The sequence below is a fragment of the Fibrobacter sp. UWEL genome (assembly GCF_900142535.1).
Taxonomy (GTDB): Bacteria; Fibrobacterota; Fibrobacteria; order Fibrobacterales; family Fibrobacteraceae; genus Fibrobacter.
Window position 1 is genome coordinate 57,672 of record NZ_FRBE01000007.1, and the last position, 57,671, is coordinate 115,342.

Annotated in this window: 49 protein-coding genes (2 of these 49 cut by a window edge); 30 read left to right on the forward strand and 19 right to left on the reverse strand. The window is 49.7% G+C overall.

Annotated features, from left to right (window positions below):
• The 4 genes from BUB59_RS06170 to BUB59_RS06185 all read right to left on the reverse strand — a co-directional run.
• On the reverse strand, positions 1–419 hold the 5' end (the start) of the coding sequence (locus BUB59_RS06170; protein WP_073227133.1) for a carbohydrate-binding protein. The gene continues 1,894 nt to the left of window position 1, outside the view; 419 of the gene's 2,313 nt are visible here — the first part of the coding sequence; the start codon lies at positions 417–419; its stop codon lies off the left edge, out of view.
• A 225-nt stretch (positions 420–644) separates the two neighbouring features.
• Complete coding sequence (locus BUB59_RS06175; protein ID WP_073227138.1) at positions 645–2,918, reverse strand: carbohydrate-binding protein; 2,274 nt, start codon at positions 2,916–2,918, stop codon at positions 645–647.
• 221 nt (positions 2,919–3,139) lie between these two features.
• Positions 3,140–4,435, reverse strand: coding sequence for a hypothetical protein (locus BUB59_RS06180; protein ID WP_073227141.1), 1,296 nt, complete (start codon positions 4,433–4,435; stop codon positions 3,140–3,142).
• Positions 4,432–5,295 (reverse strand): DUF4423 domain-containing protein, encoded by an 864-nt coding sequence (locus tag BUB59_RS06185; protein WP_073227145.1) that lies wholly within the window; start codon positions 5,293–5,295, stop codon positions 4,432–4,434. The genes BUB59_RS06180 and BUB59_RS06185 overlap by 4 nt, the downstream gene beginning before the upstream one ends.
• 277 nt (positions 5,296–5,572) lie before the next feature.
• Here BUB59_RS06185 and BUB59_RS06190 point away from each other — a divergent pair, with 277 nt between their 5' ends.
• Positions 5,573–8,092, forward strand: coding sequence for an ATP-binding protein (locus BUB59_RS06190; protein ID WP_073227148.1), 2,520 nt, complete (start codon positions 5,573–5,575; stop codon positions 8,090–8,092).
• A 13-nt stretch (positions 8,093–8,105) separates the two neighbouring features.
• On the opposite strand, the gene BUB59_RS06195 is transcribed toward BUB59_RS06190, so the two are convergent.
• The gene (locus BUB59_RS06195) at positions 8,106–9,044 is read right to left on the reverse strand and encodes a LysR family transcriptional regulator (protein ID WP_073227151.1); all 939 of its coding nucleotides are present in this window, start codon (positions 9,042–9,044) and stop codon (positions 8,106–8,108) included.
• A 259-nt stretch (positions 9,045–9,303) separates the two neighbouring features.
• On the opposite strand from BUB59_RS06195, the gene BUB59_RS06200 reads away from it, so the two are divergent.
• The 6 genes from BUB59_RS06200 (at position 9,304) to BUB59_RS06225 (ending at position 16,422) form a co-directional block, all read left to right on the forward strand.
• Positions 9,304–10,116, forward strand: coding sequence for a TIGR02147 family protein (locus BUB59_RS06200; RefSeq protein ID WP_234979973.1), 813 nt, complete (start codon positions 9,304–9,306; stop codon positions 10,114–10,116).
• Positions 10,116–11,357: a carboxypeptidase-like regulatory domain-containing protein gene (locus BUB59_RS06205; protein WP_073227157.1), complete on the forward strand. Its 1,242-nt coding sequence runs from the start codon at positions 10,116–10,118 to the stop codon at positions 11,355–11,357. The genes BUB59_RS06200 and BUB59_RS06205 overlap by 1 nt, the downstream gene beginning before the upstream one ends.
• A 44-nt stretch (positions 11,358–11,401) precedes the next feature.
• Positions 11,402–13,300, forward strand: coding sequence for a glycoside hydrolase family 5 protein (locus BUB59_RS06210; protein WP_073227159.1), 1,899 nt, complete (start codon positions 11,402–11,404; stop codon positions 13,298–13,300).
• Positions 13,301–13,369: 69 nt separating this feature from the next.
• Entirely contained in the window at positions 13,370–14,254 is an 885-nt protein-coding gene (locus BUB59_RS06215; protein ID WP_073227162.1) for a tRNA lysidine(34) synthetase, read from the forward strand.
• Positions 14,241–15,575: an adenosylmethionine--8-amino-7-oxononanoate transaminase gene (gene bioA, locus BUB59_RS06220; protein WP_073227165.1), complete on the forward strand. Its 1,335-nt coding sequence runs from the start codon at positions 14,241–14,243 to the stop codon at positions 15,573–15,575. Before BUB59_RS06215 ends, bioA begins: the two co-directional genes overlap by 14 nt.
• 7 nt (positions 15,576–15,582) lie before the next feature.
• On the forward strand, positions 15,583–16,422 hold the full coding sequence (locus tag BUB59_RS06225; protein WP_073227168.1) for a 6-carboxyhexanoate--CoA ligase: 840 nt from the start codon (positions 15,583–15,585) through the stop codon (positions 16,420–16,422).
• Between the two features lie 13 nt (positions 16,423–16,435).
• On the opposite strand, the gene BUB59_RS06230 is transcribed toward BUB59_RS06225, so the two are convergent.
• From BUB59_RS06230 to BUB59_RS06240, 4 genes are all read right to left on the reverse strand, one after another.
• Positions 16,436–17,041, reverse strand: coding sequence for a hypothetical protein (locus tag BUB59_RS06230; protein WP_073227171.1), 606 nt, complete (start codon positions 17,039–17,041; stop codon positions 16,436–16,438).
• The gene (locus BUB59_RS06235) at positions 17,034–17,213 is read right to left on the reverse strand and encodes a hypothetical protein (RefSeq protein WP_073227174.1); all 180 of its coding nucleotides are present in this window, start codon (positions 17,211–17,213) and stop codon (positions 17,034–17,036) included. Before BUB59_RS06235 ends, BUB59_RS06230 begins: the two co-directional genes overlap by 8 nt.
• A 258-nt stretch (positions 17,214–17,471) precedes the next feature.
• Complete coding sequence (locus BUB59_RS15345) at positions 17,472–17,642, reverse strand: hypothetical protein (RefSeq protein WP_159433335.1); 171 nt, start codon at positions 17,640–17,642, stop codon at positions 17,472–17,474.
• 72 nt (positions 17,643–17,714) lie between these two features.
• Positions 17,715–19,355 carry an acetolactate synthase large subunit gene (locus BUB59_RS06240; protein ID WP_073227177.1) on the reverse strand — a complete coding sequence of 547 codons (1,641 nt, stop codon included), beginning with the start codon at positions 19,353–19,355 and terminating at the stop codon, positions 17,715–17,717.
• 317 nt (positions 19,356–19,672) lie between these two features.
• Here BUB59_RS06240 and urtA point away from each other — a divergent pair, with 317 nt between their 5' ends.
• The 17 genes from urtA to BUB59_RS06325 all read left to right on the forward strand — a co-directional run bounded on the left by urtA (position 19,673) and on the right by BUB59_RS06325 (position 36,506).
• On the forward strand, positions 19,673–20,908 hold the full coding sequence (gene urtA, locus BUB59_RS06245; RefSeq protein ID WP_073227181.1) for an urea ABC transporter substrate-binding protein: 1,236 nt from the start codon (positions 19,673–19,675) through the stop codon (positions 20,906–20,908).
• A gap of 145 nt (positions 20,909–21,053) precedes the next feature.
• Positions 21,054–21,956 carry an urea ABC transporter permease subunit UrtB gene (gene urtB, locus BUB59_RS06250; protein ID WP_073227185.1) on the forward strand — a complete coding sequence of 301 codons (903 nt, stop codon included), beginning with the start codon at positions 21,054–21,056 and terminating at the stop codon, positions 21,954–21,956.
• Positions 21,957–21,985: 29 nt separating this feature from the next.
• Positions 21,986–23,059, forward strand: a complete 1,074-nt coding sequence (gene urtC / locus BUB59_RS06255; protein WP_073227188.1) for an urea ABC transporter permease subunit UrtC — start codon at positions 21,986–21,988, stop codon at positions 23,057–23,059.
• 9 nt (positions 23,060–23,068) lie between these two features.
• The gene (urtD, locus tag BUB59_RS06260; protein WP_083540198.1) at positions 23,069–23,899 is read left to right on the forward strand and encodes an urea ABC transporter ATP-binding protein UrtD; all 831 of its coding nucleotides are present in this window, start codon (positions 23,069–23,071) and stop codon (positions 23,897–23,899) included.
• Positions 23,900–23,907: 8 nt separating this feature from the next.
• Positions 23,908–24,621 carry an urea ABC transporter ATP-binding subunit UrtE gene (gene urtE / locus BUB59_RS06265; protein WP_073227191.1) on the forward strand — a complete coding sequence of 238 codons (714 nt, stop codon included), beginning with the start codon at positions 23,908–23,910 and terminating at the stop codon, positions 24,619–24,621.
• Between the two features lie 2 nt (positions 24,622–24,623).
• Positions 24,624–25,304 (forward strand): urease subunit gamma, encoded by a 681-nt coding sequence (locus BUB59_RS06270; protein WP_073227195.1) that lies wholly within the window; start codon positions 24,624–24,626, stop codon positions 25,302–25,304.
• Between the two features lie 13 nt (positions 25,305–25,317).
• The gene (ureC, locus tag BUB59_RS06275) at positions 25,318–27,030 is read left to right on the forward strand and encodes an urease subunit alpha (protein WP_073227198.1); all 1,713 of its coding nucleotides are present in this window, start codon (positions 25,318–25,320) and stop codon (positions 27,028–27,030) included.
• Positions 27,031–27,046: 16 nt separating this feature from the next.
• Positions 27,047–27,553, forward strand: a complete 507-nt coding sequence (locus tag BUB59_RS06280) for an urease accessory protein UreE (protein WP_073227201.1) — start codon at positions 27,047–27,049, stop codon at positions 27,551–27,553.
• Positions 27,554–27,556: 3 nt separating this feature from the next.
• Positions 27,557–28,249, forward strand: coding sequence for an urease accessory protein UreF (locus tag BUB59_RS06285; RefSeq protein WP_083540200.1), 693 nt, complete (start codon positions 27,557–27,559; stop codon positions 28,247–28,249).
• Positions 28,250–28,255: 6 nt separating this feature from the next.
• The gene (ureG, locus tag BUB59_RS06290; protein ID WP_073227208.1) at positions 28,256–28,864 is read left to right on the forward strand and encodes an urease accessory protein UreG; all 609 of its coding nucleotides are present in this window, start codon (positions 28,256–28,258) and stop codon (positions 28,862–28,864) included.
• Between the two features lie 44 nt (positions 28,865–28,908).
• The gene (locus BUB59_RS06295) at positions 28,909–29,271 is read left to right on the forward strand and encodes a hypothetical protein (RefSeq protein ID WP_073227210.1); all 363 of its coding nucleotides are present in this window, start codon (positions 28,909–28,911) and stop codon (positions 29,269–29,271) included.
• A gap of 1 nt (position 29,272) precedes the next feature.
• Entirely contained in the window at positions 29,273–29,584 is a 312-nt protein-coding gene (locus BUB59_RS06300) for a hypothetical protein (protein WP_073227212.1), read from the forward strand.
• Between the two features lie 65 nt (positions 29,585–29,649).
• Positions 29,650–30,336 (forward strand): urease accessory protein UreD, encoded by a 687-nt coding sequence (locus BUB59_RS06305; protein WP_073227214.1) that lies wholly within the window; start codon positions 29,650–29,652, stop codon positions 30,334–30,336.
• A gap of 227 nt (positions 30,337–30,563) precedes the next feature.
• Positions 30,564–32,978 carry a circularly permuted type 2 ATP-grasp protein gene (locus BUB59_RS06310; RefSeq protein WP_234979974.1) on the forward strand — a complete coding sequence of 805 codons (2,415 nt, stop codon included), beginning with the start codon at positions 30,564–30,566 and terminating at the stop codon, positions 32,976–32,978.
• Positions 32,979–32,980: 2 nt separating this feature from the next.
• Positions 32,981–33,856: a transglutaminase family protein gene (locus BUB59_RS06315; protein WP_073227221.1), complete on the forward strand. Its 876-nt coding sequence runs from the start codon at positions 32,981–32,983 to the stop codon at positions 33,854–33,856.
• Between the two features lie 217 nt (positions 33,857–34,073).
• Complete coding sequence (locus BUB59_RS06320) at positions 34,074–35,567, forward strand: circularly permuted type 2 ATP-grasp protein (protein ID WP_073227226.1); 1,494 nt, start codon at positions 34,074–34,076, stop codon at positions 35,565–35,567.
• 9 nt (positions 35,568–35,576) lie between these two features.
• Complete coding sequence (locus BUB59_RS06325) at positions 35,577–36,506, forward strand: alpha-E domain-containing protein (protein ID WP_073227229.1); 930 nt, start codon at positions 35,577–35,579, stop codon at positions 36,504–36,506.
• Between the two features lie 125 nt (positions 36,507–36,631).
• Here the strand turns inward: BUB59_RS06325 and BUB59_RS06330 are convergent, their stop codons facing one another.
• Both BUB59_RS06330 and BUB59_RS06335 read right to left on the reverse strand, forming a co-directional pair.
• Positions 36,632–37,246, reverse strand: a complete 615-nt coding sequence (locus tag BUB59_RS06330) for a class I SAM-dependent methyltransferase (RefSeq protein ID WP_073227232.1) — start codon at positions 37,244–37,246, stop codon at positions 36,632–36,634.
• 5 nt (positions 37,247–37,251) lie between these two features.
• On the reverse strand, positions 37,252–38,559 hold the full coding sequence (locus BUB59_RS06335; RefSeq protein ID WP_073227235.1) for a Na+/H+ antiporter NhaC family protein: 1,308 nt from the start codon (positions 38,557–38,559) through the stop codon (positions 37,252–37,254).
• A 277-nt stretch (positions 38,560–38,836) separates the two neighbouring features.
• Here BUB59_RS06335 and atzF point away from each other — a divergent pair, with 277 nt between their 5' ends.
• Complete coding sequence (atzF, locus tag BUB59_RS06340) at positions 38,837–40,645, forward strand: allophanate hydrolase (protein ID WP_073227238.1); 1,809 nt, start codon at positions 38,837–38,839, stop codon at positions 40,643–40,645.
• Between the two features lie 150 nt (positions 40,646–40,795).
• On the opposite strand, the gene uca is transcribed toward atzF, so the two are convergent.
• The 8 genes from uca to BUB59_RS06380 all read right to left on the reverse strand — a co-directional run bounded on the left by uca (position 40,796) and on the right by BUB59_RS06380 (position 50,367).
• On the reverse strand, positions 40,796–44,395 hold the full coding sequence (gene uca, locus BUB59_RS06345) for an urea carboxylase (RefSeq protein ID WP_073227240.1): 3,600 nt from the start codon (positions 44,393–44,395) through the stop codon (positions 40,796–40,798).
• A gap of 93 nt (positions 44,396–44,488) precedes the next feature.
• A complete protein-coding gene (locus tag BUB59_RS06350) occupies positions 44,489–45,319 on the reverse strand; it encodes an alpha/beta hydrolase (protein WP_073227243.1) in 831 nt (276 codons plus the stop codon).
• A gap of 9 nt (positions 45,320–45,328) precedes the next feature.
• A complete protein-coding gene (locus BUB59_RS06355) occupies positions 45,329–45,970 on the reverse strand; it encodes a DUF1989 domain-containing protein (protein WP_073227246.1) in 642 nt (213 codons plus the stop codon).
• 16 nt (positions 45,971–45,986) lie between these two features.
• A complete protein-coding gene (locus BUB59_RS06360) occupies positions 45,987–46,631 on the reverse strand; it encodes an urea amidolyase associated protein UAAP2 (RefSeq protein WP_073227250.1) in 645 nt (214 codons plus the stop codon).
• A 19-nt stretch (positions 46,632–46,650) separates the two neighbouring features.
• On the reverse strand, positions 46,651–47,367 hold the full coding sequence (locus BUB59_RS06365; protein ID WP_073227253.1) for an urea amidolyase associated protein UAAP1: 717 nt from the start codon (positions 47,365–47,367) through the stop codon (positions 46,651–46,653).
• A 58-nt stretch (positions 47,368–47,425) separates the two neighbouring features.
• Positions 47,426–48,277, reverse strand: a complete 852-nt coding sequence (locus BUB59_RS06370) for an ABC transporter ATP-binding protein (RefSeq protein WP_073227256.1) — start codon at positions 48,275–48,277, stop codon at positions 47,426–47,428.
• Positions 48,264–49,328 carry an ABC transporter permease gene (locus BUB59_RS06375; RefSeq protein WP_073227259.1) on the reverse strand — a complete coding sequence of 355 codons (1,065 nt, stop codon included), beginning with the start codon at positions 49,326–49,328 and terminating at the stop codon, positions 48,264–48,266. Before BUB59_RS06375 ends, BUB59_RS06370 begins: the two co-directional genes overlap by 14 nt.
• Before the next feature lie 61 nt (positions 49,329–49,389).
• Entirely contained in the window at positions 49,390–50,367 is a 978-nt protein-coding gene (locus BUB59_RS06380) for an ABC transporter substrate-binding protein (protein WP_073227263.1), read from the reverse strand.
• Positions 50,368–50,702: 335 nt separating this feature from the next.
• Between BUB59_RS06380 and BUB59_RS06385 the strand changes: the two genes are divergently transcribed.
• From BUB59_RS06385 to BUB59_RS06405, 5 genes are all read left to right on the forward strand, one after another.
• Positions 50,703–51,704 (forward strand): ROK family protein, encoded by a 1,002-nt coding sequence (locus BUB59_RS06385; protein WP_073227266.1) that lies wholly within the window; start codon positions 50,703–50,705, stop codon positions 51,702–51,704.
• Between the two features lie 142 nt (positions 51,705–51,846).
• A complete protein-coding gene (locus BUB59_RS06390) occupies positions 51,847–54,108 on the forward strand; it encodes an inorganic phosphate transporter (protein ID WP_073227269.1) in 2,262 nt (753 codons plus the stop codon).
• Positions 54,109–54,178: 70 nt separating this feature from the next.
• On the forward strand, positions 54,179–54,883 hold the full coding sequence (locus BUB59_RS06395; RefSeq protein ID WP_073227424.1) for a response regulator transcription factor: 705 nt from the start codon (positions 54,179–54,181) through the stop codon (positions 54,881–54,883).
• Between the two features lie 2 nt (positions 54,884–54,885).
• Positions 54,886–56,259, forward strand: a complete 1,374-nt coding sequence (locus tag BUB59_RS06400; protein WP_073227272.1) for a sensor histidine kinase — start codon at positions 54,886–54,888, stop codon at positions 56,257–56,259.
• A gap of 80 nt (positions 56,260–56,339) precedes the next feature.
• Positions 56,340–57,671 carry the 5' portion of an ATP-binding protein gene (locus tag BUB59_RS06405; RefSeq protein ID WP_200778805.1) on the forward strand. It continues 93 nt past the right edge of the window, so 1,332 of the gene's 1,425 nt are visible here — the first part of the coding sequence; it begins with the start codon at positions 56,340–56,342; its stop codon lies beyond the right edge, outside the window.

Here is a 57,671-nt window from a genome sequence, read left to right on the forward strand (position 1 = left end):
CCCTGGCCAACAGCATTGGTCCAAGGACCTTCAATGCCATCAGCCTTGATATAACCAATACCGCCGCCACCGCCATCGGGGAACACGATATAGAGTTTACCAGTCTTGGGATCGGATGCAATACCAGAAGCCCAAATAGCACCAATGCCGTTAATCTGACGGGAGTCATAAATGATACCGAAGTCAGTCCAGTTCTGCATATCCTTAGAACGGAAGCCATAAAGAGCATAGATCTTATAGCCATCGGAGTTATACGGAGCCGGGTCATCGGAGTCGGTGATGATGTAGAAATATTCATCATCAGCAGCTGCACCGGGGTCAGCTAGATAGTGGTAAGTGGAAATCGGATTATAAGCCAATCCGAACGTTGCTAGGCCCGCAGTAAGGCAGGCGCCACATACTTTCTTAAAAGTATTCATATGTCCATCCCATTTTTTTCTGAACGAACCCGTTCAGATTAGTTTCTACATCACACCAATCATAAATTACATCCCCCGTACAGGATTTCATATACGTTTTCAAGAGGTAATATGGATTTTTTATCCATAAGAGAAAATCCCGTATTTTTTCAAAAAACGGCCTTCTAGCAAAAAACGCCCTGTTCCTATTACAGAACAGAGCGTCAAAGGATTTATGGAAATTCTTTAGCGAATTGCACGCACCTTGGAAACCATACCGGTAGCCTTGTTACGGATCAGGTTCACACCCTGAGCCTTCTTGGCTGCGGAAGACTTCTGCCACTTCATGGTAGCTTCGGCCATGGTTGCGGCGAATACATCAGCAATCTTGTTACCCTGAATGTCAAAGACTTCGTACTGGGCCATACCCTGAGCATCAAACTTCACATTCTGGACAACAATTGCATCCTTGCCGCCCTCGAGAGTGCCGTTGGGAGCATTATCTTCGGCATTCTTACCCTTTGCCAGGTTGAAGTAGTCCAGATCGAACCAGTCTGCGGCAGCAGTAATACGGATGATATTTACGCCAGCCTTCAAGGTAACATTGGTCTTGACCTTGTTGTAGTCACTGTAGTTTTCTTCACCAGCAGTTGCTGCAGGAACGGTAACTTCGCCAGCGCTTTCACCGTTGACGGAAACCGTGAAGCTGGAGCCACCACTAGAAGCGGCTGCAACATACATGGTGTAATCACCGGCTTCGGCAGCGTTCACAGAGTATTCAAGCCATTCGCCCTTGTTGATGTAGCCAACAACAATCTGAGTATCACTCTTCTTGTAAATGTCTACGCCAGTACCATCACGATACTTGGAGCATTCAGCTTCCTTGCCGGTGTCAGTGCAGGAATGATTGTCTGCATCAGCTTCGGAATAGGAATCGTTGCCTGCGCCATAGCCCGGATCGTCAAAGTCTTCGGCCTGAATAACGCCAGGAACAGCCCAAGGAGTCTTGGTATCGTTATGAGCGGTCTGAGGTTCCGGTTCACGCTTCTGACCCTGGAATTCCCATTCCAGAAGGCCCATAGTGGAGTCCTTGGAGCCCTTGAACACGAAGAACACCTGGTCAATAACGCCAGTCAGGCCCTTCATTTCGCAATCATTGTCAGCATAGGTCTGCCAGCTGCCAGTCTTGGTCAGTTCGCAGGTACCAGCCAGAGTACCAGTTTCGCTACCCGTACGGATTTCAACCTTGTTGCCATCGCCTACGTTTGCAGCCTTGATACGGAGGTTTTCAGCACCCTTACCGAAATCAACACCAGAAATACGAATCCAGGAAGTCTTGGTGCCAAGCGGAGTCAGAACATGCTTAACGGCTTCGCCCTTGGTCCAGTCCGTACGGCTACGAATGTTACGCTGCTTGGAGCTGGTGAGAGCCTTGTAAGTTCTGAGAGCGTCAAAGTTCTTGATCTGCTTAGGTCCTTCGCGGGTGAAGGAAAGCTTGTTCATCTTGTCGCCAGACCAGGTCAGCTCATCAATGGAAACGCTTCTGTGGTTTTCCTTGTTGGGGCTGTTGGTGCAGACACCGGCCTGAGTACAGGAACCCGGATGTTCGTCGGCAGTGACAAGACGGCGATCATGGTACACAGCATACCACTTGCCCTTGAATTCAGCAAAGCCCTGATGGTTGTTACCACCTTCGTTATGGGCATCAGGTACAGCGGAAATACCCGGAATCACGGTACCCACGAAAGTGTAGGGGCCAGTGATGCTATTGGAATAGCCATAGTCGATCACCTGAGGCAGAGTGTTAAAGCTCAAGTAGTAGGTGTTATCCTTCTTATGGATATAGGGAGCTTCAAAGGAACCCGGCGCCTCGATACGCTTGAGAGAGTTCTTGTCAAAGGTAATCTTGCCGTTATTGTCGGTAAACTTGATAATATCCAGGTTGTTACCGTACTTGCGCTTGTCGTTTTCGCCACCGCCGAAAATCACGTAGCCAGTGCCGTCTTCTTCGATGAAAATACCCGGGTCGAAGCAGTGAGCGATATCGTCGCAACCGCCAATGAAGCTGGAGCCATAGTGGGCGGCAATGTAGTTCACGCCGTGAGTTTCCTTGACAGGATCCTTATAGGGGCCAGCAATATTGTCGGCAGTGATCATGCCCACGCCGCTAGCGCCGTTGGGGTAAACGATGTAAATACGGCCCTTGTGGACGGCAATACCAGAAGCCCAAGTGTTATTGGGATAATCACCAAATTCACGCTTGGAACGGAAAATCATACCGTGGTCGGTCCAGTTCTTCATATCTTCAGAAGAGAAGGCGTTCAAGCCCACGATATCGTAATCGTAGTTCTTCTGAGGGGAATAGTCATCCACGTCGGTCAAGACATAGAAGGTATCACCATCGGAGGCCGCAGACGGGTCTGCCAGATAATGATAGGTAGAAAGGGGATTGTCAGCCAATCCGAACGTGACAAGACCTGCAGTAAGGCAGGCGCCGCCTACTTTTTTGAAAATATTCATAAAAAACACATCACTCAAATAAGACGGCCCATTCCGCCTCATTTACAAATTTAACCCCCAACCCCCTCATTTCATACCACCATAAAAAAAGTCCCATGGACAAAATATCCACAGGACGTTTCCAAAAATTTAAATAATAAGGCATCCATTTTGAGGAGGCGGAGCCCCTTGCGTCTCATAACGTTTGGGAAAGGGGTCTAGGGGGCAGCGCCCCCTACATCTCACAACGGTCGGTCGAAGCCGTCAACTCCATAGAATTCGATGTCGTCGATCCAAATCTCATTGGAACCGCCACCACCAAAGATATTGAAGTTGGTAACGTGATCCTTCACGGCGTTCCATCCCAGGTTACCACCGTTAGTATCGGTAGAATCCCTGAAGTCAGCCGGAGTAACCACATAACGCTTCCACTTGTTATTCACTCGGACATGTGCCCAGGCCTTACCATCGATCAGTCCGGCGGCAGTATCCTGAACGTCCAGCAGAACATCCATAGAGACGCTAATCCACTGGGTGGTATCGTTATCGGCAGTACCGCGAGCCCACAGCACGATAGAATCCAAATCCGTAAAGTTCTGCGTTTCGGCGAAGGCGTAACCCATAAGAGCCCAGTTGTAAAGGGAGTCGTTGGTGTAGACAAAGTGAGCCACCTTGCCATCGCGACCCTCGCCTGCATCGCTAACAGAAAGTTCTGCGTCAGCATACCTAGCGTAGTTCTTATACCAGGAGCCTACACCATTTTCGAAGTTTTCGAACAGGTAATCAGGGTACTTAACAGTAGCGGTATCCACCGGAGCGGTGCCAATTGCAATGTCAGTCGTTTCCTTATCGGACTTCACCTTAGTAGAAACAAAACCGATATCCTGCTTAGCCTTGCTATTGTCGCTTTCATCGCCCATGTTGGAGACCTTGCCTCTCAAGGCGAAGCTAACCACATTGAAGGTTCCTTCGGGCAGGGATTCAAAGGTAAACTTACCCAAGGAGTCAGTTTGAACAACGTAATCCACACCCTGGACCACAACACTTGCGCTTCGAATACCATTGGGCAGGTAAACCTGACCAGATACAGCACCTGGAGCAGCAAGCTTCACTTCCATGGAGTACACGGAGTCGTCTTCGGTAATGGAAAGGCGGGAAACAGCCTTGTCAGATTCGCCACGAGTTTCCACCATATAACTGGTGGGCTTCATTTTCGCCTTGATAACGGCCTGACCCAGACTGTCAGTTACAACGTTGAAGATACCAGCAGTGGTATCCATAGCGCCAACAGGAGATTCTCCCTCGTTGACATAAGATTCATCAGTATCACGTTCGACGTAGCCAGCCAGATAATCTACACGGCGGACCAGCACTCGAGCATTGGCTGCAGGAGACCCGTCCTGATTCAGAACGGTAAGTGCAATATCATTTTCTGTCTCGAAGGTCGTACCGGCAGTGTTCGTCGAACACGCCAGCATGGCAACGCCCAGAGCGGACGCCACCACGACAGATCCAATTTTCCACACCCGTTTCATCATTTCGTCTCCTTTACGCCAGCCTCCGTCTTATCGGCAGATCCCACGCCACCCTTGCGGGCAACCGGGAAGAAGGCCATGGAGAGTTGCATAACCCTATCGGTATTCTTAGCGCTATCAACTCGCTTTTGCACCAGACGGCGGAATTCTCTCAGCATATCGCGGAGATCATCGAAGCATGCCTGGTCGACGGACAGGGTAAGAGTAGAAATATTTCTTTCTTCCGGAGGGAGCTCGTCAATGGAATCGCTGGCCAAAGAGAGTATCTGCTTCTGGAATTTACCAATAGCAGCACGTTTTTCGGGCCCACCTACGGTAAGGTGAGCTTCGGTCAAGGCAAGACGGCCAGAAGCCATCTTCTTGACAAGGCCCACTTCTAACAAAGTATCGATAGCTTCCTGGGCCTGAGCCTCGGTAATGGGCGGGCAGATTTCGCGGGCGATCTGCTTGATGTTCACGATACCGCCGTTCAAGTCCAGATAGGCTCGAACTGCGGGAATCCACCAGTTTTCCAGGAGCTTAAGTTCTGCGGCCTGCAGGCTGTGACGATCCACGTCACGGAGGGCAAGAGCCTTAGCCATGATTTCTTCGCGCTTGTTCTTATCCTTAGTAACAGCGGCGGAGAACAGCAAGTCGAAATATTCGGCTTCACGACCAGAAAGGGCCAAGATGTCCTTGGCGGCCGGAAGGGCATGGGCGGGGAGGTGCTGCTTCTTCTGGAGCACACGGTAGAGGTAGCTGGAATCCAAGCCCAGCTTGTCGCCCATCATGCGATAACTATAGAAAGGCATCTCGACTTTTTTACGGTCGTAGTAGTCCTTCAAGAAGTCGCGATAGTCCGCAATGTCAGAGAAAGTAACCATAATTTTCTTCTTCTTTCGTTGTTATATCTTTACAAACAATAAGATAGACTATGCGGACCTTAAAAAATACAGCGTAAGACAAATCATCATGGACATTTTGTCAAAGCCCCTCGTGAAGTTCATCACACACCGGCTAAAATCTAATAAAAACGGGGATTTTTGCCCCGATTTTCACGAATTACACCCCCAAAATCCGCGTACATTTTCAATCAAATTCCAGTATAAAATAACCGCGGGGTCTCCAGACTCCGTAAAAAAAGCATAGATTTTATTCCATATGGCCCACAACACTAGGTTTAGTTTCAAACAAAAGGCACTTTTCTGCGTTTTTGCCGTTTTTTCGGCAATTCTTGTCTGTGCGTTCGTTCAATATGTTTATAAGGCCACCCAGGCCAAGCAAGAAACAGAAGCCGTCGCCTACGGGGAAACCGTAGCAGCAGCCATCCAATTGTCCCTGGACAAGAGCACCAACGTGGCAAGTACCCTGGCAAATCTCTATCAGGAGATGGGAGAGGGCTTTTTAGGAGATTTCGAGAAGGTGGCCGCCCGACTGACCGCGGATAATCCCGCCATTGGAAGCGCATATATCGCCCCCAACGCCATTATTAAGGTAGCCTACCCCGCCAAAGTCAACAAGGCAACTATTGGATTCGAGATGCTGAAGGACCCAGATCAGGGTCCCAGGGCTCTAACAGCAATCCGTAGCCAAAAGGCAACCATCGCAGGCCCCCTAAGCTTGATTGAAGGGGGAAGCGGATTCATCATTCGCGTTCCTGTTTTCGACAAGAGCCACAGTTTCCAGGCATTTGGCATCGTGGTGCTGGACTGGTCCAACTTTATCCAGCAGGTGAACGAGGCTCTACCCAACAAATCCGTATTCAAATTCGCCCTGTGGATGGACGATAACCAGAACGCCATTACCGACAAGAACGGGTTTATCTACACCAACTCCAGCGAATCCATCGGGACCAGGGTGACTCTGCCCGTAAGCGTTCCCAACGACACTTGGCATCTTTCCGTAGAACCGTCCGAGGGATGGTGCAGCATCAAGACCATTTCAACGGAAATCGTCCTCGCCGTCATCTTCTGGCTACTCCTTCTATTGTGCGCCTATGCGGTATTAGTCATGCAGGAACGGGGACGCCAGATGCAACTTCAGAAGGATGAGAACGAAGCCATCCAGGCAAGGATGAGCATCATCCAGTCCATGAGCAGCATTTACTTCGCCAGCTACCTGATAGACTTCAGCAAGGACCTTGTCACCGAGCTCAAAGCGGAAGGCCCCGCCCACGCCTCCGTCGGTGAAAGGACAAGCGTCAGTAAGTTTATTTCCGTAATGGAAGACGTCATCGATAAACGACATCGAGATGAAACCTTAGGCTTGATCAACCGCAAAACTCTAGAGGAAAAGTTCAAGAACAACAACTGGATTTCCGCAGAATATTTCTGCAACATGCAAGCAGCCTGGTGCCGCATCAACTTTATCCCCGTCGCCATGGAGCACGGCAGAGTCATCAAGGTTCTGGCAGCCTACCAGCGCATCCAGGAAGAAAAGGAAAAGGAATTACGTTATCAGGAATCCCTGCAGAAGGCCACCAGCGAAGCCAAGATGGCAAGCGCCGCCAAGACAGCATTCCTGTTCAACATGAGTCACGATATCCGTACGCCCATGAACGCCATCATCGGCTTTGCGGAACTGCTGGATCATTTCAAGGGCGATCTCCAGAAACAGACGGAATATATTGCCAATATCAAGACATCCAGCAAGTACCTACTGGACTTGATCAACGCGGTCCTTGAAATGGCCCGCATCGAGAGCGGCAAGATGACTTTGCAGGAAGAACCTATCCATACAAGTCAAATCGCAAGCGATCTCGGCACCATCTTCGCAAAACAGTACGAGCAGAGGAAACTGACCATCACCCGCAAGATCGAGATGAGCAACCAGCTGGTATTCTGCGACAAGACGAAACTGACCGAAGTCTACTTGAACATCATGAGCAATGCGGTGAAGTACACTCCCGAAGGAGGACACATCCACATTGAAATCATCGAAAAGCCCTCCGAGACAAAGCCCGGCTACATCGACTGTTGCGTTTCCATCCAGGATGATGGTATCGGTATGTCCAAGGAATTCCTCCCCCACATTTTCGACAGCTTCTCCAGAGCGCAATCCGCAACGGAAAGCCGCATTGCAGGTACCGGCCTGGGGATGAGTATTGTAAAGAAGATTGTGGACCTGATGGGCGGAACCATTAGGGTGGAAAGCGAACCGGGCAAGGGAACGAAGGTATCCACCGTCATTCCTCACCGTATCGCACCTCCGGAATTTGAAGTACAGGATGAATCCACGCAGGTGGCTGAAGATTCCGCCACGAACGCCATTCCAAATTCTATTTCCAACCGCAGTTTCTTCCACAAGCACTTTGACGGAAAGCGAGTGTTGCTGGTAGAAGACAACGAGCTGAACAGCATTATCGCCCAGACCCTTCTGGAAGAAGTCCACCTGGAAGTGGACCTGGTAGAAAACGGCGCCCTGGCAGTGGAAAAGATCAAGGAAAATCCCACCAAGTACAACCTGGTGCTGATGGATGTCCAGATGCCCGTGATGGACGGTTACGAAGCCACCCGCAGGATTCGCGGGATGGGATTCGACTTGCTACCCATTTATGCCATGACTGCAAACGCCTTCGACGAAGACAAGCAAAACGCCATGATTGCCGGCATGGATGGGCATATAGCAAAGCCCCTGGATATCCAGAGGCTTACGGAAGTACTCGAAGGAGTTCTGAGCTAGTCCAGCGATTGACTTAGCGAGAACGTTCCGGAGTATAGGTCTGGAGGTACTTTTCCATTTCCTGGATGTAGAACCTGCAGATGGTGCTCAGCATGAAATTCTTCTTGGTGATGTAGCCAATTTCCATGGTACGGTCATCCTCGCCCTTGGCATCCTTGAAGGGAACAGCCACGTAGTCGGAGCCGTTGATTTCTTCGCTGATAATGCCGGAGCAGAGGGTGTAACCGTTGAGGCCCACCATCAAGTTCAGCATGGTAGCGCGGTCGTTTGCCTTAATGGTCTTGTGGTACTCATTGGTACTGAGAATTTCTTCTGCGAAATAATAGCTGCCGCTTTCGCTCTGCTCGAAGGAAAGGCAGGGATACTGGGAAAGGTCTTCCAGATTGACGGAAGCCTTCTTTGCCAGGGGATGATCCTTCCACATGTAGGCATAGGCGTGGCAGTCAATGAGCTTGTGGAATTCCAGGTCATGTTCCTTCAGCAGGTAATTAATATACTTGCGGTTAAATTCACTGAGGTACAGAATGCCGATTTCACTCTTGAGGGATGCCACATCGTCAATCACTTCCTTGGTCTTGGTTTCACGAATGGCAAATTCGTAATCGTCAATGTTATAACGCTTCACCAGGTCCACGAAGGACTTGACCGCAAAGGAGTAGTGCTGGGTAGAAACAGCGAACTTCTTCTTTTTCTGTTCGGTCTTGCTGTAGTTTTCCAGAACGGTTTCGTAATGGTGGTACAGCTGGTTTGCCTGAGCCACGAAATCTTCACCTTCGGGGGTAAGAGTCACGCCGCGGCTGGAGCGGTTAAAGATTACGATGCCGATTTCATCTTCCAGGTCGTGGATGGCGGCAGTGAGGGACGGCTGGGAAATAAACAAAGCCTCGGCGGCCTTATTGAAGGAACCCACCTTGGCGATACCGATTGCGTAGCGTAACTGTTGAAGGGTCATGACGACTCCTGGATAAAAAAAACTGCGCCAAATCTTGATATTGGCATTTTCTATACGAAATATAGTTAAATAGTTTTTATTTTCCTATAGGTCTGGTAGGAATTATTTCGTATTTTTTCGTTTTTCCGATTTATTCCGTTTCCAAATTCGTTGTATTTTTCACATCACCTTTAACAGGGTTTACGATTATTTACTTTTAAAATCATTCAAATAACATATATTTAGGGTCATGACAAGTGTTTCCAAAATTAGTGTATTTATGTTCTTTGATTACAGAGAGTATATCAAGGCTGTTTTGGACCTTTTACAGAAAAGCGGCAAATCCTTGCGCTCCATCCAGGCGGAAGCCGGCGTGCAGGGTTCTGCGTTTTTCGCTAGAATTCTGGACGGATCCCGCCCTTTATCCCTGGAAAACGGCAAAATTCTTGCAAAATCCTGGAATTTGGACCCCGAGGAAGAAGCCTACCTAACGGATTTGATTCGCTTTGGGAACGAAAAGAACGTAGACCAGAGGGAAGCCCTCCTGAGGAAATTGCTGGCCGTTCGCGAAAGCAAGAAGGAATTCGCCCTCCAGGATTCCGCCTTAAAGTTCTTTAGCAAGTGGTACTATCCCGTTTTACGAGATTTATTGCCGCTCTTGCCCGCAGGCACATCCGTCGAGAAAATCGGCAGGATGTTCACTCCAACACTCCGAGCCCCACAGGTACAGAGCGGCATTAACTACTTGACGGAAGCTGGTTTTATCCAGCTGGGTAATGACGGCGTTTACCAGGTGACGGAACCGGTGGTTTCCACTCCCCCGCGGGTGCGTTCCACCATCCTTCGCAAGTACCACCTGAAGAATCTGGAAATCAACAGCGAAGTCTACGACGAATTTACCAGCGATGACCGCAGCATGACCAGCGTTACCTGCAGTCTCTCTAAGGAAAGTTTCGAGAAGGTTCGTGCAGAAATCGCCGCCATGAGAGAGCGTATTCTGGCAATCGCCCAGGCGGACACCAACCCCGACCGCGTTTGTCACGTAGGTTTCCAGCTGGTACCCCGCGCTAAAAAGATTAAGGAGGGCAAATAATGAAGTTCCTCCTGACCTCTCGTTTATCTCGTGCCTTGACCGCCTGCGGACTCCTCTCGGGATTGTTCAGCCTGATGGCTTGCAGCACAGACAGCAACAGCGTGGCCAACGGAACCGGCAGTAACGCCGGGGAAACAGAAATCGCCACCACGCAAATCGCAGGCACCATTACGGCAACCAGCGCAGACGGTGCCCCGCTGGCTCGGGCCACCGCACGCATCTGGACGTTAAACGAAGACACCATTTCCGTAGCCTTTACGGACACGCTGGACAGCAAGGGACAGCTGGATTTCGCAGCCCACCTGGAAAAGAATCAAGTGTCCGGCAGATACCTGCTGGAAGCAAATTCCGGCGACACTCTTTCTGTGATGCGTTGGGTGAATTTCAATAAGAAGCCGGCCCAGAAGTTGTCCGCCGATAGCACCACCTCCCTGAAGGGAACCATCACCAACAGGTCCGCCGCAGTGGCTGGTGCCACCATCACCATTCTGGACAAGCAGGCCGTTACCGATCCCTCCGGCAATTTCCAGATTACAGGCGTCCCCGCTGGCGTCCACTACGCCTTTGTGGAAGGCAACTTCGGGAAGTTCTCTTACCAGATGCAGACAGGCCTGGATAGCAACGGCCAGACCAACAACATCGACATCGGCGATTCCATCTTTACCGTCATCGAGGACTTCGAAAACTGGACTACCAAGCAGACGTTATTGGGCAAGAGTTTTGGAGACGGCTGGTGGTTTATCTGCACCGACTCCCTGCAGGGCGGAGGCAGTCGCGCAGAAATCGGGATCAACAGCGACAGCCTGCTGGTCAGCGGTAGCGAAGCCCACACCGGCAGCAGCCTCCATCTGAAATTCAACATTGACTGGGAAACTGAAGGGCGCTACGGCGTAGCAGGATTCACCATCGGCGACGATTTCGAGGAAACCGATTCCTACTCCTTCTTTGACCTTCGTCAGGCCACCGCCATTTCCTTTGACGCCAGAGGCTCTGGCGAATTGTTCCTGCAGATTACCAAGCGCGGTGAGAATGGGGAACGAGAATATTATGAAAACACCCCTGTGAATCTCAGTGAAGAATGGCAGCACTTCACCTTTACCGCAGAGGATTTCAACACGGAACTGATTGCAGTAAATTCCCTGAACTTCATGGTACGAGACAACGCTGATTTCTACCTGGACAATATTCGACTGGACGGCATATCCCCAAGTATGTGGCCTAGCCTGGGAATGGAATTTTAAACCCCTAACGAACCAAATTGCTGAATAAACAGCAAGGAGTATGTATGAAGATGTTTGGCAAGGCGATTACCGCCCTGTGCGTTGCAGCGCTGGCTAGTGCAGCATTCGCAACTATTCAACCTAAGCGCGTCGGCCCTGTAAGCCAGTATGGCGCCCTGCAGGCAGGAAAGAATGCCGCCGGCGAAGGCCGCATTTACGGCAGCGTTGATGGCGTGACCGAAGGCAAGGAAGTTCAGGTAAAGGGCATGAGCCTGACCTGGAGCATGTACTGGCCCTATGGCAGCTCTTTCTACGGCAACACCTTTATCGACACTCTCGTTGGTGGCTGGAATGTGGAACTGATCCGTTCCGCCATGGGCGTTGTTCCTCCTTGGGGACACGGCGGCTACATGACCCGTCCGGAATATTTCGAAGCCCAGATGGACACTGTGGTTCAGGCCGCTATTGAAAACGACGTTTACGTTCTGATTGACTGGCACTCTGAAGGTGGTTACTTCAACTGCATTCATCCGGGTGAAAAGCCTGCCCAGACCTGGATGAAGTTTAACGACAACAAGACCTGCTTTAGCGCCGCTGACGCCGCCAAGTTCTTTGGCAAGATGGCAGAACGTTACGGTAAGTACCCTCATGTGATTTTCGAAATCTATAACGAACCGGTGGCTGAAACTTGGGCAGACCTGAAGGCTTACGCAGATACGGTGATCGCCGCCATCCGTCCCCATTCCAACAACCTGATTGTGGTGGGTAACCCCCAGTGGTCTTCTCAGGCAGGCGAAGCTGTTGCAGATCCTGTGAATGATCCTAACGTAGCTTACACCTACCACTTCTACGCCGACATCCACACCACCCAGGAACATATTGCAAGTTCCAATAAGGCAATGGCTGCAGGCCTGAGCGTCATGGTTACCGAATGGGGAGGCATCGACCAGATTTTCACCAAGGAATCTCACAAGACCCAGCTGGAAGAATTCCTGGCATGGACTACCGAGAAGAAGCTCTCCTACGCCAAGTGGGACGTAGAAAAGCCTTTCCTGGAAGATAATGACGTTGATAACTACATGAAGGCAAACATTCTTCCCCAGAAGACCACCTACGAAAAGAAACTTGACTGGGCAGCCACCATCACCGACAATCTCCCCAACTTGGTGACCTACGGCGAAGGCACTGAAATTGCAGGCAAGTGGAGCACAACTAGCGACATCGATGACTACGGTGATCCCGATGGCCACAAGGGCAATTCCACCTTCGACGACAACACCGCTGATGGCGTGGTGAAGATGGACAACATGAATCTGGATACCGTCGGCACTGGTTTTGATTACGCGCCTTATATTCGTGCGGAATATTCTACCAAGGCTAATCTTTCCAAGTGCAAGATGATCCAGTACAGCTATAAGGGCGCTAACCACCAGTTTACTCTTTACTACGACTGGAACGCCAGCGAAGAATTCTTTGGCGAAGGCGCCTGGGATTATCCCTTCGTCGAAATGCCTTACGCACCGGAATGGGAAACCGTGAATATCGATCTTGGCTGGGCCATGAGCAACGGCTGGCAGCCCGCAATCCCCACCTACCCTGTTCTTGAACAGGTGACTGCATTCCGTTTCCTGGTGACCAACGACTTCTTTGACAAGTCCCTCTGGGTGAAGGACCTGAAGTGTGTTACCGAAGTGACCGGTTATACTTTTGCAGCCATTCCGGAATATAACGCCGATGACGCCATCAAGCCCTCCTTCGCCAAGGCAAACTTCGGCGTGAACGTAAACGGCAAGAACATCGCTGTTAGCGGAATCGCTGCAGGCACCAAGTATTCTCTCAGCAACATGCTGGGCCAGACTCTGGTGAAGGGCTCCGCCAATGGTAGCGTCATGCTGACTGCTCCCCGCGCAGGCCGCTACGTTCTCCGCGTGGGCAACGAAACCCGTGCCATCACCATCAAGTAATTCTCATCTCCTGAGATCACCACAAGAGACGCTCGCAAGGGCGCCTCTTATTTTCTATTTTGTAGTTCAATGAGTCAGAAATCAAAAAGAGAATTGTCTTTTGTGCAGAAGGTGGAACGAAGTATTTCCACCACCTATAGGGAACGCCTATGGACGCCCTTTATTTCTGCAATTAAAAAATACAAGCTCATTGAAGAAGGTGACAAAATCGCAGTCTGTATTTCTGGTGGCAAGGATTCCATGCTGCTGGCCAAATTGATGCAGATGCTTTTGCGCCATACTGACTTTCAGTTTGAAGTAAAATACTTGGTTATGGATCCGGGCTACAACAAGATCAATCGCGAAAAGATTGAAAGTAATGCCGCCCTGCTGGAAATTCCCATTACGGTTTTCGAGACCAACATTTTTGACGTTACGGAAAAAGTGGTGAAGTCTCCCTGTTACGTTTGCGCCAAGATGCGCCGCGGCCATCTGTACCATTTTGCAAAGGACATGGGCTGCAACAAGATTGCGCTAGGCCATCATATGTCCGACGTGATTGAAACTACGGTGATGGCCATGTTCTACGGAGCCCAATTGCAGGGTATGATGCCCAAGCTCCACAGCCAGAATTTTGAAGGCATGGAACTGATTCGTCCGCTGTACTGCATTAACGAACAGGACATTATCAACTGGACCAAGTATAACGATTTGGAATTTATCCAGTGCGCCTGCCGCCAGACTTCCCGAAGCGAAATTACCGCCGAGGAAAATTGCGAAGTGAACGTAAGCAAGCGCAAGGAAACTAAGGAATTGATCAAGCGATTGAAGCGAATCAATCCCAATATTGAGAAGAACATTTTCAATAGCGTTCACGCCGTATGCATCGAGACATTCCCGGGCTACAAAGCTGGCGGCGAACAGCACAGTTTCCTGGAAGATTATAATGAGGATTCATCCCATGAAGAATCTTGATTCCCTTTTGGCTTTTGACGCTGATCATTTGTGGCACCCTTATGCCGCCCTGCGTAATACTCCCGCACGCTTTCTGGCAAAGGCCGCACACGGAACAACGATTGAAACCGCCGACGGTTTGAATTTGATTGACGCTGTTTCTAGCTGGTGGTGCGTGGCACACGGCCACAACGCCCCCGAGATTACAGAAGCCATCCGCAAGCAAAGCGAAAAGATGTGCCATGTGATGTTTGGTGGATTCACTCACGAGCCTGCCATTGAGCTGGGTGAACGCTTGGTGAAGTTCCTGCCCAAGGGTCTCAACAAGATTTTTTACGCCGACTCCGGAAGTATTTCTGTGGAATGTGCCGCCAAGATGGCTGTGCAGTACCAATTCGCCAAGGGACACCCTGAAAAGTGCAAACTGGTGGCATTGAAGGGCGGCTATCATGGTGACACCGCAGGCGCCATGGCATTAAGTGATCCTGACGGAATGCACACTTTGTTCCGAGGCATTATGCCTCAGCATTATTTTGCGGAACGCCCCAACTGTCGCGCAGATGGTGAATGGGACGACCGCGATTTTGAAAGCATGGAACGCGTGGTCGAAGAACACGAAAAGGAAATCGCAGCCATTATTTGCGAACCTGTTTTCCAGGGCGGAAACGGCATGTGGCTTTATAACGCAGGATACTTGAAGAGACTGCGCAAGCTCTGCGACGAAAAAGGCATTCTGCTGATCTTTGACGAAATCGCTGCAGGATTTTACCGCACCGGCCCGCGCTGGGGTATGGAACACGCGTCGTTGGGGGACCACGGCGAGTACGTGCTGCCAGACATTATGACTATCGGTAAAGCCCTGACGGGCGGACACATGACTATGGCAGCATGCGTCGCTTCCGAAATGGTTGCAGACGTTATTACCAACAGCAAGATTTCCGCCTTCATGCACGGCCCTACCTACATGGCAAACCCGCTGGCCTGTGCTGCGGCTATTGCTTCCTTGGATCTATTTGAAAACCGTGACTATGCATCCCGCGTGGCCGCAATTGAGTCTCGCCTCCGCGCAAATTTGGAACCGTTACGCAATCTTGAAAACGCCGCAGACGTTCGCGTACTGGGCGCCATCGGCTGCTTGGAACTGAAGGCCATTCCCACGTCCGACGACATTCTGCGAGTGATCAAGGAAACCGGTGTGTGGCTCCGTCCTTTCTGTAATTACGTTTACACCATGCCGCCCCTCATCACCACCGACGCCGAGGTGGACCGCATTTGCGAAGCCATCAAGATGATTGGTCAATGTGAACCCGGCCCCGTCAGCGATGACGAATTCCACGAATAGGGATATTATGGATTACTACAGTTTGAAAATGCGCGCTTCCCAGGATGTGGAAGAAACTGGCGCAGACGGCAACCGCAACATTCACGAGCAGCATATTTCCGGTGCAGAGCGCATCGTTTCTCGCGATGCTGTAGAATACGTTTGTCAGGCCATGGTGCGCCGCGCCATGACGCACTCCAAAGGCGATCCGGATAAAATCAACATCAAGATTGAAAAGGTGGCAGAAAAGGACATTCAGATTCTGGACGCACTGCCCGTAACCCGGGTGGATGTAGACACCTGGCAGGAAGGTCTTGACAAGGCTTTTGAACTTGTGAACCAGTCCGTGGTAAAGGCTTCAGGAGAGTCCGATTGTCATCCTCGCGAAGGCGAGAATCTAGCAATTCTTAAAAACTTTAGAGAAAAGCTCCCCGAACTTCTCCGCGCCACCTACCCCATGCGCGGCGCCATGCTTTACGACATCCGCACCGGCAACCGACTGGAACCCAACCCGGAACGCGGTGTTCGCGCCACCTATATGGATGCGCTGCAGACCAACACTGTTGATGATCGGGAGCCCTGCGGCAAAGCATCCACCAACAAGAACCACTTCAACGAAGCCATCGTTCTGGCAACAAAAGTGGCAAACGCTCCCGGCATGGTCGCAGAACTTTGCATCAGCGACGATCCGGATTACGTCACCGGCTACGTTGCCAGCAAGGAACTGGGCTACGTACGAATCATGAAGCTGAAGGAAATGGGCAACCCCGACGGTGGCCGAGTTTTCCTCTTTGATTCCAGCAAGGCCTCTGCCGAAGAATGCATCGACTTCCTGCAGAAAAAGAAAGTACTGGTCCGCTGCAAGTAAGACCCCCATTCATTCAAATCAACCTGTACATTTGCATCAGCTCTATTTCCCCCGATAGACAATCTCCCGCGATTCTTGACGAAAACTGTCGAAATCCGTTTGACTCGTAAAAACGTAACAGTTTTCGTTTGTTTTCGCACTCAAGAAACACTATTGTTCCGCCGACAATATTCTGAGCAAGTTGGATTGTATTAATCGCCAAATTGAGCAAATGATTTCCGGAAATACGATTTTCTTCTGTTATGCGAAAATTTTTTCCAAGCTGAGCGATAAGGAATCCGCTTGCATTAAAAACACCCGAATCAACATCGTACTTGCTAACACGTTCAATAATCTTACGAGACGTATTGCTTAATATTTCGCTACGAAAAGAAACAGGCTTTACTGCAAGAGCAAAATATCCAACCAAATTTTTCAAGTCATCGTAAACGCAATATGTTATGGACTGTTTCTTTTGAGTAAAAGGAATCGAGCTATTCTGAAGAAAGTTCTTTACATCTTCATTAGGTCCACACGAAAAGAAACTGAAATCCTTCTGAATTTCATCATTAGGAACAAGAACATTCCCTTTCGCTTCAAGATATTGTTTTAAACTGATGACGGAATAACGATTATCCATTTGATCCTTGCTTTGACATAAAAGCAAGGATTTCTTTGGGATCAGTTATAAATCTTGCAACCTGAGGAATAGGTTTCTGTGCATCGCGTTCCGCAGCTTCAAGCTGATCAACAAAACGCTGAGTACTCGCTGCGTCAAACACAAAATTATGTGTAATGCTAGAAGTTGCCATAAATCTCCCTGACTTTGTGCCTTTGGTGCCCTACGTTGATCGTCAGGGGCCGGCCTCCCCATAGGGTTCCTGTTGCATAGCAACGACGTCAAGCAGAGAGTTTAAGATGCCCCTCGTAAGGGGATTTGTTTCTCATGCATTTAATATACTTAAAAATTCAGCACATTCCAATAGGGACAAACCCATCCATTGAAAAAAGGCCCGCGGTTTCTCGCGAGCCTTTCGTGTTGAACTTGGAGGTTTTTATGAAGTTAAAATTTATTCAGCCTGCTTCTGCTGCTTTTCCGCAACCTTACAGCCAACCTTGAGATGGCGGTAAACAGCTGAGTGGCCGGAAATGCTGTTAATGGACATGAGGTTGGAGGATTCAGAAACCGACACGCCAGAGGTTTCTGCCTGACCCGTAAACAGAGAATTGATGTATCCCATATTGTGGTTCCTTATGATAAATTTTTTACTAGATCCTTCGACTTCGCTCAGGATGACGCAAGCGTTGCTTGCTTACACTTTTAAGTTCTTTAAGTATTCGGACAGTTCCATGTTGGCGGAATAGTCCACCGGGCATTCGATAATACTGGGCACGTCCTGCTCGAAGGCCTCGCGGAGCGTGGGGATGAGATCCTCAGTACGTTCGATGCGGTAGCCCTTCAGGTGCATGGATTCGGCGTACTTCACGAAATCCGGATTGGTAAATTCAATGGCGTAGCTTTCACCGTAACGTTCTTCCTGTTTCCACTTGATGAGACCGTAGTTACCATCGGTAAACACCAGTGTCACAAAAGGAATGTGTTCGCGGTAAGCCGTTTCCAGTTCCTGGCTGTTCATCATGAAGCCGCCATCGCCTGTAACTGCCAGCACCTTCTTTTCGGGATTCAAAAGCTTTGCTGCAATTGCGCCCGGCACGGCGATGCCCATGGTTGCAAAACCGTTGGAGATAATGCAAGTGTTGGGATGGTAGCAATGGTACTGTCGAGCAATCCACATCTTGTGAGCGCCCACGTCCGAAAGCAAGATATCGTCTTCGCCCATGACCAGGCGAACATCGTGCAAAACCTTCTGAGGCTTGGGCGGGAAACTCTTATCCAGATCGTAGCGGGCATGATCCGCCGCCATCTTCTCGCGAATGTACAGAGCCCATTCCGGATCCTTAGTGCTGGGGCAAAGATTGCGAAGCACATCCAGGGACGCAGAAATATTTCCAATGACTTCTTCTTCGGGCTGGTAGTATTTATTCACATGGTTGGGAGTTTCGTCGATGTGAATAATTCTCTTGTCGCCCTTGGAATTCCACTTGACCGGAGCATATTCCACAACGTCGTAGCCCACGGCAATCACAAGATCAGCCTCGTCCATAATGTAGTTCTGATAATCCTTCTGGGGAATACCGATACACCACATGGAATAGCGATTATCGCAAGGAATCACGCCCTTGGCCATCATGGTACTGACCACGGGAATCTTTGCGGAAGAAGCAAATTCAGTCAAAGCCTTTGAAGCATTATTCCGAACTGCAGAGTGACCTGCCAAAATCACAGGGCGCTTGGCGCTGGCAATAGCCTTAGCCGCAGCCTTGATAGCCTCGTCGCTAGCGTACACAATATTCTCGCGGTGATGCTTCAGCGGGGTCTGAGCCACTTCGCAGGAAACTTCCATGGCGGCAATATTGCAGGGCAAATCGATATGGCAAGCACCCGGCTTTTCCATCTCGGCATACTTAAATACAATGCGAACAATTTCATTCACCGTGTCGGGGCGAACCACCTGCTTACTGCGCTTGGTAATAGGCGTAAACATGTTCACCAGATCCAAATACTGGTGGCTCGTCAAATGCATACGTTCCGTACCCACCTGGCCTGTAATAGCAATCAGCGGAGCACCATCGGAATTGGCATCAGCCACACCGGTCACCAAGTTGGTGGCACCCGGCCCAAGGGTAGAAAGACAGACGCCAGCCTTTCCCGTAAGGCGGCCATAGACGTCGGCCATAAAGGCCGCACCCTGTTCGTGACGGACCGTAATAAAACGAATGGAGGAATGCTTGATCGCTTCCATCAATTCCAAGGTTTCTTCACCCGGAATACCAAAAATATACTTGACGCCCTCACTTTCCAGGGACTTGATTAAAACTTCGGCTGTGTTCATGCCGAGCGTTTTGCAAAATGCGTGCCATTATATAAAGTAGATAGGAAATTGCCTCATATCCAGAAGATATACGTTTTTTTAAAGCCCGCAGGACCACAAAGCACGTATTTTAAAAACAAGCCTATTATTCCCGCTGGGTTTTCACAATCCGTTTTCCATACAATTTCTGTAAAGCCATTCAAAAAATGTGACTACGGGATTCTTACAAGAAATGTACGTTTACACATTTTGCCCATTGACAGCGTCTAAAACCGTTTCGGCGGACCATTGGCACGGCTTTTGCAATCATGGGGTCGTAAACCAACAAGGAGACCCCTATGAATATCGCTCGTAAGTTTTTATCTACCCTAGCAACAGGCGCTCTAGTCCTGGGCGCATTCGGCCTCGTAGGCTGTAACGAAGAAAAGGCCGCAGAAACCGCAACTGTGAAGGTGGGCTTGCTCCACTCCCTCACCGGCCCTATGGCTATTAGTGAAAAGTCCGTCCGCGACGCAGAAGTTTTGGCTATTGAACAGATCAATAAGGCCGGCGGCGTGTTGGGTAAGCAGATTGTCTTCGTGGAAGAAGATGGCGCTTCTGAACCGTCTACTTTCGCAACCAAGGCTGAAAAGCTGATTGACATCGAAAAGGTTGCTACCGTATTCGGCTGCTGGACTTCTTCCTCCCGTAAGGCTGTAAAGCCCATCTTCGAAGAATATAAGTCTCTGCTCTGGTACCCGGTGCAGTACGAAGGTATGGAAATGTCTCCGAACATTGTCTACACCGGTGCAGCTCCTAACCAGCAGATCGTTCCGGCTATCGAATACCTGATTTCCAAGGGCTACAAGAAGCTGTTCCTTTTGGGTTCCGACTACGTGTTCCCCCGCACCGCCAACATGATCATCAATGCACAGGCTAAGGCCGCTGGCATTTCTGTGGTGGGTGAAGAATACGCCGATATGGACCAGACCGATTTCGCAGCTATCATCGCAAAGATCGAAGCCGCAAAGCCGGATGTTATCGTGAACACCTTGAACGGCACCGGCAACGTTTCCTTCTTCAAGCAGATGTCCGAAAAGAACTACTCCAGCAAGGAATACATGACCATGTCCTTCTCCATTGCTGAAGAAGAAGTTGCTACCATCGGCCCCGCAATCCTGAAAGGTCATCTGGTTTCCTGGAACTACTACCAGACTACCGAAACTCCTGAAAACAGCGCATTCGTTGCTGCCTATAAGGAAAAGTTTGGCGCAACTCGCGTGACCTCCGACCCGGCAGAAGCAGCATATGACGCAGTCTACCTGTGGGCAGAAGCTGTGAAGGTTGCAAAGAGCTTTGAAGTGGAAGCCGTTCTTACCGCAATCAAGTCTGGCGCCATTTCCTACAAGGCTCCGGAAGGTGTTGTGGCTATCGATGGCAAGACCCAGCACCTCTCCAAGCCGGTACGCGTAGGCGAAGTTTCCGAAGATGGTCTCATCAAGGAAGTCTACGCAACCGCTGGCCCCGTGGCTCCGGATCCGTACCTGACCACTTACGATTGGGCTGTAAAGGCAGGCCTCCAGCCGCTGAACTAGTTTCTTCATAATACCTCCTAATCAATAAAGACCAATAGAGACCGCAGGCTTTTTCGCCTGCATCCATATAACCAGCGGGCCTTCGGGCCCGCGCCCTTTTTTCAAAAACATCAAACTCTTTTACCACAAACGGACCGAGGACACCTTGGAACAAATCATCAACATTCTTTTTAACGGTTTGAGCCTCAGCTCCATTATCTTGCTGACGTCTTTAGGCCTTGCCATTACTTTTGGCGTAATGCGCGTGATCAACATGGCTCACGGCGAATTCGTCATGATTGGCGCATACATGACGTTTGTGGTTCAACAACTTTTTGTAAAGTTCCTGCCGGAATCCATCGGCGGGCTTTATTACTTCGTAGCTATTGCAGCTGCATTTGGCGTTGCATTCGGGCTGGGAAGCCTTCTTGAAAAATTCGTGATTTCCAGACTGTACGGTCGTGAAATCGATAGCCTTCTAGCCACCTGGGGCATTAGCCTGATTTTACAACAGGGTGCACGTTCCATCTTTGGTTCCCAGGGCGTTAACGTTACCGCACCCGCTTTTTTGAGCGGTGGCATCACTCTCGGAGAATGCACGTTCTCCTATAACAGAATTTTCATCATCCTGCTGGTGGCCCTCTGTATGGGAGCTGTTTGGCTTGTGATGTACAAGTCTAATTTCGGTCGCCAGATGCGCGCCGTCATGCAGAACCGCCCTATGGCGCAGTGCATGGGCATTAACTCCCGCAAGGTGGACAACATCACCTTCGCCATGGGTTCCGGATTCGCAGGCATCGCAGGCTGTTCCGTTGCCCTGCTGGGTTCCATTGACTCTACCGTTGGTCAGAGCTATATCGTGAACTCCTTTATGGCCGTAGTATTAGGCGGCGTAGGAAACTTGGCAGGTACCGTCATCGGTTCCAGCATCATTGGCATCAGTTCCATCTTTACGGAAAACTATACGTCCTCTACCATCGCCAAGGCTGTAGTTCTCCTCATCGTCATCGTATTCTTGCAGAAAAGACCTCAAGGCCTATTCGTTATCAAGAGCAGAAATTTGGATTAACGGTTTAACGAAGGATTTTAGGTACAACAATGAAGGCTTTAAAACTATTCGAAAGACACGGATCCAACATTACCTTTGGAATTATCGTTTTTATTCTGGCCATGATGCCTGTGCTTCTAATGCTAGGCGTGGTCAGCGGCGGTTCCACCATTCTGTTCCTAGGCAAGTGCATTAGCTTTGCCATCGTAGCCATCGGCATCGACTTGATCTGGGGTTACACCGGAATTTTGAGCCTGGGTCACGGCCTGTATTTCGCCTTGGGCGGTTACGCCATGGCCATGTACTTGAAGATGCAGGCTACGGGAGGACACCTGACTGACTTTATGCATATTGGTGGCCTTACGGAGCTGCCTTTGATATGGACTCCTTTCGCCATGTCTCCCGGTAGCATCCTCCTGGTGGTTGTGGCACCTGCTCTTGTAGCATGGGTAGTTGGCTACTTCATCTTCAAGAATCGCGTGAAGGGCGTCTACTTTTCCATCATTTCCCAGGCACTTACCTGGGCCGCATGCTCCCTGTTTATCGCCATGTCTCCCTACACTAACGGTAACGTAGGCATTACGGAAATCAAGTCCATCTTCGGAAGCATCAAGGGTAGTGCCAATCAGGGCAATATGTTCCTGCTGTTCTACGTATCCCTCATTGCGCTGGTGGCGATTTATGCATTGTCCAAATTCCTGGTGGAACGTAAGTTCGGTAAGGTCCTGATTGCAATCCGCGATGGCGAAAACAGAACATACTTCTCCGGCTATCCTGTAAGCCGCTACAAGACTTTCATCTATGTTCTTTCCGCAGCATTCGCAGGCATTGCAGGCGCCATTTTCGTGAACTTCAACGGATGTATCACTCCTTCCCAGATGACCATCACCTACTCCATCGGCATGGTGATCTGGGTGGCCATCGGTGGCCGCGGCACTATTATCGGCGCTGTGATTGGAGCGTTCTTCATTAACATCTGTGAATACAACTTGAGTTCCGGAAGTACCGTAGAAATCTGGCAGTACATTATCGGCATTCTGTTCTGCGTCACCATTCTGTTCTTTAAGGGCGGCATCGTGGGCCTTGTCCGCGACAAAGTTCCCGCACTGTTTAAAAAGGCTTAAGGAGTTTTTATGCATCACGAAATTGTATCAAAAGAAGAACTTCTTGCTAATAACCCGGCCCCTATTGAAGTTAGACAGCTTTCAGAATCCGTATTGGACATCAATCACGTTTCTGTCTGCTTTGACGGTTTTTACGCACTGACCGATGTGAATACAAAGGTCAAGAGAAATACCATTCATTTCTTTATTGGTCCTAACGGTGCAGGCAAAACCACTTTGCTGGACATCATCTGCGCCAAGACGAAACCCACTCAGGGTAATGTAGTTTATCATCCCATGTACAAGGAGCCTGTAACTTTGACGGGGATGAAGGAATACAAGATTGTGTGGCTTGGAATTGGAAGAAAGTTCCAGGTGCCTTCTGTATTTGTGAACTTGACCGTAGAAGAAAACATGATTCTTTCCCTGAAGAAGGGCAAGAGAATCGTGGATACCATTCTACGCAAGCCCAAGAAGGACGAGCTGGATCATATTGAAGAAACCTTACAGAAGGTGGGTCTTGCTGACAAGCGTGAATGGCGTGCCGGTGCATTGGCTCATGGCGAAAAGCAATGGCTGGAAATTGCCATGCAGTTGGTGCAAAAGCCGGAAGTCATTATGCTGGACGAACCCGCCGCAGGTATGGGCAAGCCGGAAACATTCAAGACCGGCGAAATCCTGAAGGAAATCAAGAAGGAATGTTCCGTCATCGTCATTGAACACGATATGGATTTCGTCAAGCAGATTGCAGACCGCGTAACCGTCCTTCACGAAGGAAAAATTCTGATGGAAGGTTCCGTGACGGAAGTTCTTGCAGATCCGACGGTACAGAAGGTTTACCTGGGACGCGGCGGCGAATAGGAGATTGTATGCTGTATTTAAAAGACATGGATTCTTATTATGGCGAAAGCAAGGTTATCGAAGGATTGAACCTTGAAATTCCCAAGGGAAAGATCGTCAGTCTGATTGGTCGAAATGGCGTGGGCAAGAGCACCACTTTAAAAAGCATTATGGGCCTGGTCAAGACAGGTCCTAAGACCTCCCTTATGTTTGACGGTAAGGAAATTGCCGGTTTGCCGGCTTATGAGCGAGTCCGTCGTGGCATTGGTTACGTCCCTCAGGGCCGCGACATTTTTCCGCAGATGACCGTCCTTGAAAATCTGGAATTAGGCGTGCAGCCCATGCTTGGACGCGGCGAGAAGGTGGGAAAGAACAAGGTTCCCGAATACCTTTACGACCTGTTCCCTATTCTTCCGAAGTTCGCCAAGCGCAGGGGTGGTGACCTTTCCGGCGGTCAGCAGCAACAGCTGGCAATCGCCCGCGCCCTAGTTCAAGATCCCAGGATCTTGATTCTGGACGAGCCTACCGAAGGTATCCAGCCTTCCATCATTAACGATATTGGCCGGGCCATCCGTAAGATCAACGAATGGAAGGGCATTACCGTGTTGCTGGTGGAACAGTATCTGGATTTCGTCATGGAAAACAGCCACTACATCAACATTATGGAAAAGGGTAACATCATTTTCCATAAGGAAACTTCTCTCTGCGACAAGGCAGAAGTCCAAAAGTTAATGACGGATTAATTATGCATTTAACTCCTAGAGAAATCGAAAAGTTGATGCTGCATTACGCAGGCATTGTCGCTAGCGAAAGACTGCAGCGCGGTTTGAAACTGAACCATCCGGAAGCAATCGCCTATATCAGCAGCAAACTTTTGGAACTTGCTCGCGATGGCAAGACCGTGGCAGATTTAATGTCTGAAGGCCGCAAGATGCTGACCGCGGAGCAGGTGCTGGACGGTGTAGCGGAAATGATTCACGAAATCCAGCTGGAAGCCACCTTCCCCGATGGCACCAAGCTAGTGACTGTTCACGACCCCATTCCCACCACCGGGAAAATTATTCCTGGCGAAGTCCTTGTGGAAGACGGATTCATCGAGCTGAACGCCGGCAAGAACACTATAACTCTGGACGTAACCAATACGGCGGATCGTCCCGTTCAGGTAGGCTCCCATTTCCATTTCTTCGAGGTCAACAAGAAGCTGGATTTCAACCGCACCGCAGCTTACGGCATGCGTCTGGATATTCCCGCTGGTACCGCAGTCCGTTTTGAACCGGGCGAGACAAAGAAGGTGAATCTGGTAGAAATCGGCGGCACACGGGAAGGATACGGATTGAACGGTCTTGTGGAAGGCCTGATGGACGATGAAAAGATTAAATCTGCCGCATTGAACAAAGCTTCTGCAGAAAAATTCGCAGGCGTATAAAGGCGAGAGTTTTATGTACAAGATTTCTAGAAAAGATTACGCTCAAATGTACGGCCCCACCGTTGGAGACCGCGTCCGTCTTGCGGATACTTCCTTGATTGTGGAAGTAGAAAAGGATTATTGCGTCTACGGCGACGAAGCAAAATTCGGTGGTGGCAAGTCCCTGCGCGATGGCATGGGCCAGGCCGTTCCCTTCAAGGATGAAGAATGCCTGGACACCGTGATTACAAGCGCTCTCGTTATTGACGCCACTGGAATTTTCAAAGCAGATATTGGCATTAAGGACGGTCTGATTGCAGGTATTGGCAAGGCAGGCAATCCCCACATGATGGACGGTGTCACCCCCGGTATGATTATCGGGGCGTCAACAGAAGCAATCGCCGGCGAAGGCCTGATATTGACCGCTGGCGGTATCGATACCCACATCCACTTTATTTCACCTACCCAGGTGCGTACCGCCCTCTATAGCGGCGTCACCACCATGGTGGGCGGCGGCACGGGGCCTGCAGATGGCACCAACGCCACCACTTGTACGCCGGGCGCGTTTAACATTCACAGAATGCTGGAAGCGGCAGAAGATCTGCCGGTCAATTTGGCGTTCTTAGGAAAGGGAAACGGTTCCAATCCGGAAACCTTGAGAGAGCAGATTCGTGCAGGGGCTGCGGGCCTGAAGTTGCACGAAGACTGGGGTTCTACACCCAAGGCTATTGACACTTGCTTGGGCGTGGCTGACGAATTTGACGTTCAGGTTTCCATCCATACGGACACATTAAATGAAGGCGGCTTCGTGGAAGATACCATCTCAGCCTTCAAGGGACGCACCATTCACACCTACCATACGGAAGGTGCAGGCGGTGGACACGCTCCCGACATTATCCGCGCAGCCGCCTTCCCCAATGTTCTGCCCTCCTCCACAAACCCCACCATGCCCTTCACGAAAAATACCATCGATGAGCATCTGGACATGTTGATGGTTTGCCACCATCTGGACAAGAACAACAAGGAAGACGTCGCCTTCGCTGATTCCCGAATCCGTCCGGAGACCATCGCCGCTGAAGACGTTCTTCACGATATGGGCATTTTCTCCATGATGAGTTCTGACTCTCAGGCCATGGGCCGCGTAGGCGAAGTCATTACTCGCACTTGGCAAACTGCGGACAAGATGAAAAAGCAGAGGGGCACTCTGGATACGGACTGCGAACGCAACGACAATAACCGCGTCAAACGTTACGTAGCCAAGTACACCATCAATCCCGCTATCACTCACGGAATTTCAAAATACGTAGGATCCGTGGAAGTAGGCAAGATTGCAGACCTGGTTTTGTGGCGCCCCGACATGTTCGGCGCCAAACCCGAAATGATTTTGAAATCTGGATTTATCTGCGCTTCCAAAATGGGAGATGCCAACGCCAGCATTCCAACGCCGGAGCCGGTGGTGTATACCGACATGTTCGGCGCTCACGGAAAGGCTCTGGCAAAGACCTGCATTACTTTCGTTTCTGAATACGCCTTTACCCACGGCATCAAGGAAGAACTGGGACTTTCAAGAACCATCCTTCCCGTAAGCAACTGCCGCAACATTGGGAAAAAGGACATGGTCCATAACGATCGAATTGCAAAGCTGGAAGTGGATCCAGAAACCTATACCGTTAAAGTGGATGGAGAAAGAATTACCTGTGAAGCCGCCACAGAGCTTTCTCTTGCCAGAAGATATTTCCTCTTCTAAAACAAAGGAGTCCAAAATGATTGCCGATAAAATTTTGGGAAACCTCTACTGGGAAAAGAGTCCCATCCAGAAGAAGATTGTCAGTGTTCCTTTTGAATGGTTCGAAACAGACAAGCATCGCATCTTGAAAATTGCTGATGACGGAACCGAATTGGGAATTCAGATTGACGAAACTCTTTCTGATGGAGACGTTCTTGCCGTAACCCCCCAAGCCATTTACGCCGTCCAAATCAAGAAAAGCAAGCTGATTCGCATTGCCGTAGATTCCATGGAAGAAATGGGACGTCTTGGTTTTGAATTGGGCAATAGGCATTTGTCCCTGCAGATCACCTGCAAGGATATTACCATTCCCTACGACGAGCCCACCTATCTCTATCTGATTCGCATTGGTTTCTACCCCCAGGTTGTGGAAGCGGTCTTTACCGATTACATCGTCTGCAAGGCACACGGAGCTACCCACAGCCACACTCATGAACATGAGCACCATCATCATGATGGTGAGGGCCATCATCACGAGCACTAGAGTATGCTGGCTACCTTGCGGATGATTCAAGTCTGCGACAGCCTCTTTCCCATTGGAGCATTCACGCTTTCCAATGGGCTGGAGACTCTTATCGCAAACAGAACCATAACCAACGGCACTTCTCTGGAAGAATACGTTTCCAGCTTTTTAAAGATCCTGCCCTACAATGACCTTGGGGTCATGACCCTCAGTTATGATCACGCCCAAGACATGGACTACATAAAAAATCTGGATCGTTTTTCCATGGCATTGAAAGCGCCAGAAGAAGTACGTACTGGTTCTAGAAAACTTTGCAGTCGATTTCTCAAAATCTATCAGGAATTTGAGGGAGCCTCCCAACAGGGCTACCCTTCTCTGGATACATACCGAGAGGAAGTTCTCAATACAGGCTCTTGCATCGGGAACCACTCCATTGCCGTAGGCTTATTCGCAAAGGATATCGGCCTCAGTAAGGACGAGGCCGCTAGCATTTACACCTACAGCCTGCTGAACGCCATTGTGACCAACGGAGTCAAGATGATTCCCCTCAGCCAGATGGTGGGTCAGAAAATCCTCAGCGAAAGCCAGAAGAAAATTCTGGAAGCCGTTCAGCGCGCATCCACCCTCGAAATCGAGGACCTTGGGGTAGGCGGCACTGGCATAGATATTGCAGGGATGAAACACGAAGAACTTTATTCACGACTTTACATGAGTTAATGTTTTATGAGTTACGTTAAGATTGGCGTTGGAGGCCCCGTAGGTTCCGGAAAGACCGCATTGATCGAAAGGCTCACCCGCAAGATGAGCAAGGAATACAGCATTTGCGTGGTCACCAACGATATTTACACCAAGGAAGATGCTGAATTTTTGATCAAGAATTCCGCCCTACCCGCCGAACGCATCGTTGGCGTAGAAACAGGCGGATGCCCCCACACCGCCATTCGCGAAGACTGCTCCATGAACCTGGAAGCCGTGGACGAAATGGCCCACAAGTTTCCCGACGTGCAGATCATTTTCATTGAAAGCGGTGGCGATAACCTGTCCGCTACTTTCAGCCCCGACTTGGCTGACGCAAGCATTTACGTCATTGACGTAGCCCAGGGGGAAAAGATTCCCCGCAAGGGTGGTCCCGGCGTCATGCGTTCCGATCTGCTGGTCATTAACAAGACGGACTTGGCCCCGCTAGTAGGCGCAAGCTTGGAAGTGATGGCCCGAGATTCAGAACGGATGCGAGAAGGCCGCAAGTTTTTATTCACGAACCTCATGAGCATGGATGGCGTAGACGAAGTCATCGCATGGATCAAGAAGGCTGTTCTATTCGAAGGCGTTTAACCCGCAGAATCAAACCCGCAAAAAGTATTATCAAAGGAGTCCATATGGCATGTTTTGTAGTCCCCGTTGCCGAAGCTTTAATTACCACCGCAGTCACTCTCATTGTGGAAAAGAAGATGCCTGAAAAGGCCCCGCTGCAGGCTCCCCGCCGCCTGTCCAAGCTGCTGTGGGGCGGTTCTGCCCTGCTTGCTTTCGAGCATTTCTGGCACGGCGAAATCCAGCCTTTCTATCCCTTCCTTACGGCAGCTCAGGATCCGGAATCTACTCAAGTCATGCTTCACGAAATGTCTACCGTAGGCGTGGGCATGGCCTGCATGGTCACGTTAGCGTGGGCGGCGTCCTTAATCTTCCTAAAGACCAAGAGTAAGGCAAGAGCCGCTCATGAAGTTCATTCCGAGGAGGCGTAAAATGACCTTGCTTATCACCGCAATTGCAGCCATCATCTCTTCCCTCCTGTGGTACAACAGCATGACCAAGCAGGGCAAGGACACCATGAAGTATTCCACCCTCTGCTACATGTTCTGGGGCGCATCCCTCATGTGGTTTGTGGACGCCATTGCCGAATACGCTGAGCTTGGCGCTGAATACTTCACACCCGCTGCAGCAGACATGCTGAACGACGCCTTCCTGGGCGTTTCTGTAGTAGCCCTAGCTTTAATACTGTGGCTCGCACGCCTTCTCTGGTCTGCACGAGATCTATGCAGAGCACACTCCGCATAAAGACCTGCTTTCGAAACGGGTGCACCGAAATAGAGGACGCCTTCTACACGTCCCCTTACAAAGTGATGCACCCCTTTCGCAATGGAACTCATTCCGACATCATGATGATGGCCGCCTCCGCCGGACTCCTTGGGGGCGACCATTTCATGTTGGATCTTGATTTTGGCACCGGAAGTAACGCCACATTTCTCTCCCAGAGCTACGAAAAAGTTTTTAATACTGACGGGAAAATTGCCTCCAAGGACATTTCCATCCAGGTGGGGCCAGAGGCTAAAATCTGCTACATGCCCTATCCTGCCATCCCCTTCGCGGGAAGCAATTACCAGAGCAGGGCCACCGTCAAAATCCACCCTACAGCCACCTTCATTTACGCCGATATTTTCACCTGCGGTCGCACCGGAATGGGTGAATTTTTTGCTATGGAAAAGTTCCAGAGCAAGAGCCTTTTTTACGTGGGAGACCAGCTGGCCTTTGCCGATCATACCCTCCTGAATCCCAGGGAATTCGACTACACCAAAATCGGTTTCTGGCAGAACTACACCCACAACGGGATGATGTATATCTACAGCCCAGACAACGAATTTTTAAATCACTTAAAGATCTTCGTCCGGAATAATAGTCCTGTAATGAATGGGGTCGTTGGGGTGACCAACGCCTATAAGGGAGTGGTGATCCGCACCCTGGCCATGAGGGGCGAAACCATCTGGGATTTTTTTGAGTCCGTCAAGGAGTTTTACATACAAGAAATGTAAAGCTTTCAAAATTCTGTATCTACATAAATCTTACAGAAAAATATTCTGCAAGAAGTCAAGATTTTTTTCCACCTCAGCGTCCCTTCGGCAATAAGGTTGGTGAGCTCGCCGAACCACTGGCACGGCTTTTGCACTAATGGAGTATGAACTGTGTGGAAACAGAAAATTCGTTTTTAAAGTCCCTTTCGGCATTGTCGAGGGAGGAGTTTGAGCACCGTTGCAGGCGCTTGCATAATGTTCTGGACGAGAACGATCTTTCGTCCAGTTCCAGCAGCTGCCACAAGGGCACGGACCCCATCCCCCTGGTAATTTCGCCTGAGGACTGGAGCCGCCTGGAAGCAGGAGTGGCTCAGAGGGCAAGGCTTTTCAACGCCTTGGCAGAAGACATTTATGGCGATCAAAAGCTGTGGAAAGAGGGCAAGTTGCCCGCCGCCCTTTTGTTCGCGAACCCGGACTTCATGCAAGTGGCCTGGAAGGTAAAACCTGCAGGCGGCATATTCGTGAATTTATCCTCTACGGATGTGGCCCGGCTGGAAGACGGCTCCTTTGTAGCCATCGCAGACCACTTGCAAGTACCGGAAGGTTTAGGCCGCGCCTTGGAAAACCGCATTGGGGTCAGCCGCGCATTCCCGGAACTTTTCCGCAGTATGCGTACGGAACGCCTGGCAGGGTTCTTCAAGAAGTTGCTGGATGGCCTTAACGCCATGCATGAGGATATTAACGCCAAGGGCGCTCATGGCGACAGCGGAAAGGTCGTCTTGCTGGCCCCGGGACCTGAAAATCCCCGTCGAGGCGAAGACGCCATGTTGGCCCGCTACCTAGGGATCCCGTTGGTAGAAAACGACGACCTGGCAGTGCGTAATCTGCAGGTCTACATGAAGACTCTCATGGGTCTGAAGAAGATTGGAACCATCTTCCGTCGGGTGGAAGACGGCATGTGCGACCCGCTGGAACTTCGCATCGATAGCGGAGAAGGGGCAGTAGGCCTCATCAGCACGGTGCGAGCAGGAAACGTAGCCATCGGAAACTTCCTGGGCACAGGCGTCCTGGAGACGCCTATGTTCAAGCCGTTCCTGCCGGAAATTTGTCGCGAGCTTCTTGGCGAAGAATTGCTCCTGCCCGATGTGGAAACCATCTGGATGGGCAACGCAGCTGAAGCAGAACGAGTTTTGGCAGAGCCTGAAAAGTGGATTTTTAAGAAGGCCTTCAGGGACGCGGGTAGTTTGAAGGAACAGGAAGTCAAGGCATATGCTTCCATGACTACCACGGCTCAGCTGGCCTTGCTACAGACCATCGAAAACAGCCCTGAACAATGGGTTGCGGAAAAGTCTGTGGAAGTGGCAACCGTTTCCGCCTATCGCGGAGGCTCCAGCAGCAATGGCGCCGCAGATTTTGAACCGGCAATTTCACTGATGCGTCTGTTCGCCGTGAACACCGCGAAGGAAACCTCGGTGATGCCTGGTGGACTGGGAATTTTCCAGTTCATCGATAAGAACTTGGCACAAAGTGCCGCAGCAAGTATTTCAAAGGCCCACATCCTTGAAAGCGATGTTGGAGAAAAGGACATCTGGGTGCTTTCTGAAAGACCTGTTGCCCACTTCTCTCTCCTGGCCCCGGCCGACCAGGCTATAACACCTTCTCGAGCGGGCGGTGATTTGCCCAGCCGCGCTGCTGAGAACTTGTTCCGCCTCGGCCGGGACCTGTCCGCTTCCAACATGATGGCTCGTATTGCAAGAGGAATCGCAGTACGACTGTCTGATGAATCCTGGACGGAAATGCCGGAATTGCCTTGGATCTTGAAGGCTGGACTTTCTGACGAATCTCTGGCCCGCATGGCCCAGGATCCGGAAAACGCATTACGTTACTTCGTCCTAAGAAAGGACAACAAGAACGGAATGCAATGTGCATTAGCGGAAATTCACGATCTCGCAGTGCAGATTCGAGATCGCATTTCCGAAGACTTGTGGTTGTACCTGAACGGGTTCGGCGTTGCAGAAATGCCGGCGGGGGCAGGTGCCGCAGCGCTTTTGCCTTACTTAAAGGCAGTCTTATCAGATAGCGCTGCTGTGGCCGGCCTCGCTGCGGACTCCATGACTCGCGGCCATGAGTGGCGCTTTCTAGAACTTGGTCGACAGATCGAGTGCGCCACTCGCACCTTGCAGCTGATTAAAAACCTGCTGTCTACGGCCCCCGCCGATGAAACGACGAACCTACGTTTGCTGCAGGCAGTGCTTGAAATTGGTGACGGCCTCATGACTTACCACCGTCGCTATGGCGGCCGCCTGCAGGTAGTGCCGGTTTTGGATTTGCTTCTGTCCGACGAATCCAACCCGCGAAGCGTTGCCTATCAGGTGGCAAAGCTCCGTGAAGCTACAGCCCACCTGCCGGGAAACGATCAAGGTGAAGCCACCTTCTCGCCGCTGGACCGTGAACTTATGCGAATACTCACGGACCTGCGCCTGGCCAACATGGAAAAGCTTGCTGAAACTGTAGGCTACAACAGGGAGAACTTAACAAAGCTAGTAGACGAACAACTTGAAGCCATTGAACGAGTCGGTGAAATCATCAGCAGACTCTATCTGAGCCACGCCCCCCGCGCAGGCATTTTCCACGCCACCACTACCGAAGTGTCGGAGGTTTAAAAATGCCTATCTATCAGATCGATCACGAAACTGTTTATGATTATTGCGAGCCTGTTCTCTATAGTAACCACTTGGCTCACATGCTTCCGCGAATTGTCGGTCGACAGAACTGGATTAGCCACACCATCGAAGTGGAACCCAATCCAACTGTAAAGCAGGAACGACTGGACATTTTCGGAAACCGCGTCCTAGCCTTTAGTATTGAACAGGAACATACACACTTTAGATTCAAGACTACCGGTATTGTTGATGTCCGCGGAGAGGAACCTCCCAAGGAAGGAGCAACAATGCCCTGGGAAGAAGTGGCAAAACTTCTGGAACGTCCCAACGATGCCGAAACATTGGACGCCTCCATGTACGCCTACGCCTCCCCCTTCGCAGGTTATGACGAATCTGTCAGGAACTATGCGCTGGAAAGTTTTGAACCGGGCCGCCCCATTTTTGATGCCGCCAAGGAATTGATGACTCGCGTCTATACGGATTGCAAGTACACTCCCGGCGCCACCAGGATTGGAGCCCAGCCTCAAGAAATTCTTCGAGGCCGCAAAGGCGTCTGCCAGGATTTCGCACACTTGATGATTGGTTGCTTAAGGTCTCTGAAATTGCCTTGCCGCTACGTCAGTGGATACCTGCGGACTCATCCGCCTGAAGGTCAGCCAAAGCTGGTGGGTGCCGATGCCACGCATGCTTGGGCAAGCACCTACATTCCCGGCTACGGTTGGGTGGAACTGGATCCCACCAACAACGTGCTGGGCGGCGAGGAACACATCATCCTTGCCTGGGGAAGAGACTTTGGTGATGTAAGCCCCCTGAAGGGAGTCATTACCGGCGGCGGCGACCACACGCTGAAAGTGGGCGTGAACGTTGATTTGAAATGAACGATGAACAATTAACAATGAATAATGAATGAAGGTTAGTTGAGTCACAACATTCTTATCAAGAGTCATTCTGAGCGGAATCGCGAAGCGATGAAGTCGAAGAATCTAAAAAGAATTAAAAACAAAGGCTGAATAGAAAGAACAAAACAAACAACGCTAGATCCTCGCCTTCGCGAGGATGACATAGTACGGAAAAACACACAAGGAAAAACAGAACATGAAATTTGGAAACTACAATACCGAAGGCTTCTACGACGAGCTTTGCCTTCCTGATGGGACTCCCCGCCCGGCGGCAGAGCCGTTGATTACCAGAATCAACGAACTTCCCGAAGGTGAATTGCAGCGTCGCCAGACGGTTGCAGAATCCGCTTTCTACGACAATGGCATCACCTTCGCCGTCTATGGAAACAAGGAAGGTAAGGACAAGATTATCCCCTTCGATGTCATTCCCCGTATCGTCAGTGCCGCCGACTGGAAGCATCTGGAAGCAGGCCTCAAGCAGCGTACCGAAGCATTGAACTGCTTCTTGACAGACATCTACAACGACCGCAAGATTTTACGGGACAAGGTTGTTCCTGAAAGTCTCATCAACACCTGCACCGCTTACCGCCCCCAGATGGAAGGCTTTGTGCCGCCCAAGGGAATCTGGGCACACATTACCGGTACCGATCTTGTACGCGATACCGACGGCACCTTCTATGTGCTGGAAGACAACATGCGTTGTCCCAGTGGTATTTCCTACGTGCTGCAGAACCGCCAGATTTTAAAGCGCACCTTCCCTCAGGTTTTCAGCCACTGCTCCATCCGCCCGGTGGATGAGTACTGCACTCGTCTCCGCAAGGCTCTGGAATACTTGGCAGAAGGCGTCGAAAATCCCAGAGTGGTGGTGCTTACTCCGGGCATCTACAACTCCGCCTACTACGAACATTCCTATCTGGCACAGCAGATGGGCGTAGACTTGGTCACCGGCGACGACTTGGTAGTGCAAGACAAGAAGGTCTTTGCACGTACTACCCGCGGCCTCAAGCAGGTTCACGTAATCTACCGTCGCGTGGATGATGAATTCCTGGATCCTCAGGTGTTCCGCCCGGATTCTTGCTTGGGTGTACCCGGTTTGATCGAAGCCTACAAGGCTGGAAACGTGGCTCTCGCCAACGCCCCTGGCTGCGGTGTGGCCGACGACAAGGCTATCTACACTTTCGTTCCTCAGATCATCAAGTACTACCTGGGCGAAGAAGCCATCATTCCTAATGTACCCACCTTCGTTTGCGAAAACCCCAAGCACATGCAGCACGTCATCGACCATATTGAAAACATGGTGGTGAAGGCAGCCAGCGAATCCGGTGGCTACGGCATGCTGGTTGGCCCCAAGTCAACCAAGGAAGAATGTGAAGCCTTCAAGCAGAAGATTATTGCAAACCCCCGTAACTACATCGCTCAGCCCATGATTTCCCTGAGCCGTGTGCCCTGCATTGTGGATGGCGGTTTTGAAGGTCGTCACGTAGATTTACGCCCGTATATTGTACAGGGTAAGGAGACCTACATCCTTCCCGGTGGCCTCACCCGCGTAGCTCTTCGCAAGGGATCCATCGTGGTGAACAGCTCTCAGGGCGGTGGCTGTAAGGATACTTGGGTCATCGCTGAAAACGAGAAGGCTCCAGAACTCGGCCAGGCCAGACAATGGATGGAACAACAACAACAGCAACAATAGGAGAGAATCATGTTAAGTAGAGTTGCAAATTCCATTTATTGGCTTGCCCGCTATATTGAACGTGCAGAAAATGTCGCCCGCGGCATTGACGTGAATCTTCAGCTTCAGCTGGACTTGCCTGGCGAAGAACGTCCCTGGGAACCGGTAATCCAGACCGCCGGCAACGCCGATGAATTCTTCAAGAAGTACGCTCACGTTTCTATCGAGAACGCCTTGATGTTCCTCACCTTCGACAAGGAAAATCCCAGCAGCATCATCTCTTGTGTGGCTGCCGCCCGCGAAAACGCCCGCTGCGTTCGCGAGAGAATTTCCTCCGAATTGTGGCTAGCCATCAACCAGTTTTACCTAAAACTGAACGAACCTGATATGCCCCAGCAGGTATTGGCATCTCCCCACACGTTCTACAGAAGCGTGAAGGAATTCAGCCAGCTTACCGCAGGTATCATTCAGGGCACCATGAATCATGACGTTGCCTGGAATTTTACCCATCTAGGCACGCTGCTGGAACGAGCCGACCAGACTTCCCGAATTCTGGATGTGAAGTACTACATCCTCCTTCCGGATGTGAGCATGGTGGGCATGGCCATGGATACGGTGCAGTGGAACGCGGTTCTTAAGAGCGTGGGCGCATACGAAATGTTCCACCGCCGCAATTCCAACGTAACACCCCATAACGTTGCGGAATTTCTCCTCCTTACGGAAGACTTCCCCCGTTCCCTTCGTTACTGTTTGGAAAAGGCGGAACAAGTTCTCAAGAATATTGCATTCCCCGTAAAGAGCAATGCAGAATCCATCCGTATGTTGGGCAAGCTCCGTTCCGATGTGGCATTCACCACCATTGACGAAATCATCAATGATGGTCTTCACGAACGTATCGAAAAAATTCAGACACGCCTGAACGAGCTGGGTAATCAAATCTGGAAGGATTTCTTCTGCTAGCTCCAAGCGGAATTCATTAATCTGCTGATCCACACAGCAACATAGGGGCGGACTTTTCGGCAGTCTTCCCCTAGGGTCCACGAGGCCCACGGCAGGGATTTGGTAATGCACTTCCCTGCCGTTTCTTATTTCCTATACATCACCACAAAGCTTCTGCCTTCGACGATTTCCTTTACGGTTATATCCTCAAAGCCAGCTTTATTTCCCAGCGCTATCAAGTCCTCGGGTTCAAACTTCTTAAAGCCCTTTTTAGTATAGGAAAGTTTGTCCAGCCATTCCTTGGAATAAACCACGTTATAGAAAGTGGCACCAGGCTTCAGCACTCGACGAATTTCGCTTAAGCCCCATACTGTATCGTTCCAAAAATAAATCGTATTGATGGAGGTGACGGCGGAGAAAAAGTTGTCTTCAAAAGTCAAGTCGCAGCAATCCCCCTCTTGCAAGTAAAGATTGCCATCGCCTGCAGCACAGGCATTTCGCGCTGTCGCCGCTGCAACCATATCTTCGGAAATGTCAATGCCATACATATGGCATTTCTGCTTGCGATAAAGACGCTGCAACAAATAACCGTTACCAAAGCCAACATCAAGAATATTGTCCTCAGCATTCACTTTCACCAGAGCCACCACGTTCTTGTACATGGCTTGGTTAATCACATTCATAATGATCGTGCAAATCCGCCCCACAAACCCGCGAGGATTTCCAAACTGACTACCGATATATTCCGAAAACTTGGACATAGATTTTATTTTGATTGGCGATTAAAAATTACCCTACAAACAGGCACCAGATACAGGAAGCAGGCGCAAAGTACGGCACTGTTGGGAGCCTGCACAGCATTCAGTACAATCACGGTAGCCACAGACCAGGGAACCAATGCGATTACCGTTACAGCAGTATCGTAAAGGTTCAAAGCCTGATTTTTCGCCCCCAGATTTTCGCTCATCTGATTGGTCAAAATGATGGTAAGAGTCTGATTGCAAACTACGCAAGAAGTAATGCAGGCACAAGCCAAAGTAGCAACGAAAGGATTAGTCTTTTGGGACAGCTTTTCGATTTTCGACTTCAACGGATTCAGCAAAGGCGTACCCTTGAAAATGCCGCCGTAACAGCCCGCGATGACCACGATCAAAAACACGTTCACCATGGAAAGCAAACCGCCGCCGTTCACCATTTTCGCAATTTCCGGCACGGAGGTTTTATAGCCGAACACTAATGCCTTCAGCAGTTCCATTACACCTTGGTTTTCAATTACAAGCGCTAGGATAAATGCGGAAATAGAACTCCACAAAAGAACCAGACTGGTTCGTACACGAGCAATGGAAAGGGCAATAATTACCCCCGCAGGAATCAAGGTCCAGAGAGAAAGAGAAAAATCCTTGGCAAAAAGTTCAGCCACATTTGGGACAGCAACAGCATTCGCAGCAGAGGCAGCACCACCTTTCATTCCCGCCACAAAATAAACTACACAGCTCAGCAGGAAAGGCAACCATGTCGTACGCACCATGCCGCGAATGTTCTGATAGATATCCGTCTTGGTTATGCCCGCCGTCAAGAGCGCCATAGAAGAGATGGGCGAAATTCTGTTACCGAAGTATACGCCCGCCAGAACCGCGCCACCAATCCACGCAGAATCCGCAGTGCTATCCATCCCGATGGAACGCCCGATAGTAGCACAAATAACACCCATGGTTGCCGCAGTCCCCAGAGCCGTTCCCGTCAAGAGGGACATGGCGGAATTCAGCACGAAGGTCAACAGAATAAAGCTTGACGGATGAATCAGTTCTACCGCATAACTCACGATTACGGGAATAGTACCTGCAGCTCGCCACATGGAGGTCAAGAGCCCCAGCAGAACAAACAACAGCAGAATGCCGCGGGTCGTCTTGATGCCGTTCCAACACATTTTCAAAGTTTCGCCACAGCCGCGGAATCGCACGCCATAACCAGCAAAAAGCAGCAATCCAAACAGCAACGCATACAGCAAAGGCACGCCCGCAAACAGCGACGCAAAAAGTGCAATGCAGAATGTTAAAAGAATTGCAATTTCCATTTTTCTAAATCCCAAAATTGATGACTTTGTCAACAACCTTATCAAAGGTAGAAAAATCATTTTGTAATCCATTCCAAAACTTTTTACGCAAGTTTTTCACTATATGTAACCCTTTACATTTTATGCATTGCATTTCTGCAGTTTTCTAAAAAAACATGCAGTTTTCTATTGCCAAAAAAGATTCACAGTGCTACTTTATAAAAGTACTTTACAAAGTTTAATTCGAGTCGAGACGCCAGGAAGACTGCAGCCGGCCGCACCCTGCAAGGAGTCCGCTATGGCACAACTTGATCTTAGAATTTCAAGCCTCCGCTCTGCTTATGAAAAGGGCGAAATCACTCCCCGTGAAGTTGTACAAAACCTCCGCGATGCCATCGAAAAGGCTCCCAAGGAAATCTGGATTGCAAAGACCAGCAAGGAACAACTGGAAAAATATTTGACCGCTTTGGAAGACGTTGCCGACCGCGCAAGGAGCGCCGCAGGTTTCAAGATTCCCGCAGACAAGCCCCTATTCGGCATTCCATTCGCCATCAAGGACAACATTGACTGCGAAGGTATGGAAAGCACTTCCGCCTGCCCCGCCTACGCCTACATGCCCAAGAAATCCGCCTTCGTGGTAGAGCGCCTCATTGAAGCTGGCGCCATTCCCATGGGCAAAACCAACATGGACCAGTTCGCCACCGGCCTGGTGGGCGTGCGCTCCCCTTACGGAAGCATCCCTAACCGCTACGCCCCGGAATATGTTTCTGGGGGAAGCAGCAGCGGTTCTGCAGCCGCCTTGGCTTATGGGCTTTGCAGTTTTTCGCTGGGCACAGATACGGCAGGATCCGGCCGCGTCCCCGCCGCCTTCAACAAGCTTGTAGGCGTGAAGCCTACCCGCGGTTTGCTTAGCACCAGCGGAGTGATTCCCGCCTGCCGTAGCCTAGACTGCGTTAGCATTTTTGCATTGGACAATAGCGACGCCCGCTACGTCTTGAACATCGCCGGTGCCGAAGATTCCGAAGACGCCTACTCCCGCGAAGCTCCGTGGAACTCTGCTTCGGACAGCGCAGGCTCCGCAGCCCGCCTCCCCGAAAACTGGACCTTCGGTGTCCCCGAAGAAAGCGAGCTGAACTTCTTTGGAAACGAGGGTTACAAGGCCGCCTTCTACCGCGCCGTGGAAGCTTTTGAAAAAGCAGGCGGCACCAAGGTCACCATCCACTTTACTCCATTCCTAGAAGCAGCGCGCCTGCTTTACGAAGGCCCCTGGGTTTTTGAACGTTACGATGCAGTGGGCAAGTTCATCGAAGAACATCCCGACGAAATCTTCCCCGTCACCAAGGAAATCATTAGCCCCAAAACAACACCCCACCCCTCCGAAGTTTTCGCCGGATTCCACGCCCTGCAAGCCAAGAAGAAAATTGCCGACCTTGAATTTTCAAAGGTGGACGTTTTGCTCACCCCCACCGCAGGCACCATCTACAAGACCGCAGAAGTAAACGCCGACCCCATCAAGCTGAACAGCAACCTGGGCTATTACACCAACTACATGAACCTGCTGGATTATTCCGCCCTGGCCATCCCCGCCGGCATGGCCACCTGCAAGGACTCCAGCACCGACACAGGTTCCATCCAGTTGCCCTTTGGCGTTACCATCGTAGGCCATGCCTTTGACGACTTCAAGCTTTTGGATGTGGCCGAAAAGGTCACCCCCTTCCTTAGCGAAAAGATTCCCCTGGCAGTTTGCGGAGCCCACCTGAAGGGCGAACCCCTACACTATCAATTGCAAACCGCCGACTTCTTGGGTGCCACCGAAACCGCCCCGGAATACAAGATGTACGCCTTCAAGGACGGCAACATTCAAAAGCCAGCCATGATCGCAGGCAACAGCAGTTTCTACGTAGAACTTTACGCCCTCACCCCCGAGGAATTCGGCAAGTTCGCCGCCGCTATTCCTGCCCCCCTGGGAATCGGCAAGATCAAGCTTTCCGACGGTCGCGTGGTCCCCGGATTCATTGGCGACGGCACCATCTCGGTCATGGCCTTTGGCGGTGCCGCTGTCGACATTTCGGAATTCGGAGATTGGCGTAAGTACATCCACAAATAAAATCTAATAGTACAAACCACACAACAAAAAACTGTTCCTCTTCGGAGCAGTTTTTTTGATGTTTCGGCAGAACAGAAAACCCGCCTCGAATTCCATCGAGACGGGCATCTTGTTATGTGGAGTTCTAATGCGCGGGAGACCGCGCGGTAATTACATGGGCTTTACGGCAAAGAGGCATTGACCGGAGCGGATTTCGCCACCTTGCTTTCCAAAGACCTGAGTAACGACACCGTCTTCGTCGGCAACCACCGGGATTTCGGTCTTCATACTTTCCAAAATAGCCAGGGTATCGCCAGCCTTGAACTTGGCGCCCACTTCAGAAACAACTAGCTTCCAGAGGGAACCAGCCACAGGACTGTACACACCTTCTTCGCCGTCGGCCAAGGTCACCTCTGCAGCGGGGGCTGCGTCAGCGCTATGGCTTTCGAAAGTGAACTGACCATTTGCAATCCAACGCTGCTTTTCTTCTTCGAAGGCGTTCTTGCGCTTGGTTTCAAAGGCATCGATGGTCGTTGCGTTATCTGCCAGGAACTTTTCGTATTCGGTAATGTCGAAGGAACTTTCCACGATCTTTACGTGGAACTTGCCAGCGATGAAATCCTTGCGCATCTGCAGAAGTTCATCGGCACCCACTTCGTAGTACTTGACCACGTCAAAGAAGCGGAGCAGGTAAGGCAAGGTGAAGTCGCTTGTCTTTTTGAAACGATTCCACATCTGGACGGTACGGCCAACGAACTGATAGCCGCCGGGACCTTCCATGCCATAGACGCACATGTATGCGCCGCCAATACCCACAGCGTTTTCGGGAGTCCAGGTACGAGCCGGGTTGTACTTGGTGGTCACCAGACGATGGCGAGGATCCAGCGGAGTAGCCACAGGAGCGCCCAGATAAACGTCGCCCAGGCCCATGACCAAGTAATCGGCGTTCATGACAATGTTCTTCACATCGGCAATGGAATCCAGGCCGTTAACGCGGCGGATGAATTCGATGTTGTTGGGGCAGCACCAAGGTGCACCGGGGCGAACGGTGGTCACGTACTTTTCGATAGCCACGCGAGTCTGGGGGTCGTCCCAAGAAAGGGGCAGGTAAACTGTACGGGTGGGAACCTTGGTGACCTTGTTCTTCTTCAGGTGTTCGGCAAGGTCAGCAAGCTTTGCAAGCATTTCACCCTGACGGATTTTTGCAATATCGTAATGGATCTGGATAGAGCGAATACCCGGGGTAACGTCAATGACCAGGTCGGCCATCTGTTCCTTAACAGCCAGCATCCAGGCGTGAGCGGTAAAGCGGAGGCGAAGGTCAATAATGGCAGGGCCAAATTCAACCAGCACATAGTTGTCACCATCGGCGCGGACAACGATGTGATCCATTTCATCGGCGCTATCCTTGTGGAATTCGGCAATAATGGGAGTGACCACAGGAGCGGCAACCAAAGCAGGAATTGCAGCGGAAGCAGCAGCGACATTTGCAAGGTTTGCTTCACGAGCCAAGCGAATTTCTTCGGCGCTTTCGGCAGTGAGGGGAACGAACTTGACGCGGTCACCACTGCGGAGCTGACCCATCTTCCAAAGTTCAGAAGAAACGATGGTAACAGGGCAAGCAAAGCCACCCAGGCTGGGGCCATCTACGCCCAAAATAATGGGCATGTCGCCAGTAAAGTCTACGGTACCAATGGCGTAGGCGTTATCGTGAAGGTTGGAAGGATGAAGGCCTGCTTCACCGCCATCGGGGCGAGCCCACTTGGGCTGAGGTCCAATCAAACGAATGCCAGTTCTAGAAGAGTTGTAATGAACTTCCCAATTAGCGGCAAAGAATTCATCAATGTCTTCCTGAGTCAAATAGTCAGGAGCACCATGAGGGCCGTACATCACGCCAATTTCCCACTGGGTAGAAATCTGCGGAAGAGCGGCTTCTGCAGGAACCACAGGTTCTGTAGCAATGGCGTTACCAATGTGGAGGATATCGCCAGCAGCCAAAGCGCGACCGCCGTGTCCACCGAAACCGCCCAGGGTAAAGGTAGACTTGCTTCCCAGATAATCGGGAACGTCAATACCACCGCGAATAGCCAGGTAAGCACGCTGACCCATCTTGGTAATACCGAACTTCAGCACATCACCATCGTGAACTTCAACAGGAGTGTTCTTGGAGCATGCAGCACCGTTCAGCTTTGCAGGGAAATCACCGCCCACCCATGCAATCACCGTATCGGTATGGAAGGCAAGGGAGCAGCCGGAAAGAGTCATTTCGATACCGGCGGCGTCATCGGCGTTACCCACAATCTTGTTGGCAAGGCGGAAACTGTAGTTATCCATAGGACCGCTAGGAGGAATACCTACATCCCACAGATTCAAACGACCCGGATAATCCTGGATGGTTGTCTGGAGGCCCGGAGCCAGCACTTCAAAAATCTTGTTTTCGTACTTGTAATCGTTCAGGATCCAGGTAGAGACCTTACCGTTAATAAAGTCTTCCATTTCAAGGACATCCTGCAAAAGCTTGATGTTGGTTTCAAAACCACAGAGCTTGACCTGTTCCAAAACCTTGCGAGCCTTGGCAATGTTGTCGTCGCGATCGTCGCCGGCCACAATCACCTTTGCCAACAGAGGATCGTAGAAGGCACTGACTTCGGTACCGCGAGAAACCCAGGTGTCTACGCGAATGCCTTCGGGGAAGGAAACTTCGGTCAACAGGCCACTGGAGGGGCGATAGTTCTTGCCCGGATCTTCGGCGTATACGCGAAATTCCATGGCATGGCCCTTGGGGGTAAACTGGGCACCGATTTCGAAGGGGCGTCTCCCTGCGGCCTGTTCGATCATCCAGCGCACCAGATCCACACCGAACACCGTTTCGGTGACGCCATGTTCCACCTGCAAACGGGTATTCACTTCCAGGAAGTAGAACTTGTCATCCTTGGCATCGTAAATAAATTCAACGGTACCTGCAGAGCGGTACTGAACACCCTGTACCAGGCGGAGGGCAGAAGCATGGAGGGCTTCACGAGTAGCCTGCGGAAGGCAAGGAGCCGGAGTTTCTTCAACAACCTTCTGGTTACGGCGCTGCACGGAGCAATCGCGTTCACCGAGAACAACGGCATTACCTTCACCATCACCGAAAACCTGGACTTCTACGTGGCGGCCACGTTCCACATACTTTTCTACAAAGAGTCCTGCGTTCTTGAAGTTGTTTTCGCTAAGACGCTTAATACGATCATAGCTTTCGCGGAGTTCAGTTTCGCTGTGGCAAATAGCCATACCAATGCCGCCACCGCCTGCAGTGCTCTTGAGCATGACGGGGTAGCCAATCTTTCCAGCACCTTCTGCAGCTTCATCAACGCTATTCAAAAGGCCGGTACCAGGAACCAGGGGAACACCAAATTCTTCGGCCAGTTCCTTACTGCGGTGCTTTAAACCAAATTCAATCAACTGCTTGGGAGTGGGGCCAATAAAGGCAACGCCATTTTCTTCCAAGATTTTTGCAAATTCTGCATTTTCACTTAAGAAACCATAACCCGGGTGAACGGCTTCGGCACCGGTCTGCTTAATGGCAGCTAGGATGGCGTCCACATTCAGGTAGCTATCCTTGGCGGCGGCAGGGCCAACACGGACCGCTTCATCAGCCATCAAAACATGGGCAGCAGTTTCGTCGGGATCGGAATAGACCGCCACGGACTTTACGCCCATTTCTTTTAGAGAACGAATGACACGGCAAGCAATTTCGCCACGGTTCGCAATCAGTACTTTCTTAAACATTTCTTGTTCCTTTTTCAGTCACGCGATTTTTCGCGTCCTAATTCGGAACCCGCCTTGCATTCACTCGAACGCCGCGGAATTTCCACACAACAATTACTTCCCCGCCATCATGCAAAGCATCCGGGAAAGAGCGCCATTAGTTTTTTCCAATTCGGTAAGAATCGAAAAATGATTATGGCCCTCTAGCAGGGAATAAGTTCCCGGTACACGTTCTGCAGCTCTGAGAGTTGCAAATTCAAGACTCTGTCGACGCAGTTCCGGAAGTTCATCACTTCCCGAAACAATGACAACAGGCTTCCTCACCAGCGGCACGCGAGCAGGGCTCAGGCGAATCACCTCGTCGGAAGTCAATTTCAATTTTTCATTCAGGTAGCTTTTGGAAATCGGTTCCAGATCGTAGATGCCGCTAATGGCCAATGCGCCCTGCACCCCTGTTTCATCAAGAACAGAAACGCAAAGGTGGCCCCCAGCAGACCAGCCCGAAACATAAATGCGATTAGCATCAAAACCCAATTCATCGGCACGGCTGCGCAATACCTTTATGGCCAACCGAATTTCGTAAATGATTCCCGTCAAAGACATTTCGGGAGCCAAGGTATAGCCAACATTGGCCACATTAAAGCCATTGGCCAGCGGACCCCTCGCAAGGAAACGGAAAGTATCCTTGCAGCGCATCTGCCAATAGCCACCATGAATGAACAAGAACAGCGGAGCCTTACGATTACCGCAGCTAAAATAGTCGAACCTGTTTCGAGTCCCGTTCCCATAGGTTAGATGCATGAATTCAACGAATTCTTTTGCAATCATATCGCTACGATTGTCAAAAGCTTTCAACAGCAATGCGCTATCGGCAACCGCATTGGAGTTGTCGTAACCAGCATCCAGTTCCGCCTGGGTAAAGCCACGATAAACAAGTTCGCTCATCAGTCCCTCTTATGCGTCCCACACCACCATACGAATGGGAGTGGGGTTATAGTCATTACAAGGGTTATTCAGCTGGGAGCAATCGCTCAGCAAGAACAGCACATCCATATCGGCACGCATGTCAATGTACTTGCCCGGCCCCGAAATACCATCGGCAAATTCCAGGCGACCAGTGTCATCCAGAATAACCTTGGTAAAGAAATTCAGGTTGCAAGTCTGATCTCGCTTACTCATGCCAAAGTTCTGCAAGGTACGCACAAAAGTGTCGCGACAGCTATGCATATAACGGGTCTTATCCGTATAACGCACACAGTTCCCTTCTGCAGAACAGCCACTGCCAAGAGTATCGTGCTCACCGCAAGTATCTGCAATCACCGTCAACATAGGATTGTTCAGGTTACTGCGAATAACCGTACCCAACTCAATCATGGTGTTGGCCTGGGCGGTTATGGTATTGTTGGCATTGTAGCGTTCGGTTTTATCGCGCTGGTTATAAATCTGCACGTCACCGGACTGGTTTCCGCAAACATCGATCAAGCGTAGAATCTGCCCCTTCTTCAAGGGCAGCATATAGCCGTCACCTGCATTCACCGTAACATCGAAGACAGCATCTTCGACCTTGCGGGAACTTTCAAGAAGTTTGGAATTCATAATGACCTCGTTCCTCTTATGCGTCCCAGATAATCATGCGAACGGGGGTGGGATCGTAGGCGTTGCAGGGATTGTTCAGCTGGGGGCAGTTGCTCACCACAGCATATACATCCATTTCAGCCTTCATTTCTACATACTTGCCCGGGCTAGAAATACCATCGGCAAAGTTCAGGTTGCCCCGTTCATCAAAAGGCACGTACATAAAGAAGTTCAAGTTGTTCACCTGATCACGCTTGTCTAAATCCGGAGTTTCAAGCAAGACCTTCAGGAAGGATTCGCGGCAGGCGTGCATATAACGCTTGTCCAGAGAATAGCGGCAAGTATTACTTTCGCAAGAGCAGGCAGATCCCAGAGTATCATGGTCGCCGCAAGTATCGGCAACAACAGTAAGCATAGGATTGTCATCGTTGGAATAAAGCTTGGTACCAACGCCTACCAGGCAGTTAGCCTGACGCTGAACAGTCTGCTGCACGCTGTAACGTTCAGAAGGATCGTTTGCGTTAATGAAAAGCGTATCTACGGCCTGGTTGCCCTTCAGGTCCAGGATTCTAAAAGTCTGACCTTTCTTGATCAGGTGAAGCCAGCCAGCACCAGCCGGCACGTCTTCAACATAAACAGCATCTTCTTCTTTCAGGGAGCTTTCGAGATATTTTGTATACATTTTTTAGTCCTCCTAGAAATTAAAGGTTATAGTCTGCAGTGTTAATGAAACCGCGGCCATTTTCCGGACACCAAGTAAAGCAAGGATCTTCAGCAGTAGAATCATCGCAAGTCAAGAGTTCAACCTTAACAGGCTTGCGCAGGTATTCCTTAGTGGGGTTCAGAGGATGAAGACCAGTATCAATCACAACAAGGGTATCCATTTCGGCACGGAGCTCTACATAGTCACCGACCTTGGAGTTGTTCTCTACGAAGGTCATCTTGCCATCGGGAGTTACAACCACCTTGCTGAAGAAGTTTACAAGTTCAGTAAAGTCACGCTTGGTCAGGCCATGCTTGCCGATTTCCACCAGCAGGGAATCGTAACCATTACGGAAGAAATCGTTGTGGGAAGCCTGGTAAGTCTGTTCACCAAAACGTTCCTTGATAAGATTTGCATGAGTGCAGCCGCACAGAGGATCGTGCCAGCCAACGGTATCTTCTACAACGCTCAAAAGGATGCGGCCCATATCGCTATAGAGGCAGCAGTTCTTGGCGATGCGGCAGATGTGCTGGATTTTCAGAGTATCACCGAGATTAAAACGTTCGGTCATATTCTTGGCATTATAGCACATGACGCTTGCATTGGCGCCGCCTTCAATATCGGTCAGGCGAATCTTCTGGCCCTTCTTCACAATACGGGAATAGTTCCAGCCACCAGCAATTGTTTTTTCAAGTAAGACTTTAGATTCAGACATATTTGGACTCCATTTTTTGAATTTCTTTTTTGCGCTCCTGCGCAGTTTTGATCGCGATTTACTTCTTGGCGATCATGTTCACGATTTTGAATTCTTCTTCGGGTTCTTCCACCAATTTGGGCGGGTGAATCAGATTTTCAATGTGCTTACGCTTTTCGATAAACTCAGGCAGCAAGAAGCTATCTTTATTACGGGGACGAGGAACAGAATGAACATCCACCATTTCCTTCACCTTGCCGGGGTTTGCCTGCAGCGTCAAGATTCTATCAGACAGGAAAACAGCTTCATCAAGATCATGAGTTACGAAGATAATGGTGATATCAATGTTCTTCCACACTTCCAGCAAGTACTTCTGCATCTGGGAGCGGGTCTGTGCATCAAGGGCACCGAAAGGTTCATCCATCAAGAGCACGCGGGGCTGCGGGGCCAAAGCTCGGGCAATTGCAACTCGCTGCTGCATACCGCCAGAAAGCTGCTTTGGGAAGTATTCGCCATACTTTTCGAGACCCACAATCTGCAGCCACTGTTCGGCAATTTCTTCAGCTTCGCCGCCGTAGCCAATGGATTCCAAGCCGAACATTACGTTCTTCTTCACAGACATCCAGGGGAAAAGCGTATACTTCTGGAATACCATGCCTCGTTCGGCGCTGGTACCCTTTACCTTCTTACCGTCCAGATAGAATTCGCCAGAGGTTGCTGTTTCAAGGCCTGCGGCAATGCGAATCAAAGTAGACTTACCGCAACCAGAAGGGCCAATAATAGAGAGGAATTCGCGACGACGCACACCAAAGGAAACATCGTCCAAAACGCGATGAGTACCAGAGCCGTTTGTTTCCTCGAAGTCCTTTACAATGTGGCGGGCTTCCAGAATAATATCTTCGGCAGGGGAAATAATCTTAGAGTCGGCCATTGTTCTTCTCCTTCAGAGCTTTTTCTTCTGCAGTCAAACGGAAGGAGAAAACATTTTCTCTCGGTCCAAAAACTTCATTCTTAATCTTTGCACCTACGCCTACTCGGCCATCTTCCCAGGCAAAGATCTTCTTGCCCAGCCATGCCAAAATCAGGTCGCAGCCAAGACCAATAATTCCAAGAATCACAATGGCAGCATAGACGTTATCGAAATTACGATACTTGGCCTGCTGATTTATGAACCAAGTAATACCGGAACTTGTTCCCACCACTTCAGCGACAATCAAATAGGTCCATGCCCAACCCAAGAGGATTCGCATGTCCTTGTACATCTTGGGAGCAATTTCAGGGAGAATTACCTTGAAGAGAATACGCTTGGGAGAAGAACCCAAAGTACGAGCCGCTTCAATCAAGGCGCCATCGGCACGACGGGTGGTTGCCGCAATCATAGGCACCTGTTGGAAGAAAGTACCGATGATAATGATGGCGATTTTCGGAGCATCGTTAATGCCAAGGATGGCAACAGCCAAAGCGCCAAAAACCGGAGCCGGGAAATAGCGGAAGAATTCAATGAAGGGCCCAGTCAGTTTTTCGAAGAAAGGAATGGCACCAGAAAGCATGCCCATGGGCACGCCCACAAGGCTCGAAAGGAAGAAGGCCAGGAACACAATCTTTACGGAATGGAGGATGCTCTGGTAGAACCATACATCGCCATCGCGCTTGGGTTCCGTGGTAAAAGCCGTTACCAAGGCCTTGGCCACTTCGTGAGGGGCCGGCAGGTAAGCAGGGTTGGCGCGAACGCCGGTCATGGGCTTTTCACCAGCTTCAACCAAGTTCTTGTTTTCTTCGGCGAAGTTGGCACGATCAATTTCATCACCAGGCATACAGAACATGCTATCGCCAGCGTCCACCACGCGCATCAGCGGGTGATACACAAAAGGCACATAGCTAATCACGCTCCAGGTAGCCAGGGGAATCACAAAGGAAAGAATGGCCAAAACCATAGTCCATTTCTTTCCGACAGTCTTTTGAATTCCAACAGGATTAGTCATTTGATCCACACAACATTAAGGTTTTGCGGGGGCGCAACCCCCGCGATTTTTGCCAAATGAATTACTTCTTCAGAGCGTCTTCGGTGAACTTAGGCATGATGAATCGATTCACATCAACACTCTTGTCATACACCTTGTTATCTACGAAGAACTTGTCTACAATCTTGGAAGAACCATAAATGGAATTGTAACCTTCGCCCTTCTTGAAATACTTCACAGATTCGCTGAGGCTCAAGAACTTGGTGCCGCCCATGAACTTCGAATACTGAGCTTCGGAAATACCCACGCGGGCAGCCAGAATCTTAACAGCCTCATCCTTGTTGGCAGGGTCCTTCAAATAAGCCACCACGTCATCCCAGGCGGCCACCACCTTGGCCCATTCAGCCTTGTTCTTCATGAGGGATTCCTGAGAAACAACCAGCAAGTCATAAATGATACCCGGTTCGTTGGCGCTGGTGTAAAGTTCCTTGGAACCCTTCACCTTTTCAAGAGCGTTCACAGAATGGGGAACCCATGCCACCACAGCGGCAACTTCACCGGATTCCAGAGTCTGTACAGCCTGATGGGTGGGCATGTTCACCAGAGTCACTTCGGAAGGCTTCAAGCCATTCTTCTGCAGAGCGTTAATCAAAAGAGCGTGGGAAAGGCAGCCAATTTCAACGCCAACCTTCTTACCCTTCAAATCCTTGATGGAATTGATTCCCGGGGCACCGACAATCTTATCGTTACCGTTACTGTAGTCGTTGATCAGGATGGTCACGTTACGGGCGCCGGTAGCGTTCAGCACCATGGCATCACCGTTAGCAACACCCACAGCATCCACCTTCTTGGCAGCGAAAGCATCCATAGACGGACCGTAATCAAACCATTCCAACTTTACTTCCACATCGTGCTTCTTAAAGAAGCCCTTCTTTTCGGCAATTTCCCAGGCGGTCCAACCCGGCCAATCGCTGTAGGCAATCTTCAGAACAGGCTTCTGAGCGTAAACGGTTGCAGCCAAAGCCATAACGCCTGCAATCAAGAACTTGGAAATATTCATAGGAAACCTCTTTAGGTGAATTGTTTTTTTCGTTTCCATAAATGCAAATGCCGTGCCAAAAAACAAAAAACGGCGTTATTTTACAGATTTCGCCAGTTTTACACTTTCGTATCAAAGAGATAAGATTTCGGTAGCCTCACGCTTTGTAAAGGCACTTTATAAAACACCTTTTTATTTTCCATTTTATGTAAACAAGATCTTCAGTTTTTCCTGATTTTGCCCACTTATTTTCTTCAAAAAAGATCGTTTTTGGTCAAAACGCACCAAAACAAACACATTTTGTAAAGTGGCATATTTTTCGCTATACGAGAAAGAATAGACGTTAAAGGAAATAAATGGTTAAGGAAATTCACTCTTCGACAGAAATCAAGAAAATAAATGTGGCCAGCGTAAAAAGAGCCATTTTGGAGAAAGGATCCGCCACCAAGCCAGAAGTAGCTGAACTTACAGGACTGAGCGTCGTCACTTGCGGCGCGATCCTTAACGAGCTCGCCGCATCAGGGACCATTATCGAAGAAACACAAAGACTTTCCAACGGGGGTCGCCCCGCCGTGAGTTACCGTTTTAGCGAAAATACAGGCAACGCCCTCTGCGCATACATGTACAAGGAGAGCGATTTCTGCTATCTACGATATCAAATCCGAGACATTTCTGGAAACATCAAAGACACCGGCGTAATCCAAGAGAAGAGTCTCAGTATAGACACCCTGGTTGACTATATCAAAAAACTATGCGTTCCCGAAAAGTTCATCAAAGTCATCGTACTAGGAATCCAAGGGTGCATCAACAACGGCGTCTTGGAATTCTCCGATTTTTCAAATTTAATCGGAATCAACGTCTCTAACAAAATACAATCCGCAACAGGAATCACCACGATAGTCGAAAACGACATGAACACCATCGCGCTAGGTTATTCCAAAAGCGACGAGAATACAAACGTAGACAACATTGCCATTCTCTTTTTTCCAAAGGGACAAACTCCCGCGGGAGGATTCGTTGTCGACGGGAACATTCTTCGCGGGTCATCAAATCTTGCAGGAGAGCTTTCTTTCTTCCCCTTCAATTTCAAAAAAGAAAGTCAGCGAGTCGCCTTCAGCGACATTGAATATGCACAGCCAATCATAGGGCAGCTAGCCGTTGCCACCACTATATTTCTAGATCCATCTGCCATCGTTATCACAGGCGGCCTATCTAATGAAGTGAACAAGGAAGACATTATAAATGTCTTAAAAACAAGCCTTAATCGCAGCCAACTTCCCGACATCAAAATTCAGCCTATGGTAGAATCGGAATATTACACCGGTTTATATTCCATTGCTCTTGACCATTTAATTTAAAGACTTTTAAGAAGCCCATGTAAAATCCATGTAAAGCGAAAATAAAACCTTTGCAAAGCCCATTATATAGGCCTTGTGCCTTCCCCCTCAAGCTATTTACCTTATAGCCGCAGATTAACACAAACGCAAAAAAGGTAATAGCATGATTTCGCTTTACATCATTCTGGTGGCACTGCTGTTGACGCTGGCCATCTTTGATCTTTTCCTTGGCGTATCCAACGACGCCGTCAACTTCATGAATTCCGCCATCGGAAGCAAGGCCTTCAAATTCAGGACCCTTCTGATTTTCGCCGCAGTGGGCGTGTTTATGGGAGCCACCTTCAGCAATGGCATGATGGACATCGCCCGCCACGGAATTTTCCAGCCGCAGTACTACACTTTCGCGGAACTTTCCACCATCTTCGTGGCGGTAATGCTGACGGACGTGATTCTCCTGGATTTTTTCAATTCACTGGGAATGCCCACTTCCACCACAGTCTCCATGGTCTTTGAATTGCTGGGAGCATCCGTTGCAGTAGCCTGCATCAAAGTGGCGGGCGACGATTCCCTTGCCTTAGGAAACCTGATTAACACCAGCAAGGCTTTGTCCGTCATTATGGGCATCTTCGTTTCCGTTGCCATTGCCTTTACAGTAGGCACTATTGTGCAATACCTGACCCGACTGATTTTCACCTTCGGTTACAAAAAGAACCTGAAATATTTCATCGGCATCTTCGGCGGATTTTCTCTCACATCCATTCTCTACTTCATCCTGATCAAGGGCCTAAAGAACATGAGTTTTGTAGGCGCCGATTACAAGCAGTTTATCGCAAGCAACGAAGGCCTTCTTCTGGCGGGGATGTTCGCCGCATTCTTCGTACTAAGCCACATTCTCCACACTGCGGGCGTCAACGTCTTGAAAGTCATTATCGGCTTTGGAACCTTTTCTCTGGCACTTGCATTTGCGGGGAATGACCTTGTAAATTTCGTAGGCGTTCCTTTGGCAGGACTTTCCTCGTTGCAACACTTGATGGCTGATGGCGGCACTCCCGACACTTACACCATGGAAGCCTTGTTGCAATCGGAACCTGGCCAGTGGTATTTGCTTTTGACAGCCGGTGTCATCATGGTTCTGGCTTTAATCTTTTCGAAGAAATCTCACAACGTTATTAAAACCTCTGTGAACCTTGCTGCCCAGGGACAATCCGAAGAAATCTTCGGCACCAATCCTGTGGCAAGAGCAATGATCCGCGGAAGCCACACCATCGGCAAAGCATTATCAACCCTAATCCCCGCAAAAGTCTCCAAGTCAATGAACGCGCGATTCAACACCCAAGCAATCCAGTTGGAAGAAAAAGATGCAGCCTTCGATTTATTGCGAGCCAGCGTCAACTTGATGCTAGCCAGTTCCTTGATTGCCTTGGGAACTTCCTTGAAGTTGCCTCTTTCCACCACATACGTCACCTTCATGGTGGCCATGGGTACAAGCCTCGCCGATCGCGCCTGGAGCCGTGAATCCGCAGTCTACCGCATTACCGGCGTACTCTCCGTTATTGGCGGCTGGTTCGCCACCGCATTCATTGCATTCGCCATCAGCGGAATCGTTGCAGTAGGTCTCTTCTTCGGCGGTTTCGTGGCGAAGTTCAGTTTAATCGCAATTGTTGTAACCTATCTCGTTTACGCCAACTTCAAAAAGCGGGACAAAGCCGCCGACAAGACCGCAGAACGTTTTGAAAAAATTCTCACCGCAAGCCCCGACACGAAAAAGTACCCTCTCATCCAGGAGTACAGCCGCAGCGAATGGAGCGAAGTTCTAAGCTGGACCGCCGAATGTTACAAGAACGTTCTCTTCAGTTTCTTGAGGGAAGATTTAAGCGGTCTCCGCTCCGCCAACAAGCAAATCAAAATCCTAAAGAAGCACATCGAGCGCAACCGTCGCCACGGCTCTTTCTGCACCGAACTGCTTGCAAAAGAAGATATGGTAAACAAAAACTTTTTCCTTTACCAGGCCAACGACTTTATGGGCGAAATGCTCTTCAGCCTCCAACAAATTTGTTCCCCCTGCAAGGACCACGTAGACAACAGTTTCTCCCCCATGGAAAATGACAAACGCAAAATGTTAATGCGCTTCGCCTACGATGTAGAATCCGCCATCAACGACTCCGCACAATTAGTAAGCAAGAATGATTACGAACGCTGCGATGAAATCCGCACCAAACTTAAGGAACTCAGCAAGAAAATCTTGGACGAGCGCAAAAGTCAGATGTTCAATGAAAATCCGAAAGTAGATTCCGCCGGGGTCCGCACCACCATCATCTACATGACCATCCTGTACGAATCCAAGGCCATGCTAGACGCAGTCGCATCCTTCGCAAAATCCAGCCGAAAGTTCATGACTGAAAAAGCGGAACCCGTTTTAAAGTAAAATCCACGTAAAGTGCATCATTTCGCTCTTGTTAGGCGCTCCCGAACTTTATAATTTTAGCGTAGAATCTATGATTTATATAGTTGAAGATGATTCTGAAATCCGCGAAATGGAAACGTACGCCCTGCGGAACGCCGGCTTCGAAGTGGCGGCCTTTGACTGCGGCAAGGCCATGGACGAACACCTCCGCAGTTCTGCTACGGACAACGAAAAGCCGGATCTATTCATTTTAGACATAATGCTCCCCGGCGAAGACGGCTTAAGTATTCTGAAAAGATTGCGGTCCCAGTCCTACACCAGTCAGATTCCTGTGATGATGCTTACTGCAAAAGGTACGGAGCTGGACAAGGTGAAAGGTCTTGATTCCGGTGCAGACGATTACCTTACAAAGCCCTTCGGGATTCTGGAATTCATTTCTCGCGTAAAGGCATTATTGCGACGTGCGACAAATACGGCTACGGGAGCCACCGCGCCCGGCACAGAAAACACCTTGCAAGTAGGCGGAATTCTATTAGACGATAACCGCCACATAGTCACCATCAACGGCAACCCTTGCGAGCTCACCTTCAAAGAATACGAATTGCTAAAGCTGTTGATGCAAAAGCCCGGCAACGTTTTTACCCGTCAGGAAATTATGACCCGAGTATGGGGCGTTGATTTCACATTGGAAACTCGCACCGTAGATATGCACATCAAGACTCTCCGTCAAAAACTGGGCAACTGCGGTGACATCATCAAGACCATTCGTAACATCGGGTACAAAGCGGAGGCATAATTATGCAGGCCCGAATCAGTTTAAGCCTTTGCTACGTTGGCATTCTCGCCACAATCTTTGCAGTCTATTTTTCTACCAAAGTTTTCGAAGAAACTCTAGTGAGCGAAATGCACAGCGCACTGCGTCAGGATTCCCACCTGATTGAAGCCGCCTACGATCAAAATTCCGAAATCCAGTTGAAGCAATTCGCCTCTGATTCCCTGCGCATCACCCTTATTTCAAAAGAGGGCGACGTTCTTTTTGAAAGCGATGGCCAGGCAGAAAACATGGGCAATCACATGAGTCGCCCCGAAGTCATCGCAGCCTTTAAGGAAGGCTCCGGCGAAGGGGTGCGACACTCCACCACGTTGGACGCAAGCGTTTACTACTACGCTGTAAAATTGACGGACGGAAACATCCTAAGACTGGGTATGAAACAGGCAAACATCCAGCAAGTGGTTTCCCGCACGACACCTTATTTATTAGGCCTCATTGCCGTCATTATTGCAGTTTCAATTCTCATTGCAATCGGGCTGGGTAAAATCTTTGTTCGCCCCATCAAGAAACTTTCGGAGAAACTGGATGACGCTGAAATCCTTGAAGACGAAAGCCTGTACAAAGAAATCGCTCCCTTCATAAAAACCATTCGAAACAAGAATCGCGAACTGGCCATTACCATCGAAAAGCTTCACGACGAAGAACAGAAAACCACCCGTCTAAAAGACGAATTCACCGCCAACGCGGCCCATGAATTAAAGACCCCCCTCACCACAATTTCAGGCTACGCCGAAATGCTGGAAGCAGGCATCGCAAAGCCCGAAGACACCGCACGTTTCGCAGGGAAAATCCACAAAGAAGCCCAGCGAATGCTCAACATCACCAATGACATTCTGACCCTTTCAAAACTAGATAAACCTAGCAAACAGACCGTCAATCTAGACGAAGATGTAGACCTATGGAGTACCGCAACTGATTGCGTGGGGCTTTTAACCATAAACGCCAACAAAAAGAATATTCAACTTTCATTGCAAGGTGAAGTCGGCACAGTTGACAGATCCAGCAATCACACCATCAAAGGCAACGAAAAACTGATTTTCGAGATGATCTACAACCTGGTAGATAACGCCATCCGCTACACCAACGAAAATGGGAAAGTGGATGTCATTGTTGTAGGCAATTCCATTTCCGTCATAGACAACGGCATCGGCATCCCCGAAGAATACAAGGATCGAGTATTCGAAAGATTCTTTAGGGTGGACAAAAGCCATTCCCGCGAAACAGGCGGAACAGGCCTAGGCCTCGCCATCGTTAAGCACGTAGCCGAAGTACACAACGCCACCATTGACTTCAAATCCATCGTAGGCGTGGGTACGCAAATTCGGGTGAGTTTTCCATAAAAGCAATCATTTCTTTGTCTTTTGTCTATTTTCCACGAATTATTTGTTTGGTTTTTGTCTAATTTTTGTATATTTATTCCTTGGAAATTATCTTCAAAAAGGTTGAAATGTACTTTAAACGGCAAATTGATGCAGTCCTGCAAGAATGGGTTAAAGCCAGCGCCCATAAACCTCTTTTGCTACGCGGAGCAAGGCAAGTTGGCAAGTCGAGCACCATTGACCATCTAGGCAAATCTTTTAAACACTACATCTGCATTAATTTTGAACGCAATCCAGAATTCAAAACAGTATTTCAACATAATCTAGATATAAAAAGAATCACCGCACAAATCTCCGCCATGACAGGCATCCCTGTCATTCCGCAAGAAACACTCATTTTCTTTGACGAAATACAAAACTGCCTCGATGCAATCATGTCTTTAAGGTTCTTTTACGAAGAATTTCCCCAACTCCATGTGATTGCAGCGGGATCTTTACTTGAATTTGCCTTAAGAGAAATTCCAACCTATGGCGTGGGCAGAATACACTCGCTAATGATGAGACCAATGTCCTTTGACGAATTTGCCGAAGCATGCGGTCACTCATCTCTGCTAGAAATAAGGAATTCAGCATCTCCAAGCAATCCATTACCCCCTCACATACACAATAAGTTCATCGATATTTTCAGAACCTATATGATGGTAGGCGGGATGCCCGAATCTGTTGTCAAATGGATTTCTACAGGCGATTATTTACAATGCCAATCTGTTCAAGACGACATCATCGTAACCTACGAAGATGACTTTTCAAAATACAAAAAAAAAGTCAATCCCCAACTATTGAGGGCAACCTTTAGAAGCGCTGCTCTTCAAATCACACAAAAATTCACCTACTCAAAAGTTGGCGGCGGATACAAGGCCGAGAAAGTTCGCGAGGCACTAGAATTATTGTCGCTTGCAGGACTAATCATTCAAGCAGTCCATTCAGACTGTAATGGTCTTCCTCTAGGAAGCGAAGCCGATCTCGGCATTCGGAAGGTCCTTATTTTAGATCCAGGAATTCAGCTGCGATTAATGAATATGTCCTTGGGGAATAACACCGAAATCACCAAACAAATTTTAACAACAACTGCCGCAGATCTCGTAAATAAAGGAGCCCTAGCCGAGATGATTGCAGGCCTTGAATTGTTGCAAAACAAGCCCCCACACCAAAGGCATGAACTTTTCTATTGGGTTCGCAAACAAAAAAATAGCGAATCCGAAGTTGATTACGTAGAACCTCATCATGGGATACAAGTTCCCATCGAAGTAAAAGCAGGTACTCAAGGTGGTATGAAAAGTCTTTGGATTATGATGCGCGAAAAAAAATTAATCCAAGGGTTCCGATGTTCCCTGGAGAATTTTGGAAAAATTCAATATAAAGATTACGAGGAC

Coding starts and splice junctions, on each gene's coding strand:
- BUB59_RS06210 (WP_073227159.1), top strand. CDS start 11,402: ATGAAGATGTTTGGCAAGGCGATTACCGCCCTGTGCGTTGCAGCGCTG.
- BUB59_RS15345 (WP_159433335.1), bottom strand. CDS start 17,642: ATGGGATACATCAATTCTCTGTTTACGGGTCAGGCAGAAACCTCTGGC.
- BUB59_RS06195 (WP_073227151.1), bottom strand. CDS start 9,044: ATGACCCTTCAACAGTTACGCTACGCAATCGGTATCGCCAAGGTGGGT.
- BUB59_RS06330 (WP_073227232.1), bottom strand. CDS start 37,246: ATGTCCAAGTTTTCGGAATATATCGGTAGTCAGTTTGGAAATCCTCGC.
- BUB59_RS06240 (WP_073227177.1), bottom strand. CDS start 19,355: ATGAACACAGCCGAAGTTTTAATCAAGTCCCTGGAAAGTGAGGGCGTC.
- BUB59_RS06325 (WP_073227229.1), top strand. CDS start 35,577: ATGTTAAGTAGAGTTGCAAATTCCATTTATTGGCTTGCCCGCTATATT.
- BUB59_RS06200 (WP_234979973.1), top strand. CDS start 9,304: ATGTTCTTTGATTACAGAGAGTATATCAAGGCTGTTTTGGACCTTTTA.
- BUB59_RS06355 (WP_073227246.1), bottom strand. CDS start 45,970: ATGAATTCCAAACTTCTTGAAAGTTCCCGCAAGGTCGAAGATGCTGTC.
- BUB59_RS06185 (WP_073227145.1), bottom strand. CDS start 5,295: ATGGTTACTTTCTCTGACATTGCGGACTATCGCGACTTCTTGAAGGAC.
- BUB59_RS06295 (WP_073227210.1), top strand. CDS start 28,909: ATGGCATGTTTTGTAGTCCCCGTTGCCGAAGCTTTAATTACCACCGCA.
- BUB59_RS06280 (WP_073227201.1), top strand. CDS start 27,047: ATGATTGCCGATAAAATTTTGGGAAACCTCTACTGGGAAAAGAGTCCC.
- bioA (WP_073227165.1), top strand. CDS start 14,241: ATGAAGAATCTTGATTCCCTTTTGGCTTTTGACGCTGATCATTTGTGG.
- BUB59_RS06205 (WP_073227157.1), top strand. CDS start 10,116: ATGAAGTTCCTCCTGACCTCTCGTTTATCTCGTGCCTTGACCGCCTGC.
- BUB59_RS06230 (WP_073227171.1), bottom strand. CDS start 17,041: ATGGATAATCGTTATTCCGTCATCAGTTTAAAACAATATCTTGAAGCG.
- BUB59_RS06315 (WP_073227221.1), top strand. CDS start 32,981: ATGCCTATCTATCAGATCGATCACGAAACTGTTTATGATTATTGCGAG.
- BUB59_RS06375 (WP_073227259.1), bottom strand. CDS start 49,328: ATGACTAATCCTGTTGGAATTCAAAAGACTGTCGGAAAGAAATGGACT.
- urtE (WP_073227191.1), top strand. CDS start 23,908: ATGCTGTATTTAAAAGACATGGATTCTTATTATGGCGAAAGCAAGGTT.
- BUB59_RS06400 (WP_073227272.1), top strand. CDS start 54,886: ATGCAGGCCCGAATCAGTTTAAGCCTTTGCTACGTTGGCATTCTCGCC.
- BUB59_RS06385 (WP_073227266.1), top strand. CDS start 50,703: ATGGTTAAGGAAATTCACTCTTCGACAGAAATCAAGAAAATAAATGTG.
- BUB59_RS06360 (WP_073227250.1), bottom strand. CDS start 46,631: ATGTATACAAAATATCTCGAAAGCTCCCTGAAAGAAGAAGATGCTGTT.
- BUB59_RS06350 (WP_073227243.1), bottom strand. CDS start 45,319: ATGAGCGAACTTGTTTATCGTGGCTTTACCCAGGCGGAACTGGATGCT.
- uca (WP_073227240.1), bottom strand. CDS start 44,395: ATGTTTAAGAAAGTACTGATTGCGAACCGTGGCGAAATTGCTTGCCGT.
- BUB59_RS06300 (WP_073227212.1), top strand. CDS start 29,273: ATGACCTTGCTTATCACCGCAATTGCAGCCATCATCTCTTCCCTCCTG.
- BUB59_RS06190 (WP_073227148.1), top strand. CDS start 5,573: ATGGCCCACAACACTAGGTTTAGTTTCAAACAAAAGGCACTTTTCTGC.
- BUB59_RS06235 (WP_073227174.1), bottom strand. CDS start 17,213: ATGGCAACTTCTAGCATTACACATAATTTTGTGTTTGACGCAGCGAGT.
- urtC (WP_073227188.1), top strand. CDS start 21,986: ATGAAGGCTTTAAAACTATTCGAAAGACACGGATCCAACATTACCTTT.
- BUB59_RS06365 (WP_073227253.1), bottom strand. CDS start 47,367: ATGTCTGAATCTAAAGTCTTACTTGAAAAAACAATTGCTGGTGGCTGG.
- atzF (WP_073227238.1), top strand. CDS start 38,837: ATGGCACAACTTGATCTTAGAATTTCAAGCCTCCGCTCTGCTTATGAA.
- ureC (WP_073227198.1), top strand. CDS start 25,318: ATGTACAAGATTTCTAGAAAAGATTACGCTCAAATGTACGGCCCCACC.
- urtA (WP_073227181.1), top strand. CDS start 19,673: ATGAATATCGCTCGTAAGTTTTTATCTACCCTAGCAACAGGCGCTCTA.
- urtD (WP_083540198.1), top strand. CDS start 23,069: ATGCATCACGAAATTGTATCAAAAGAAGAACTTCTTGCTAATAACCCG.
- BUB59_RS06390 (WP_073227269.1), top strand. CDS start 51,847: ATGATTTCGCTTTACATCATTCTGGTGGCACTGCTGTTGACGCTGGCC.
- ureG (WP_073227208.1), top strand. CDS start 28,256: ATGAGTTACGTTAAGATTGGCGTTGGAGGCCCCGTAGGTTCCGGAAAG.
- BUB59_RS06335 (WP_073227235.1), bottom strand. CDS start 38,559: ATGGAAATTGCAATTCTTTTAACATTCTGCATTGCACTTTTTGCGTCG.
- BUB59_RS06395 (WP_073227424.1), top strand. CDS start 54,179: ATGATTTATATAGTTGAAGATGATTCTGAAATCCGCGAAATGGAAACG.
- BUB59_RS06175 (WP_073227138.1), bottom strand. CDS start 2,918: ATGAATATTTTCAAAAAAGTAGGCGGCGCCTGCCTTACTGCAGGTCTT.
- BUB59_RS06305 (WP_073227214.1), top strand. CDS start 29,650: ATGCACCCCTTTCGCAATGGAACTCATTCCGACATCATGATGATGGCC.
- BUB59_RS06285 (WP_083540200.1), top strand. CDS start 27,557: ATGCTGGCTACCTTGCGGATGATTCAAGTCTGCGACAGCCTCTTTCCC.
- BUB59_RS06270 (WP_073227195.1), top strand. CDS start 24,624: ATGCATTTAACTCCTAGAGAAATCGAAAAGTTGATGCTGCATTACGCA.
- BUB59_RS06215 (WP_073227162.1), top strand. CDS start 13,370: ATGAGTCAGAAATCAAAAAGAGAATTGTCTTTTGTGCAGAAGGTGGAA.
- BUB59_RS06380 (WP_073227263.1), bottom strand. CDS start 50,367: ATGAATATTTCCAAGTTCTTGATTGCAGGCGTTATGGCTTTGGCTGCA.
- BUB59_RS06180 (WP_073227141.1), bottom strand. CDS start 4,435: ATGATGAAACGGGTGTGGAAAATTGGATCTGTCGTGGTGGCGTCCGCT.
- BUB59_RS06370 (WP_073227256.1), bottom strand. CDS start 48,277: ATGGCCGACTCTAAGATTATTTCCCCTGCCGAAGATATTATTCTGGAA.
- BUB59_RS06225 (WP_073227168.1), top strand. CDS start 15,583: ATGGATTACTACAGTTTGAAAATGCGCGCTTCCCAGGATGTGGAAGAA.
- BUB59_RS06320 (WP_073227226.1), top strand. CDS start 34,074: ATGAAATTTGGAAACTACAATACCGAAGGCTTCTACGACGAGCTTTGC.